The organism is Sphingomonas lycopersici, from assembly GCF_026130605.1.
Classification (GTDB): Bacteria; Pseudomonadota; Alphaproteobacteria; order Sphingomonadales; family Sphingomonadaceae; genus Sphingomonas; species Sphingomonas lycopersici.
Window position 1 is genome coordinate 56946 of sequence record NZ_JANFAU010000011.1, and the last position, 57344, is coordinate 114289.

Sequence of the window (57344 nt, forward strand, 5' to 3'; positions counted from 1 at the left end):
CGCCAATCTCGCCACGCTCGATCATTATCGCGAGATCGCGCGCAAGCTCGCCAAGGCCGAGGGGGTGAGCGAGGCGCAGGCCAAGGCGCTCGCCGCCGAGGGCCGCGCGGTGGTGTGGATCGACGCCGGGCTCCACGCCACCGAGACGGTGACGACGCAGAGCCAGATCCACGTCCTCTATCGCCTGCTCACCGCCGAGGACGCGGAGACCAAGCGGCTGCTCGACGATACGATCGTGCTGTTCGGCCACGACAATCCCGACGGGCTCCAGCTCGTCGCCGATTGGTACATGCGCAACGCCGACCCCAAGAAGCGCGAGTTCAGGAGCATTCCGCGGCTGTACCAGAAGTACGTCGGCCACGATAACAACCGCGACAGCTTCATGGCGCAGATGCCCGAGACGGTGAACGTCAACCGCATGCTGTTCCGCGAATGGTTTCCGCAGATCATCTTCAACCAGCATCAGACCGGGCCGGCGGGGATGGTGGTGTTCGTCCCCCCGTTCCGCGATCCGTTCAACTATAATTATTCGCCGATCGTGATGACCGAGCTGCAGGAGCTGGGCGCGGCGATGCACAGCCGGCTGGTGTCGGAGGAAAAACCGGGATCGGGGATGCGCAGCGCGGCGCCTTATTCCACCTGGCATAACGGGATGGAGCGCTCGGTCGCCTATTTCCACAATTCGATCGGCTTGCTGACCGAGATCATCGGCGGCCCGACGCCCGAGAAGATCCCGCTCGTTCCCGATACCCAGCTCGCGCGCAACGACGAGCCGCTGCCGATCGGCCCGCGCGAATGGCATTTGAAAGACAGCCTCGAATATCAATATTCGCTCGATCGCGCGGTGCTCGATTACGCCTCGCGCAACCGCGAGCGGCTGCTGATGAACATCTGGCGGATGGGCGCGTCGGCGATCGCGCGCGGCAATCGCGACAGCTGGACGATCACCCCCAAGGATGTCGACGCGGTCAAGGCCGCCGCCGCAGGCAAGACGCAGGAAGTTGAGGAATATTTCCGCGGTCCCCCGGCGGTCGATGCCGGGCTGTACAAGACGGTGCTCAACGATCCGGCGAAGCGCGATCCGCGCGGCTATATCCTCACCCCCGATCAGCGCGACGTGCCGACGACGATCGCGTTCCTCAATGCGCTGCTCAAGAACGGCGTCGATATCGAGCGTGCCACCAAGGCCTTCACCGCCGGGGGCAAGAGCTATCCGGCGGGCTCCTATGTCGTGAAGACCGCGCAGGCCTATCGCCCGCACGTCCTCGACATGTTCGAGCCGCAGGATCACCCGCACGACGCCGAATATCCCGGCGGGCCGCCCAAGGCGCCCTATGACATCACCGGCTATACGCTGGCGTGGCAGATGGGGGTGCAGTTCGATCGCATACTCGACGGCTTCGACGGCCCGTTCGAGCGCGTCACCGCCGATCTGCTCAAGGCGCCGGCGGGCAAGCAGATCGGCACCGGCGGCGCGGGCTGGATCGTCGGGCATGAGACCAACAACAGCTTCATCCTCACCAACCGGTTGCTCAAGGCCGGGGTGAAGGTGACGTGGCTGGCGGATGCGACCCGGGTCGGCGCCAGGGATTTCGCCCCCGGCGCGATCTGGATCCCGGCCTCGTCCGAAGCGGCTAAGATCATCGCCGAAACCGCGCCGCTCGGCATCGACGCCTATCGCATGGCCAAGGCGCCCGCGGGCAAGACGATCGCGTTGAAACCGGTGCGCCTCGGGCTGGTCGACAATTATGGCGGGGTGATCCCGGCCGGGTGGACCCGCTGGCTGCTCGAACAATATGAGTTCCCGTTCAGCGTCGTCTATCCCAAGGAGCTCGACGCGGGCGACCTCAACGCGAAGTTCGACGTGCTGGTGTTCGCCGACGGCACCGTCACCGGCCCGCGCGGCGGCGCGTTCAAGACGGGATATGCCAGCAAGCAGCCCAGCCCGGAGGATATCCCCGCCGATTATCGCGGCTGGCTGGGCAAGGTGAGCGCGAATGCCACCGCGCCGCTGCTCACCGCCTTCGTCCAGGCGGGCGGGACGGTGATCACGGTGGGCGGGGCCAATTATCTCGCCTCGCTGCTCTCGCCCGCGATCCGGCCGGCGCTGGTCAACCGCAAGCCCGACGGATCGCTCGCGGCGCTCGACCATCGCGATTTCTACATTCCCGGCTCGCTGGTCGCGGCGAAGGTCGATCCCACCAAGCCGCTCGCCTTCGGCATGACCCCGACGGTCGACATGTTCTTCGACCAGAACCAGCCCTTCACGCTCGGCGACGGCGCGACATCGGTGGCGTGGTTCGATTCGGCGACGCCGCTCAGGAGCGGCTGGGCGGTCGGGCAGGACAAGCTCAAGGGCACGGTGGCGATCGCCGACGCCGATCTCGGCCGCGGCAAATTGTTCGCGCTCGGCACCGAGGTGACGCAGCGCGCGCAACCCTATGCGACGTTCAAACTGCTGTTCAACGGCATCCTCTACGGCCCGGCGGCCGCGGCGGCGCGGTAAGTCTCTCCTTCCCCCTTCTTCTCCCCTCCCTGGTGAAGGGAGGGCCTGGGGGCGGGTGGGTATGAGGCGGGTGCTCCGGTATCCCCTCGGGCCAACCCGCCCCCGCGCCCTCCCTTGTTCAAGGGAGGGGAGAAGAAGGGGAGCTAAGCCGGGGAGATTGACGGCAGCTTTGCAGAAGCTACGGCACCTCCATGCATTTCTTCTCGGATAATGTCGCGCCGGTGCATCCGGCGGTGTTCGCCGCGATGCAGGCCGCCGATGCGGTCGACGTCGGCTATGACGGCGATCGACTGAGCCGCGCGCTCGACGCGCGTTTCTCCGCCCTGTTCGGGCGCGAGGCGGCGGTGCTGTGGATGCCGACCGGCACCGCGGCCAATGCGATCGCGCTCGCCGCGCTCTGCCCGCCCTATGGCGGGGTGATCTGCCACAGCGAGGCGCATATCCAGAACGACGAATGCGGCGCGCCCGAATTCTACACCCACGGCGCCAAGCTGCTGATCGCCGGCGGCGAGGACGCGCGGATGACCCCGGAGACGGTGCGCGCGCTGGCCGATGCGATCGTCGACGACGTCCACCGCGTCCAGCCGCGCGCCCTATCGCTGACCAATGCGACCGAGCTCGGCACGGTCTATTCGCCCGACGATGTGGCGGCGCTCGCCTCGCTCGCGCGGCAACGCGGCTGGCGGGTGCATATGGACGGCGCGCGCGTCGCCAATGCGATCGTCCATCTCGGCTGCACCCCGGCGGAGCTGACCGAAGGGGTCGACGTATTGAGCTTCGGCTTCGTCAAGAACGGCGGGCTTTCGACCGAGGCGCTGGTGTTCTTCGATCCGAAGCTCGCCGATGATGCACGGCGCCGCCGCAAGCGCGGCGGGCATCTGCTGTCCAAAGGCCGCTATGCCGCGGCGCAGATCCACGCGATGCTCGACGACGATCTGTGGCTCGCCAATGCACGCGCGGCGAATGGCGCGGCGGCGCGGCTCGCGGCGGCGGCGCGCGCGCGGCTGATCCACCCGGTCGAGGCCAATGAATTGTTCCTGCGCATGACCCCGGCCGAGGCGGCGTCGCTGCGCGCGCTTGGCTTCGGCTTCTACGACTGGAGCGACGGGGTGATCCGGCTCGTCACGCATTGGGCCAGCCCGGCGGCGGAGGTCGACGCGCTGGCACAGGCGATCGCGGCGTTGCCCTGATCGGATTTGCCGCTTAGGGCACGCGCATGACGACGAACTCCATCGGCGCGGAGCGCCTCCAGCGCCGTATGGCGCGCGGCGCCGCCTTTCTCGGCTCCGAGGTCGCGATCCTTGGCGGCGCGATGTCCTGGGTGTCCGAACGCCATCTGGTCGCGGCGATTTCCAATGCCGGCGGCTTCGGGGTGATCGCGTGCGGCGCGATGACCCCCGAATTGCTCGACGCGGAGATTGCGGGAACCAAGGCGCTGACCGACCGCCCGTTCGGGGTCAATCTCATCACGATGCACCCCGATCTCACCGCGCTGATCGAGGTCTGCGCGCGGCATCAGGTCGGGCATGTCGTGCTCGCCGGCGGGTTGCCGCCCAAGGGCAGCCTCGAGGCGATCAAGGCATCGGGCGCCAAATGCATCTGCTTCGCGCCGACGCTCGCGCTGGCGAAGAAACTGATCCGCTCGGGGGTCGATGCGCTGGTGATCGAGGGGATGGAGGCGGGCGGCCACATCGGCCCGGTCTCGACCAGCGTGCTCGCGCAGGAAATCCTGCCCGAGATCGCGCATGACGTGCCGGTGTTCATCGCCGGCGGGATCGGGCGCGGGCAGGCGATCGCGGGCTATCTCGATATGGGTGCCGCCGGGGTCCAGCTCGGCACGCGTTTCGTCTGCGCGACCGAGAGCATCGCCCACCCCAGGTTCAAACAGGCGTTCATCCGCGCCTCGGCGCGCGACGCGATCGCCTCGGTGCAGATCGACCCGCGGCTGCCGGTGATCCCGGTGCGCGCGCTCAAGAATGCCGGCGGCGAGCTGTTCACCCAGAAGCAGCGCGAAGTGGCGCAGGCGCTCGACGAGGGGCGCGTCGCGATGGCCGAGGCGCAGCTCCAGATCGAACATTATTGGGCGGGCGCGCTGCGCCGCGCGGTGATCGACGGCGATGTCGAACATGGCAGCGTGATGGCCGGCCAGTCGGTCGGGATGGTGAGCAAGGAAGAACCGGTCACCGACATCATCGCCACTTTGATGGCCGAAGCGGCGCAGGCGCTGGAGAAGCGCGCGGCGTAAACGCCCCACACGCGTCATGCCGGGCTCGACCCCGGCATGACGACAAAGGGCGGCGAGCCGGCGCCACTCGCTTCATCGTATCGATAACTTTTTGTTAACCAATTTGCGGCGGAATCCCCTTCACGAAAAAGGGGAGAAAGCGCCATGAAACGGGCCGCCATATCCATCACGACCGCCGCTTTGGCGGTGACGCTCGCCGGCTGTGCCGGGAAATCGAAGCATGTCGCGACGACCCAGCCGGTGCCGCCTGTCGCCACCGCATCGGCCGCGCCGATGCCGGCCGGCGCACGGCCGGGGATGAAGATCCCGACCCGGCTGTCGGACGGCAGCTACCTCACCCCCAACCGTAATCTCAGCGCCGCCGCCTCGGTATGGCATCTCCGCGCCGCGCTCAATGTCGCGGCGCTCGCCTGCCGCGGCCCGGCGCAGGCGGGGATCGTCTCGCGTTACAATAACCTGCTGACCCAGCAGAAATCGTCGTTCGCCGGGGCGCAGACCGCGCTCGCCGCCGAATATCGTGCCGCGGGCGGGAATTGGGAAACGCGCGAGGACGATGCGATGACCCGGCTCTACAATTATTTCTCGCAGGATTTCGCGCGCGAGGCGTTCTGCGCGCGCGCGGCGCAGGTCCTCGAACATAACGAGGGCATGGCCCCCGCTGCCTTCACCGCGGGCGCGGGCGAGCAGCTTGCGGCACTCGACCGCCCGTTCGTCGAATTCTTCCGCGCCTATGACGCGTGGCGTAGCGGCGAAGCGGCCCGCCCGGTGATCGCGGTCGCCAGCCGGACGGCGACGATCGCCCCCGTCCCGGTGCCGGTCGCCCCGCGCCGCGCCGAACCGCCGCACCTCAAGGTCAATATGCTCGCGCTGCAGGACCGGATCGTCACCGGGGGCTGATCGAAGGGTCGAACGCAAAATCGAAGCGCAAGCAGGGGTTACGAAAGCCGCTAGGTTCGGTTAACGGTCACCGGCATGACGACCGGCAGGATCGATCAGCCCGTCGAAGGGCGTTTCGACGGGAAGACGCACCGCTTCCCGCTCCGTATCTATTTCGAGGACACCGATCTTTCCGGTGTGGTCTATCACGCCAATTATCTGCGCTTCATGGAGCGCGCGCGATCGGACATGCTGCGGCTCGCCGGGGTCGACCAGCGCGCCGCGCATGAGGCGGGCGAAGGCGCCTATGCCGTCGCCAGCCTCGCGATCCGCTATGCTGCCCCCGCGCGGCTCGACGACGCGCTCGTCGTCGAAACAAAAGTGACCGAGGTGCGCGCCGCATCGGTATCCATTCATCAGAGAGTCATGCGCGGGGCTATTTTGCTCGCCGAGGCCGATGTCGTCGCCGCGCTCGTCGCGCCGTCGGGGCGGCCGCGGCGGCAGCCCCGTGCGTGGATCGAACGTTTCAACTCTCTCCTGGCCAGGAAGGACCAGACGCCTTGAACCTGTTCTTCAATTCCGACGCCGCCACGCTCTCCCCGGTCGCGCTGTTCATCCAGGCGGACCCGGTGGTGAAGGCGGTGATGCTCGGGCTGCTCCTGGCGAGCATCTGGACCTGGGCGATCATCTTCATGTTCTGGCGGCGAATCGGCCGCACGCGGCGCGAGAGCGAGGCGTTCGAGCGCGATTTCTGGAAGGCGGACGATATCGACGCTTTCTACAAGGCGCGTGCCGATCAGGATATGCCCGCCGCGCGCGTGTTCGCCGCCGGTGTCGCCGAATGGCGTCGTTCGACGCAGGGCGCCGCGATCGACCGCGCGGGGACGCGCGAGCGGCTCGCGACCAGCATGGGCGCCGCGGTCGCCAATGAGATCGACAATCTCTCCGACCGGCTCAACGTGCTCGCCACGGTCGGCTCGGTCGCGCCGTTCGTCGGGCTGTTCGGCACCGTCTGGGGGATCATGCGCAGCTTCACCTCGATCGCCAGCCAGCAGAACACCAGCCTCGCGGTGGTCGCGCCGGGGATCGCCGAGGCGCTGTTCGCCACCGCGATCGGGCTGTTCGCGGCGATCCCGGCGGTGATCGCCTACAATCGCTTCAGCCACGGCATCAACCGCATCGAGGCGCGGCTCAACCGTTTCGCCGACGGCTTCCACGCCACGCTGAGCCGCCAGCTCGATCGCGAGCGCTGAGGCGATGGCGGTCCATCTCCCCTCGCAGAAGAGCAGCAGCCGCCGCGCACCGATGGCGGACATCAACGTCACCCCGCTGGTCGACGTGATGCTGGTGCTCTTGATCATCTTCATGGTCACCGCGCCGCTGCTCACCGCGGGCGTGCCGGTCAACCTGCCCGACAGCCGCGCGCGGCCGCTCGATCAGGACAAGCAGCCGACCGAAATCTCGCTCGACGCGATGGGGCGCATCTTCATCGCCAAGGAGGAAGTGCCCGAGCAGCAGCTGCCGCAGCGGCTTGAGGCGATCGCCGCGCGCGCCGCGTCCGGCGAGCAGCCGCCGCAGGTCTATCTGCGCGCCGACAAGGCGCTCGATTACGGCCGGGTGATGCGGGTGATGGGCGAGCTGAACCGCGCGGGGCTGAACCGCGTCGCTTTGGTGACGGTCGGCGAGGATTGAGCGAGGTGGAACGGTCGGAGAAGATCGGCTTAGGGCTGGCGATCGCCGGGCATGTCGTGCTGTTCGGCCTGCTCTCGGTCGGCTTTCTCGCGACGCCCAACCCGATCAAGCTCCAGCAGCAGCCGGTCGAGGTAAGTCTGGTCAAGGATGTCGGGCTCGAGGCGACCGCGCCGCAGGCCCAGACTCCGCCGGCGCAATCGGTCGCGCCTGAGCAGGGCGAGCCGGAGGACGCCGCGCCGCCCGCGCCGAGCGTTGCGGCACCCGCCCCCAAGCCCGAACCGATTCCGCAGCCGGCGCCCAAGCCCGAGCCGAAACCCAAGCCGGCCAAGCCCGCGCCCAAGCCTGCACCAGCGCCCAAGCCTGAACCAAAGCCCGAGCCCAAGCCCCGGAAGAAGGAGCCGCCGGCGGAGGAGCGCAAGGCGGAGAAGCCCGCGCCGGCCAAGCATCGCGTCGCCGACAGCAAAGCGGAAAAGACCCCGCCGGCCAGGGCGCAGGGCACCGGCAAGTCGGCCGAGTCCAAGGCTTCGCGCCCGCGCGGCAGCCGGCTCGGGCCCGATTTCCTCAAGGGGCTGACCAGCGACGAGAGCAAATCGACCAGCCAGGTGCCCCGCGCCGCCAAGATCGACGCGGCCGCGCTCGCCTCGATCGTCCAGGCGATCGCGCGGCAGATCCAGCCGTGCGCCGATCGCCAGGTCGATCCCGGTCCGGGCGCGAATGAGATCGTCACCACGCTCAACCTGCGTCTCAACGAGGACGGCACGCTCGCCGCGACCCCGACGGTGGTGCGCCAGACCGGGGTCAACGACGACAACCGCCGTTATGCGCGCCGCGTGATCGATCTCGGCATCGCCGCGTTCAAGGGCTGCGCCCCGCTCAAGCTGCCGCCGCAATTCTATTCGACCCCCAATGGCGGGTGGAACAATATCAACTACCAGTGGAAGCTCAGGTGACACGCACCGTGCTCCGCGATCGAGCCGCGCCGGGAGAAGCGGGGCAAGAGATTGAAAGGAAAGGCCCTGTACATGCGTAGCATCCTCCTTCTTTCCGCCGTGCTGCTCGCGGCCCCCGGCGCCGCGCAGGATATGCCGGCGACCCCGCTGAAGGTGCCGCCGCCCCCCGCGCAGGCGCAGGCCCCGGGCGGTGCCCCTCCGCCGCTGGAGGTATCGGTGACCGGCGGCATTTCCGCGCCGATGCCGATCGCGATCCCGACGATGCCGACCGACCGGGTGACCGATACCCAGGCAGGATCGACCGACGCGCTCGGCAAGCAGCTCGCCGATATCGTCACCAGCGATCTCAAAAGCTCGGGGCTGTTCAATCCGTTGCCCCCGGCACAGCTGCGCACGGTAATGTTCCCCGAGGTGACCCAGCCGGCCTTCTCTTATTGGGGCGGATCGGGCGCGCAGGCGCTGGTGCAGGGCTTCGTCCGCGCCAATGGCGACGGGACGCTGACCGTCGGCTGCTATCTCTACGACGTTTCGGCACAGACCGAGCTGATGCGGCAGGGCTTCGTCGTTCCGCCGGCCGACTGGCGCCGCGCCGGGCACAAATGCGCCGATATGGTCTACACCCGGCTGACCGGCGAAGGGCCGTATTTCGACAGCCGCGTCGTCTATGTCTCCGAAACCGGGCCCAAGGCACGCCGCATCAAACGGCTGGCGATCATGGATCAGGACGGCGCCAACCACCGCTTCCTCACCAACGGCCAGTCGATCGTGCTGACTCCGCGCTTCGCGCCCAACCAGCAGTCGATCGTCTATATGAGCTTCGTCAACGACAAGCCGGCGATCTACGTCTACGATCTCGGCTCGGGGCGGCAGCGGCTCGTGACGACCACCGAGCGGCAGACCTTCGCCCCGCGTTTCTCGCCCGACGGGCGCTGGATCGTCTATTCGATGTCGATCAACGGCAACACCAACATCTATCGCGTCCCTGCGGCGGGCGGCACCCCGCAGCGGCTGACCAACACGCCGGGGATCAACACCGGCGGCAGCTATTCGCCCGACGGATCGCGCATCGTGTTCGAAAGCGATCGTTCGGGCAGCCAGCAGCTTTATGTGATGAACGCCGACGGATCGAACCAGCAGCGCATCAGCTTCGGCGGCGGGCGCTATGCTACCCCGGTGTGGAGCCCGCGCGGCGACCTCATCGCCTTCACCAAGATCGCCGGCGCATTCCGTATCGGCATCATGAGCCCGAGCGGGTCGGGCGAGAAACTGCTGACCAATTCGTGGCAGGACGAGGGGCCGAGCTGGTCCCCCAACGGCCGCGTGCTGATGTTCTTCCGCCAGGGCCGCGGCAATGCCGGCAAGGCGGATCTGTGGTCGGTCGATCTGACGGGCGTCAACGAGCGGCGCATTCCGACGCCGCTCGATGGATCCGATCCGGGCTGGGGACCGCTTAGGCCTTGAATTTTCTACCCGGGGGCGGGAACAAGGGGGCTTGAGGGAGACGTAGAATGCCAAGATTGACGACCAGCCTGTTGCTCGCCGGTGCCCTGGTGGCGACCGCCGCCTGCTCCAAGAAGCACCCCGAGCAGCTGCCGCCGGCGCCCGGCCCGGCGCCGGAGCAGACCCAGCCGACCGGCCCGAGCGGCCCGGTGGGCGATGCGGTGGTCCCCGGCTCGTCGGCGGATTTCAAGCGCTCGGTGACCAGCGACACGGTGCATTTCGGTCTCGATCAGTACGATATCGACGACACCGCGCGCGCGATCCTCGATACGCAGGTCGCGTGGCTCAATCGCTATCCCAACGTGCGCGTCACGATCGAAGGGCATTGCGACGAGCGCGGCACCCGCGAATATAACCTCGCGCTCGGCGATCGCCGCGCCAATGCGGCGAAGAATTACCTCGCCGGCCGCGGCGTCGATGCCTCGCGCATCAACACGATCAGCTACGGCAAGGAACGCCCGATCGCGCTCGGCTCCGACGAGGAGAGCTGGGCCGCCAACCGTCGCGCGGTGACGGTGGTGCTGAGCCAGTAACAACCTCGGCGGGGCGCATCTCCGCCGACCCGATTACCGTCATGCCGGGCTCGACCCGGCATGACGATACCGAATTATGCGGAGCGAACCCGTTCGGGCTGAGCTTGTCGAAGCCCTGTACTTTTCTTGCCTCGAAGAAAGGCAGCCCTTCGACAAGCTCAGGGCGAACGGCGGTTTGGTCATTCTGATTTAACACCGAAGTCTCGGCGACCGGCGTCGCTCAAGGAAGCGGGATCACCCGCAATAACAACAGGGGGGCAATGATGCAGGCGATCTTCATCACCGGTGGCGCATCGGGCATCGGCCGGGCGGTGGCGGGCTATTTCGCCGCGCGCGGCTGGCGCGTCGGGCTCGCAGACGTCGACGCGACCGGGCTCAAGGCGACCGCCGCGACCCTGCCCGCCGATCGCACCGCCACCTATCTGCTCGACGTGCGCGATCAGGACGCTTGGGAAAGCGCGCTCGCCGCCTTCGCCGCGCTGAGCGGCGGGCGGCTCGACGTGATGTTCAACAATGCCGGCATCGGCCAGGGCGGCGCGTTCGGCGAACTCGACCGCGCCGCGATCGACCGCGTGATCGACATCAACTTCCGCGGCGTCGCTTACGGCGCGCGCGCCGCCTATCCCTATCTCAAGGCGACCCCGGGATCCTGCCTGCTCAACACCGCCTCGGCCTCGGCGATCTACGGCTCGGCGGGGCTGGCGCTTTATTCGGCGACCAAATTCGCGGTGCGCGGGCTGACCGAGGCGCTCGACGGCGAATGGGCGGCGGACGGGATCAAGGTACGCGATCTGATGCCCGGCTTCGTCGACACCGCGATCCTCGATACCGGCATCTCCGGCACCAACCGCACCGCGCGCGACGCGGTGGTCGATGCCGGGCTCGAATTCACCCCGGTCGAAACGGTCGCGCAGGCCGCGTGGGATGCGGTGCACGGCGACGGCCTCCACGCGGTGATCGGCAAGACCGCACGCCGCCTCAGCTTCGCCGCGCGCTGGATGCCGGGACGGTTGCGCAAGATGATGCGGCGGGGGATGATTTAGCCTGCTGCTTCGCCCCGTCATTCCCGCGCAGGCGGGAATCCATTCACGCAGGTCGTGGAAAGAGCCGCTCGGCCAGCCAGAATGGATTCCCGCCTTCGCGGGAATGACGAGGGTTGTTACCCGTCCAGAATCGAATCGATCGCCTCAGCCAGCTCAATATCGCGCGCCGAAAGCCCGCCCGCGTCATGCGTGGTGAGCAGGATTTCCACCCGGTTCCACACATTGGTCCATTCGGGGTGGTGATCCATTTTCTCGGCGATCAGCGCGATCTGCGTCATGAAGCCGAACGCCTCGGCGAAATCGGTGAAGGCGATCGAGCGGGTGATCGCGTCGCGCGATTCGTCATAATCCCAATCCGACAGGCCATCGAGCGCATCCGCCCGTTCCGCCTCGCTCAATGCCTCGACCATCATGCCCTCCTTGCCCCCGATGGGACCGCACGGGTATGGCGAAAAGCGATGGACGGGCAAGGGGTAATGGGAGCCGCTCCTTCGAGCGAGGCGATCGAGGCGCAGGCGCGGCGCGTGATCGCGCGGTTGCCCGCCGAATTTCGCGCGCATCTCGGCGATATCGTGCTGACCGTCGAGGAATATGCCGATGACGAAACGCTCGCCGCTTTGGGCATCGAACATCCGCTCGATCTCACCGGCCTGTATCACGGGCGCCCGATCGGCGAGAAATCGGTGTTCGATTCAGGCACCTTGCCGGATCGCATCCACCTTTATCGCCAGGCGATCCTCGCCGAATGGTGCGAGACGGGGGTGCGGCTCGACGATCTCGTCGCGCATGTCACGATCCACGAGATCGGTCACCATTTCGGGCTGAGCGACGACGATATGCACGCGCTGGAAGACGCGGTGACCGATTGAGCGCGCGGCTCGCGTTCGACGCGGTCGCCTGCGCCCGACGCGGACGGATGCTGTTCGAACAGCGCTCGTTCGCGCTCGCCGCGGGCGATGCGCTGCTCGTCACCGGTGCCAATGGCACGGGCAAATCGAGCCTGATCCGCGTCGCCGCCGGGCTGCTCGCGCCGGTCGCGGGGCATGTCACGGTCGAGGGGCAGCGCGCCCTGCTCGCCGAAGCCGCAGCGCTCGACGCCGAGCGCGCGGTGGCGGCGGCGCTCGGCTTCTGGGCGCGGCTCGATGCGCGGCCGGCGCCCGATGCACGCGTCGCCGCCGCGCTCGACGCGCTCGATCTCGCCGCGCTCGCCGATGTGCCGGTGCGGCTGCTGTCGACCGGGCAGCGCCGCCGCGTCGGGCTGGCGCGGGTGGTGGCGAGCGAGGCCGATATCTGGCTGCTCGACGAGCCCGCCAACGGCCTCGACACCGCGGCAGTGGCGCGGCTCGAGGCGCTGATCGCGGTGCAGCGCGCGCGGGGCGGGGTCGTGCTGGTCGCGACCCACCAGCCACTCGCGCTCGCCGGCGCGCAGGAGATCCGGCTGTGATCGCGCTGATCCTGCGCGATATGCGGCGCGCTTATGCCTCGGGCGGGGCGACGCTGATCGTCGCCTTCTTCCTGCTCGTCGCGATCCTGTTTCCGTTCGCGATCGGCCCCGATCAGAAGCTGCTGATGCGGATCGGCGGCGGGGTGATCTGGGCGGCGGCGCTGCTCGCCGCCTTGCTCCCGGTCGAGCGGCTCGTCGCCCCAGACCTCGATTCGGGGACGCTCGACCAGTTCGCGGCGCGCGGGATGTCGATGGCCGCGGTCGCCGCGGCGAAGATCGTCGCGCATTGGCTCGCCTTCGCCCCGCCGCTGATGGCGGCAACGATCGCCGCCGCCGGTTTGCTCGACCTTTCCGGGGAGACACTGCTGACGGTCGAGATCGGGCTCGTGCTCGGCACCCCTGCCCTCGCCGCCTTGGCGGTGGCGACCGGGGCTTTGGTCGCGGGGCTGCGCGGCGCCGGGGCGATCGCCGGGCTGGTGATGCTGCCGCTCGCGATCCCGCTGCTGATCTTCGGCGCGGGCGCGATCGAGGGCGGCGGAGTTGGCGGGCTCAAACTGCTCGCGGCGACCAGCCTGCTGATCGTCGCCGGCGCGCCGTTCGTGGCGGCCGCGGCGATCCGCGCGGGGATGGAATGACCGAAGTGATCGCCGATATCGCGCTCGCCGCCGGCGCGGGCGTGCTCGGCGGGGCGATGAACGCGCTCGCCGGCGGGGGCACCTTCGCCACCCTCCCCGCCTTGCTCGGGATCGGGTTGCCGGCGAATATCGCCAACGCCACCTCCAATTTCTCGCTGATGCCCGGCGCCGCGGCGAGCACCTGGGCGCTGCGCGACGAGCTCGTCCCGCTCGGCGACGTCAGCGTCCGCGCACTCGCCGCGATCACCTTCGTCGGCGGCTTGATCGGCAGCGCGTTGCTGGTGCTGACCCCGAGCCACGCCTTCGACCTGATCATCCCCTGGCTGGTGCTTTACGCCTTCGTGCTGCTCGCCTTCGGCGCGCGCGCCGCGGCGTGGCTGCGCCGACGGGTATCGATCGGCCCGCGCACCCTGATGGCGGCGCAGGCGCTGCTCGGGCTCTACGGCGGCTATTTCGGCGGTGGGGTCGGGCTGATGACCACCGCCACTTACGGCCTGCTCGCCGGACACAGCCCGCGGGAGATGTTCGCCCCGCGCTCGCTGATGCTCGCCGTCTCCAATGCGGCGGCGGCTTTGGTGTTCGTGGTGACCGGGATGATCGCGTGGCGCGCGTGCCTGCCGATGCTGATCGGCTCGATCGTCGGCGGCTGGCTCGGCGCCGATTACGGCAAGCGGCTGCCCCCGGTGGTGATCCATATCTTCACCCTGCTGGTGACGGGGGCGACCGCGGCGGTGTTCTTCTGGCGCGCCTATCATTGAGTGCGTGGCGTAAATCGCTGTAACCGGCTTTCCCAAACCGCCCCGGACGGCCTATCCTGACCGGCAATGGCCGATCCTCCCCCACCCGGCACGCGCCTCTATCGCCACCGCTGGCCGACGCGGCTGTGGCATTGGCTCAATGCGATCGCGATCTTCATCCTGATCGGCAGCGGGCTGGGAATCTCGAACGCGCATCCGCGGCTCTATTGGGGGCAATATGGCGCCAATTTCGATCATGCCTGGGCGCATTTGCCGCGCTTCCCCGCCTGGCTGACGATCCCGGCCAATTACAATCTCGCACTGTCGCGCCGCTGGCATCTGTTCTTCGCGCTGGTGCTGGTCTTCGGGCTGCTCGCCTTCATGCTCGCCAGCCTGATCAACCGCCATTTCCAGCGCGACCTCCGCCCGCGTGCCGCCGAACTCAGGCCGCGCCATCTAGGGGCCGACATTGCCGCGCACCTTGCCTTCCGGTTCCACGATCCGGCGCGGCCGGCGGCGTATAACATCCTGCAAAAGCTGACCTATGTCGCGGTGATCGGGATATTGCTGCCGCTGGTCATCCTCACAGGGCTGACGCTGTCGCCCGGCATGAACGCGGCATGGCCGTGGCTGGTCGACCTGTTTGGCGGGCGGCAATCGGCGCGATCGCTGCATTTCATCGCGATGGCCGCGATTTCGGCGTTCATCGTGATCCATCTGACGCTGGTGATCCTGTCCGGCGCGTGGAACGGGATAAGATCGATGCTGACCGGCTGGTGGCGGGTGCCGCAATGAGCCTGCTCATCTCCCGCCGCAGCCTGATCGTCGGCGCGACGGCTTTGCTCGCCGGCTGCGATCAGGTGGCGCGCAACTCCACCGCCCGCGCGATCCTGTTCAAGGGCGAGGATATGCACCGCGGCATCCAGCGCGCCTTGATGGACCGCGATGCGCTCGCCCGCGAGTTCCGCCCCGACCAGCGCTCGCCGATCTTCCGTTCGAACGGCACGCGCGATCCGGGAACCCCCGAATATGAAACGCTCGCGGCGGGGAAGTTCGCCGACTGGCGGCTCAACGTCGGCGGGCTCGTCGCGCGGCCGCTGGCGCTGGCGCTGACCGATCTCGCGCACCTCCCCAATCGCGCGCAGATCACCCGCCACGATTGCGTCGAGGGGTGGAGCGCGATCGCCAAATGGCAGGGGCCGACGCTCGGCTCGGTGCTCAAGGCGGCGGGGCTGCGCGACGCGGCGCGCTATATCGTCTTCACCTGCGCCGATCTCTACGGCGGCAGGCCTTATTACGAATCGATCGACCTGATCGACGCCTTCCACCCGCAGACGATCCTCGCCTGGGCATTGAACGACCGGATGCTGCCGATCGCCAACGGCGCGCCGTGTCGGCTGAGGGTCGAGCGCCAACTCGGCTACAAGCACGCCAAATATCTGATGCGCGTCGATGCGGTCGCCAGCCTCGCCGGCATCGGCAAGGGACGCGGCGGCTATTGGGAAGATAATGTGGATTACGACTGGTATGCGGGAATCTGAGCCGCAGGATACAAAGTCCCAGCCCGGCGTTGCCCGAAGCGAATTTGGCTCTTAGGCTCGCCCCCTATGTCTCTTATCGACCTGTTTCTTTCGCGCGCGGTAAAGCGCGGCCGCCTCACACTCCTCCGCCCCGATGCCAAGCCGGCGAGCTTCGGCACCCCCGAACCGGGCTTTCCCGAGGTGACGATCCGCTTTGCCGACAAGCGCGTCGCGCTGGCGATCGCGCGCAATCCGGCGCTGGGCGCGGGCGAATGCTTCATGAACGGGCGGCTGATCGTCGAGCAGGGCGATGTGCGCGACCTGGTCAACCTGCTGACGATGAACGACAAATGGGAAACGGGGCAAAATAACCTCGATCCCACCCTGATCAGCCGCGTCGCCGGCGCGGTGAAGCATCGCGTCGATCGCATCAACATGGAGCGCCGCTCCAAGAAGAACGTCGCGCATCATTACGACCTGTCGGGCCGGCTCTACGATCTGTTCCTCGATCGCGACAAACAATATAGCTGCGCTTACTTCACCGATCCCGCCAATTCGCTCGAACAGGCGCAGCTCGACAAGCTCGCGCATATCGCCGCCAAGCTCGCGCTCGGGCCGGGGATGAAAGTGCTCGATATCGGCTGCGGCTGGGGCGGGATGGCGCTGTATCTCAACCGCCATTTCGGGGTCGAGGTGCTCGGCGTCACTTTGTCCGAAGAGCAGCTCAAGGTCGCCCGCGCGCGCGCCGAGGCGGCCGGGGTGGCGGAAAAGGTGAAGTTCGAACTGATCGACTATCGCCGCGTCACCGGCCAGTTCGATCGCATCGTCTCGGTCGGCATGTTCGAGCATGTCGGACCGCCGCAATATCGCACCTTCTTCAAGAAATGCCGCGACCTGCTCGCCGACGACGGGGTGATGCTGCTCCACACGATCGGGCGAATGGGCGCGCCGGGGGTCACCGACGACTGGACGGTGAAGTATATTTTCCCCGGCGGGTATAATCCCGCGCTATCGGAAATCGTCCGCGCTTATGAGGGGCTGCGGCTGTTCCCGACCGATATCGAGGTGCTGCGGGTCCATTATTCGTGGACGCTCGATCATTGGTACGACCGCACCGTCGCGGCGAAGGACGAGGTCGTCGCGCTGTACGACGAGGCCTTTTACCGCATGTGGACCTTCTATCTCGCCGGCGCGTCGGCGGCGTTCCGCCACGGCGGGCTGTGCAACTATCAGGTGCAGCTCACCAAGGGCCGTTTCGCGGTGCCGGTAACCCGCGATTATATGTTCGAAGGCGAACGGGCCTTGCGCGAATCCGCTACGTCTGCATAGGGCGCGCCCTATGAGCGAGAAGATCAACCGCCCGGTCGGCGAAGCCGGAATCAACCGTGTCGTCCTGGCCTATTCGGGCGGGCTCGACACCAGCGTCATCCTGAAGTGGCTTCAGCAGACCTATGGCTGCGAGGTCGTCACCTTCACCGCCGATCTCGGCCAGGGCGAGGAGCTGGAGCCGGCGCGCCAGAAGGCCGAGCGCGCCGGGGTGAAGCCCGAGCATATCTTTATCGACGACCTCCGCGAGGAATTCGTCAAGGATTACGTCTTCCCGATGATGCGCGGCAACGCGCTCTACGAGGGGCTGTACCTGCTCGGCACCTCGATCGCGCGGCCGCTGATCGCCAAGCGCCAGATCGAAATCGCGCGGATGGTCGGCGCCGATGCGGTGAGCCACGGCGCGACCGGCAAGGGCAACGATCAGGTCCGCTTCGAGCTCGGCTATTATGCGCTCGCGCCCGATATCAAGGTGATCGCGCCGTGGCGCGAATGGGATCTCACCAGCCGCACCCGGCTGATCGAATTCGCTGAGGCGCATCAGATCGCGGTCGCCAAGGACAAGCGCGGCGAAGCGCCCTTCTCGACCGACGCCAACCTTCTCCACACCTCGTCCGAGGGCAAGGTGCTCGAGGATCCGTGGCAGGAAGTGCCCGATTACGTCTATTCGCGCACCGTCAATCCCGAGGATGCGCCCGACCAGCCGGAATATATCACGATCGATTTCGAGCGTGGCGACGGCGTGGCACTGAACGGCGAGGCATGCTCGCCCGCGACCTTGCTGACCAAGCTCAACGAGCTCGGCCGCAAGCACGGCATCGGCCGGCTCGATCTCGTCGAGAATCGCTTCGTCGGCATGAAGTCCCGCGGGATGTACGAGACGCCGGGCGGGACGATCTATCACCTCGCGCATCGCGGGATCGAGCAGCTGACGCTCGACCGCGGCGCGGCGCACCTCAAGGACGAGCTCGCCCCGCGTTACGCCGAGCTGATCTACAATGGCTTCTGGTTCTCGCCCGAGCGCGAGATGCTGCAGGCGGCGATCGACCATAGCCAGGAAAAGGTCGCCGGCACGGTGCGGCTCAAGCTCTACAAGGGCAATGTCATCGTCGTCGGCCGTAAATCGCCCAACTCGCTGTACAGCGAGAAGGTCGTGACCTTCGAGGACGATCAGGGCGCCTATGATCAGCGCGACGCGGCGGGCTTCATCAAGCTCAACGCGCTGCGGCTGCGGCTGCTCGGGCGGCGCGACCAATAAGCGATTTAGCCGGGCGTTAACCACGCCCGGCTAGATGCGCTGCATGACCCCCGGCAGCGATCGGCGAATTTTCTATGGCGATATGCTGGCGGCGCTCGCGCTCGCCACGCTGCTGGCGCTGGTCTGGTCGGTCCGCGACTGGCACCAGCTCGCCGCGCTCCGCCTGACCGATACCGACGATGCGATGCGGCTCCAGCAAATTCGCGACTGGCTGGCCGGGCAATCTTTCTTCGATCTTTCGCAACACCGGCTGGCCGGCGGTATGCCGATGCACTGGTCACGCTTGCCCGATCTCGTGCCCGCGGGGCTGATTCTCGCGCTGACGCCGATGCTTGGCCGTCACGGTGCCGAGCTCGCCGCGGTCATCACCTGGCCGACGATGCTGTTCGCAACCGCGCTGTTGCTCGCCGCGCGCGTCACGCGGCAACTGGCGCCGGACATGGGAAGCGTCGCGGTGATCGTCATGGCGCTGGCCTATCCGGCGACTACGGTCTTCCTGCCGGGAAGGATCGATCATCACAACTTCCAGATCGTGCTTCTCCTCGCCACCGCGCTGGCGCTGGTCCGCCCCGCGACGTGGCGCAGCGGATCGATCACTGGCATCGCCGCGGTGGCCAGCGTCGCGATCGGGCTGGAGATGCTGCCGCTGCTCGTCGCGGCGGGCGTGTGGCTGGCGATCGCATGGATTCGCGCGCAGCCGGGCGCCGATCGGCGGATCCGAGGCTATGCCGTCTCACTCGCCGCCGGGCTGCTCGTGGCGGGCCTCGGGCTGCGATCGGACCAATGGGGCTATCCTGCCTGCGACGCCTTCACCGTCACTTTCTTCCGCGCCGCGATCGCCGCTGCGGGCGGCGCCGCGGGAATCGCCTTATGCGCCCGCCTCACGCCGTCGCCATTGCCCCGCGCGCTGATCGCGATCGGGTGCGGCGGCGTGGCGACTGCATGCGCGGTCGCTGCCGCTCCGCAATGCCTCTCACCCTATGGCGAGATCGATCCGGTGCTCGCGCATCTCTGGCTCACCCGCGTCGGAGAGGCGCAACCGCTCGCTGCCGCCCCGCTCGCGACGATCATCGGTCAAGCCGGCTTGATGCTGGCCGGGATCGGCGCGGCGGCGTGGCAATGGCGCCGAACCCGCGACGACAGATGGTCGGCGCTGCTGCTGCTGCAAATCATCGCGCTCGGGGTGACATTATTGCAAATGCGCGGCGCGCATCTCGGGGCGCCGCTCGCGGTGCCGGCGCTCGCCGCGACGATCGGCGCCGCACGCCGCCGCAACGCGCATTGGGCGCTGGCGATCTGGCCCGCGGCCGCCGGCATCGTCTATCCGCTCGCTGCGCAGGCACTGCCCGATCCCACGCAGGCGCGGGCCGGCTCCGCCCCGCCGGTCGCTTCCTGCACCACCCCCGAAGCGCTTGCGGCGATCGCCGCGCTGCCGCCAGGGACGATCATGGCCCCGCTCGATCCCGGCCCCTATATCCTCGCCGCCAGCGCGCACCGCGTCATCGCCGCGCCCTATCACCGCAACAATGCCGGCAATCGCGCAAGCTATGATTTCTTCCTCGGATCGCCGCCGGCCGCGCAGGCCGTCGCCCGCCGGTGGCACGCGGATTATGTGCTATTGTGCGACGACAGCTTGGCCGAACTGGCCCCCGTCGAACAACCCAAGGATGCAATGCTCACCCGCCTGCGCGACCGCCGACCCCCGGCCTGGCTCGTCCCGATCGAGATGCGATCGGCGGGCGTGCATATCTGGCGCGTCCGTTGATGCCGCCAGCCAGCGCCGCGCCGCGGCGGACCTGGTGGATCGGCCCGGGGTTCGTCTGGGTCTGCATCCTGCTGTCGACCGTCCCGCTGCTCTGGCCGGCGATTCCGCCGCTGGTCGACGTGCCGGGGCACATCGGGCGCTATCACGTTGCGATCGACCTTTGGCGGTCGGCCGATCTGCAGCGCCATTGGGATTATCATTGGGCGCCGATCGGCAATCTCGGGGTGGATCTGCTGGTCATCCCGCTCGCCAAATGGGTCGGGGTCGAGCTGGCGACCAAGCTGATCACGGTGGCGATCCCGCCGCTGTTCGTCGCCGGGCTGATCCGCCTGTCGCATGCGGCGACGGGGACGCTGTCGCCCTCGGCGGCGCTCGCCTTTCCGCTGGCCTATGGATATCCGTTCCAGTTCGGCTTCGTCAATTTCATGCTCGCGGCCGCGCTCGCGCTTCACGCGCTGGCGAGCTGGATCCGGCTCGCCGATCGGCCGGCGCTGCGCGCGATGATCTTCATCCCCGTCTCGTGCCTGTTGTGGGTGGCGCACAGCTTCGGCTGGGGGCTGTTCGGGCTCCTCGCCTTCACCGCCGAGGTGATGCGGTTGCGGTCGCACGGCTGGCTGCGGGCCGCCGCGCGCGCCGCGCTGATGTGCGCCCCGCTGGCGCTCCCGCTCTTTCCGATGCTGACCGGTGCGGCCGGCCCTGATCACGGCGTTTCCTATAACTGGCTGATGAAGATCGGCTGGCTCGCCTCGCTGCTCCGCGAGCGCTGGCAGGCCTATGACGCGGGCTGCGTCACGGCGATCGTGTTCTTTTTTTGGGTGGCGGTGCGCAATCGGGCGAGCTTCCGCTTCGACCCATTGCTCGGCGCGCTCGCGCTGGTCGGGTTCGCGGCCTATCTCGCCCTGCCGCGGCTGCTGCTCGGCGGCGCTTATGTCGATATGCGAATGCTGGGGATTGCGATGGCGATCGCGATCCTCGCGGTGCACCCGCGCCCCGGCGCGTCGGACAAGCTCGCGCCGCGCCTCGCGCTGGTCGCGACGGGCTTCTTCCTGCTGCGCACCGCGACCAGCACCGCGGCGATGTTGCTATACGCCTCCACCCAGCAGAGCGCGCTCGCCGCGGTGGCGCATATCCCGCGCGGCGCGGGCGTCCTGGTGCTGGTGAACGAGCCGTGCGACAAATGGCATTCCGATCGGCTGGAGCATCTCGACGGGATTGCGATCGCCCGGCGCGACGCATTCGTGAACGGCCAATGGGCATTGCCGGGGCAGCAATTGCTGCGCACCCGTCATCCCGAGGCGGCGCCCTATCTCGCCGATCCGTCGCAACTGGTCTATCCGCGACCGTGCGAAGCCCGCACCACCGATTTCGCCGCCGCGATCCGCGATTTCGATCGCACAACCTTCCGCTATGTCTGGACGATGGATTTCGCCGCCCGGCCGCGACTGGCGCGCGACGTGCGGCTGATCTGGTGGAACGATCGCTCCGCGCTCTATCGCGTCGAACCGTAACGGCGCCGATTTTCGCGTCGGAACGAGGGGATGACCGCCCCGCGCCATTGTCCCCACCGGTTTTGCATCCTAGAAACGCCCGCGAGATGATGGGGGATATACCTGACGACCCGCCGCGCTGGTGGCAAACCCGCTGGTTCGTGGCGGCCGCAGCACTGATTGCGATCGTGCCGCTGATCTGGCCTGAGATTCCGCCGCTGGTCGATCTGCCCGGGCATATGGGGCGCTATCGCGTCCAGCTGTCGCTCGACGCCGCGCCGTGGCTCAGCCAATGGTATAATTTCCGCTGGTCGCTGATCGGCAATCTCGGCATCGATCTGCTCATCATCCCCTTCGCCAAGCTGTTCGGGCTCGAACTGGGGGTGAAGCTGATCATCATGGCGATCCCCGCGCTCACCGTCGCGGGGCTGTTGTGGATCGCGCGCGAGGTGCATGGCCGCATCCCGCCGACCGCGCTGTTCGCGCTGCCGCTCGCTTATTGCTATCCGTTCCAGTTCGGCTTCGCCAATTTCGCGCTGTCGATGGCGCTCGCCTTGTGCCTGTTCGCCTTGTGGCTGAGGCTCGGGCGGCTGCGGCGTTTCCGGCTGCGCGCGGCGATCTTCATCCCCGCATCGTGCCTGCTGTGGCTATGCCATACCTTCGGCTGGGGCGTGCTCGGGGTGCTCGCCTTCTCGGCCGAGATGATCCGCGAGCATGATCGGCGTAAGGATGCAGGATCGGGGCATTGGTTCGCCAGCTGGTTCCGCGCCGGGCTGCATTGCATCCCGCTGTCGCTGCCGATCCTGATGATGATCCTGTGGCGCTCGGGCGATCATGTCACCGGGCAGACCACCGACTGGTTCGACTGGCACGCCAAGACGCAATGGCTGCTGATGGTGCTGCGCGACCGCTGGCTGGCGTGGGACGTCGCCGGTGCCGCCCTGCTCTATCTGCTGTTGCTCAAGGGGATCCGTGACCCGGCGATCGAATATTCGCGCAACCTCGCGTTATCGGCGCTGTTCCTCACCGCGGTCTTCCTGCTGTTGCCGCGGATCGTGTTCGGCTCGGCCTATGCCGATATGCGGCTCGCGCCCTATGTCATCGCGATCGCGGTGATCGCGATCCGCCCGCGTCGCACCATGTCGCTGCGCCACGCCGGGGTGCTCGCGATGCTCGGGCTGGCCTTCTTCCTCGCGCGGATGGGCGGGACGACGATCAGCTATTGGATGTTCGCGCACGATTATCGCACCGAGCTCGCCGCGCTCGAAAAGCTGCCCGTGGGCGCGCGGGTGGTGAGCTTTGTCGGCTACAGCTGCCGTAACGAATGGCGCATGTCCCGGCTCGAGCATCTTCCCGCACTCGCGCTGGAACGGAAGCTCGCCTATACCAACGATCAATGGTCGATGGCCGGCGCGCAACTGCTCACCGCGCGTTACACGATCGCCGGCGGGTTCGCGCACGATCCATCGCAAATCACCACGACGCGCTGGTGCCTGCGCGAATGGTGGCGGCCGATCGGCTATTCGATGGCGCGCTTCCCGCGAGAGGCCTTTGATTACGTCTGGCTGATCCGCACCGCCCCGTTCGATCCGAGCTACGCCAGCGACCTCGTGCCGATCTGGCGCTCCGCGGACGGGACGAGCGCGCTGCTCAAGGTCGATCACACCAAGCCCGCGCCCGATATCGCTGACAGCGAACTGATCCCCAAACGATTGCTCGAACTGCGCGACCTGATCCGTCGCAAGCGCGCGGCGGAGGCGGCCGCGGCGGAGAAGGCGAAAGCGGCGGCTAACCCCTCCTGAACGGCGTCATCTGGTTGAGGAAGGCGCGATCCTGCTCGATCGCGTCGCGCTCACGCTCGAGGAAATCGGCCACCGCGCGGCGGAAGCCGGGATCGGGCAAATAATGCGCGGAAAAGGTCGCCGCCGGGGCATAGCCGCGCGCCAGCTTATGCTCGCCCTGCGCCCCGGCCTCGACCGTCGCCAGCCCGCGCGCGATCGCGGCATCGATCGCCTGATAATAACATAATTCGAAATGGAGGAAGGGCACCTCCTCGACGCAGCCCCAATAGCGGCCGTAGATCGCTTCATCGCCGATCAGGTTGAGCGCGCCGGCGATCGGTCGCCCGTCGCGCTCGGCGAGGATCAGCAGCACACGATCGCCCATCTTCTCCCCGAGCAGCGGGAAGAAGCCGCGCGTCAGATAGGGCCGGCCCCATTTGCGGCTGCCCGTATCCTGGTAGAAGCCCCAAAAGGCATCCCATTCGCGCTCGCCGATCTCGGCGCCGGTGAGGTGGCGGATCGTGAGCCCCGCCACCGCCGCCGCGCGCTCCTTGCGGATCGCCTTGCGCTTGCGGCTGGAAAGCTCGGCGAGGAAATCGTCGAACCCGGCATAACCCTGGTTGCGCCAGTGATATTGCGTCCCCTGCCGGACCAGCCACCCCGCCGCTTCGAACAGCGGCACCTGATCGGGGGCGACGAAGGTGGCGTGGGCGGAGGAAAGCTGGTGCCGGTCAGTCACCGCCTCCAGCGCGGCGATCAGCGCGGGCGCGACCGCCGCGTCGCGCAGCAGCAGTCGCGGCCCCGGCACCGGGGTAAAGGGCGCGGCGATCTGCAACTTGGGATAATAACGCCCGCCCGCGCGCTCCCACGCATCGGCCCAGGCGTGGTCGAAGACATATTCGCCCTGGCTGTGGCTCTTGGCATAGCTCGGCGCGATCCCTGCCGGGCGCCCGTCCGCGCCATCGACCACCACCGGCAGCGGCTGCCACCCGCTGCGCGCGTCGACGCTGCCCGATTCCTCGAGCGCGGAAAGGAAGGCGTGGCCGACGAACGGATTGCCCGTCCCGGCGCACGCATCCCAATCCGCCGCCGGGATCGCGGAGACGCCCTCCACCATACGCGCGGTGATGGAGCTCATTGCGGAAACGCTGGGGGGAACGTCATCCCGCCCAATTTAGGAAAAACCAGCCCGCGCTCAAGACGCGAGCGGCGACTCCCCGACTTCGACGATCGCGTCGACCTCGACCGCCGCGCCGAGCGGCAGCACGGGCACGCCCACCGCCGACCGCGCATGCTTGCCGGCATCGCCGAACAGCGCGACCATCAACTCGCTCGCGCCATTGGCGACCTTGGGCTGATCGGTGAAATCACCGTGCGAATTGATGAACACGCCGAGCTTGACGATGCGCTTGACCCGCCCGAGATCGCCGATCGCGGCCTTTACCTGCGCGACGAGCATCAGCGCGCAACGCTGCGCGGCATCCTGGCCTTCCTCGACGCTGAGCCCCTCGCCGAGCCGGCCGGTGACGACCTTACCGTCCTTGAACGGTAATTGCCCGGAGATATGCAGCAGATTGCCCGACAGCACCGTCGGGACATAGGCCGCGACCGGCGCCGCGGCTTCGGGAAGGGAGAGGCCGAGTTCGGCCAGCTTGCGATCGATACGTTCGGTCATGCCGGAAGCTTCACCACGCGGGCGTTGAGTCGGTCAATCCCCGCAGCCACACGCGCGCGCCCAACCGTCATGCCGGGCTCGACCCGGCATCCAAAGTCGCACGGGCCGTCGCTCGTTGCGCTGGATGCCGGATCAAATCCGGCATGACGAAAAAAGCTAGCTTCAACGGGCACCAACACCCGCGGCGAAGCGCGCGGCGATCCACACCTCGGCCTCGCGCCAGTCGTCGATCCGCGCATGCGCCTCGGGCGCGGGCGGCACGCCGGGGGCCAGCGTCGGTTCCGACACCATATGCAGCCGGTGGACCTGCGGCGCATATTCGGCGACCGAGGCGTGGTGATGCGGCAGATCGTCGACGAACACCGTCACCGGATCGCCATGTTCCGCCACCAGCCGTGCGACCGGGCCGCCTTTCCCGCCCTGGTTGCATTCGACGCGATGCGCGATCCCGAAGGCGGCGAGCTGCGCGATGCGTGGTGCGCGGCACTCGTCGGCAAGATTGGTGAGGATTACGATATCGGCCTGCTCGGCGAGCGTCGCCAGCGCCTCGCGTGCATGCGGCACGAGCGTCTGGCGGTGCATCTCCGCGGGGAAGAAGCCGGTGATGAAGCCGAGCATTTCCTCGCGCGTCACCGGCGTGTCCGACGAGCGCCGCCGCATGTTGCGCGTCAACTCCCACGAACGCGGCTCGAATTCGATATCGTGCGCCTCGCCCAGCCACACCCCGAAATGCCGCACCATATGCAGCAGCACCTCGTCGCAATCGCAGATCAGCAGCGGCCGCGCGGTCATGCCGCCTCCAGCCCGCGTCGCGCCGCGACGAGCCGCTCGGGCGCGACCCCCAGCGCCGCGGCGCAGGCGATCAGATCGGGCTCATGCCCCTCGAGAAACCCGAGGCACGCCGCCAGCACCGTCGCATCGCCGACGCGCGCGCGCAGGTTGTCGGGCGCGAGCCCGGTCAGCGCGATCAGCCGCTCGGCACGCCTCGGCTCGCCCAGCGTCCATGCCAGCGCACCCAGCGCCAGCGTATGCATGTCTTCATTTGTATCGGCTTCGCGCATTGCCTATTTAGCCAATCAGCCTGGGGGACGATTTCGCGTGGCAAAAAGGGTGCTCGTTGTCGAGGACAACGAACTCAATCTGAAACTGTTCTGCGATCTGCTGCGCGCGCACGAATATGCCGCGGAGCCGGTGCGCGACGGGCGCGAGGCGCTCGATCGCGCACGCGCCTTCGCCCCTGATCTGATCGTGATGGATATCCAGATGCCCTATGTCACCGGGCACGAGTTGATCGTCGCGCTCAAGGCCGACGAGGGGCTGCGCGATATCCCGGTGATGGCGGTGACCGCCTATGCCGGGCGCGACGACGAGGAACGCATCCGCGCGGCGGGCGCTGCGGCCTATGTGTCGAAGCCGATCAGCCTCGCGCGATTCATGGATGCGGTGGGCGCGCTGGTTTAGCGCGCGCGACTCTATCGGGATCACCTATTTCCCGTTCGGGCGAACGGGCCGATGCCACGCACGAGAAAAGAGCCGCTGGCCCAAGCCCGCGGCTCCTTCATGTCGGCGCAACATCCGTATCGCCGGCGGCGCGAAACCCGCGCCGCGCGCGTTACTTGATCTTGGCTTCCTTGAACTCGACGTGCTTGCGCACGACCGGGTCGTACTTGTTGAACGACAGCTTCTCGGTCTTGGTGCGCGGATTCTTCTTGGTGACATAGAAGAAGCCGGTGTCGGCCGAGCTGACGAGCTTGATCTTGACGGTGGTCGGCTTGGCCATCACCAATTCCTGTGCTTGCGAAACGAAAAAGAGCGACGAGCAAGCGCGCGCCGCTGACAGACCCGGGCGCATGGCGGACGCATCGCCCGATGTCAAGCATCGACGCGGTTAACCGAGCCTTTACCCTGTCGGCGCATCCTTCTCCCCACGGGGGAGGACAAGGTCATGCCCAACGACGATGTAGCTGAAATCCGGGGAGAATTGGCCCGCCGGATCGCCGCGATCGCGCCTCGCCGCGGGGCCGCCGCGCTGGCACGGGAGATCGATGCGATTCGTCGCATCGCGCATCATAACAACATGTTGCCGGCGGTGACGGTGGCGCATCTCCTCGAATCGGCGCTGGCGCGCGGCGAACAGGGTGCCTTGGTGCACGATTGGCTCGCGATGCTCGACGAGGCAGTGCATAGCGATTGCCAAGATGCCGCTACGTCAGACGCTTTCGCCGCCGCCTGCCAGGTCCGTTTCGCCTAACCCGACGGGGGCGCGCCGATGGACGCGCTGATGGCCGGGCTGGTGCTCGGCGCCTTGTGCGTCGCGGGGGACCGCACGCCGTGGCTCGCAGCGATTCTGGCCGACCGCTATCGCGCCGCGCGCGGGCTGGTCATCGCCGCCGCCGCGCTGGCGTTTCTCGGCAATTACATGTTGGGCGCGCTCGGCGGTATCCTCGTCGCCCCGCTGCTCTCGCCCGAAGCGCGCGGGCTGCTGCTCGCCTTGTCGCTGATTCTCGCCGGGCTCGGCGTCTCGTGGCGCCAGAAAGCGCCCGACCGGCTGACGGGCTGGCGGCTCGGCCCGTTCGGTACGAGCGCGCTCGGGCTGGCGATCATGATTTTCGGCGATCGGATGCAGTTCGTCGCCGCCGCGCTCGCCGCGCGCTCCCCTTTGCCGTGGCTGGCGGCGGCGGGGGCGACGCTGGGGGCGTTGGCGGTGGTCGTGCCGGCGATCGTGATCGGCGAGGCGCGCTGGATGGCGCTGCCGCGGCGGCTGATCTGCATCGCCAGCGCCGCGATCCTGACATTGAGCGGGGTGATCATCGGGCTGCGCTCGATTGCTCTGATCTGATTTTTCGCTGGAGCGAAACCCTTGTCGAACCGTTTTCGCAACGAACCGACAATGGAGAATCCCGTGGCCAGCACCAATCCCAAGCTCAGCACCCCCAGCGACCTGCAGCGCAACGAGACGCGCTCGGTCGCCGATGCGCTCAACGTGGCGCTGGCGGATTGCTTTGCGCTGTATCTGAAGACCAAGAATTTCCACTGGCACGTCTCCGGCCCGCATTTCCACGATTACCACCTGCTGATGGATGCGCAGGCGACACAGATCCTGGGCGTGACCGATGCGATCGCGGAGCGCGTGCGCAAGACCGGCAACGTCACCTTGCGCTCGATCGGCGACGTCGCGCGGCATCAGACGATCAAGGACAATGACGCGCCGTTCGTCGGCCCGGAGGATATGCTCGCCGAGCTGCGCGACGACAATCTCAAGCTGGTCGAGGTGTTCCGCACGGTGAAGGACGCCGCCGAGGAAGCCCGCGACAATGCCACCAGCGGGATCGTCGACGAATGGACCGATCAGGCCGAGGAGCGCGCCTGGTTCCTGTTCGAGGCGACGCGCAAGGGATGAACCTCAACGTCATCACCCCGGCTCAAGGCCGGGGTGACGTTAGGTTATTTTACCCACCGTTCGGACGTTACCGCCCGAGCAGCACCCGCGCCTGCCCCGCGATCTGCGCGAGCATCGCCGCATTGGGCGCCGGCGATTGCCGCGCGCGATCGACCAGCGCCTTGAACTGCGCGACCCGCGGCGCATGTTCCGCCAGCCATTGCTCGACCAATTTGCCCGGATCGCCCTTTTCGCTGCGTCCGAGGAATTCGAGCCGCAACTGCTGGAAGTCGCGCGCCAGCCCGGCGATCAGCAGCCGTTCCCACGGATCGCTCGAGGTGATCCGCGCGGCATTGGTCTGCGCCCAATCGAGCCCCAGCGCCTGACCCAGCCGGGTGAAGGCGCGCGTCACCTTCACCTCGTCGAGCCGCTGGCGTTCGGAGAGATCGGCGAGGCCGATCACGCCGTCCATCTCGAACAGCCGCACCACCTTCGCCACCAGCGGCACCGGCGCCCCGGCGGCCTCCAGCGAGGCGGTGATCCGCCCGCTTTGCGCGCGCGCCTCTTCGAGCAGCAGGTCGCTGGTCTGCGCATCGAGATGCGCGACGCCCTTGCCGATCCGCTTCAACACCGCCTCGGGCGCGGTGCCCGGCGGCGAGACGCGCAAGAGGTCGGCGATTTGCGAGCGGGTCGCCGCCGCCACTTCGTCGAACAACGCGAGGCGGCCGGATTCGGGCATCGCAGTGGTTTCGATCTCGCGCCACAGCGCGGGCAGGTCGAATAGCCGCTCGACCACGACGAACATCGCCGCGATATCGGCCAGCGCCGCGCCTTCCTCCTCGGCCAATTCGAACGGGTGGAGCACGCCGATGCGATTGACGATGCGGTTGGCGAGCTTGGTCGCGACGATTTCGCCGCGCAGCCGGTGCTCGTCGATCGCCTTGGCGAACTTCTCCTGCATCGCCCTGGGGAAAGCGGCGTGGAGATCGGGCTTCAGCGCATCGTCGACCGCCAGCGGGGTGCGCTCGACCGAATCCTGCAGCGCGAGCTTGGCGGTCGCCAGCAGCACCGCGAGTTCGGGCCGGGTCAGCCCGCGGCCCTCGACCGCGCGGCGCAGCAGCTCGTCATTGGCGGCAAGCCCCTCGACCTTGCGGTCGAGCCGGCCGGCGTCCTCGAACATCTCGATCACGCGAACATAGCTCGGCAAGGCACGCGCGCCGTCGCCCTCGGCGATCGACAGCGCGAGCGTCTGGAGGCGGTTATCCTCCAGCACGAGATGCGCGACATCGTCGGTCATCGCGCCGAGCAATGCGTTGCGATCGTCGAACGCGAGCCGCTTTTCCATCATCTCGCGGTTGAGCGCGATCTTGATGTTGACCTCGTTGTCCGAGCAATCGACCCCGGCCGAATTGTCGATGAAGTCGGTGTTGATCCGCCCGCCGCGCGCCGAGAAAGCGATGCGGGCGGCCTGCGTCACGCCGAGATTGGCGCCCTCCCCGATCGCCACCGCGCGGATATCCTCCGCATCGACGCGCAGCCGGTCGTTGGCGGGGTCGCCGACGGTGGCGTTATTCTCCGCCGCGGCCTTCACATAGGTGCCGATGCCGCCGAACCAGATCAGGTCGACCGGGCTCTTGAGGATCGCCGAGATCAGCGCGGTCGGCTCGATCTCGTCGGCCGCGATGTCGAGCGCGGCCTTCACCTCGGGGGTCAGTTTGATCGACTTGGCGCTGCGCGGGAAAACCCCGCCGCCCTTGGAGATCAGCGACTTGTCATAATCGTCCCAGCTCGACCGCGGCAGCGCGAACAACCGCGCGCGCTCGTCCCAGCTCTTCGCCGCATCGGGATCGGGATCGAGGAAGATGTGGCGGTGATCGAAGGCCGCGACGATCTTGAGCGTCTTGCTCAACAGCATGCCGTTGCCGAACACGTCGCCCGACATGTCGCCGCAGCCGACGACGCGGATCGGTTCGCGCTGCACGTCCACCCCGCGCTCGGCGAAATGGCGCTGCACCGAAACCCACGCGCCCTTGGCGGTGATGCCCATCGCCTTATGGTCATAGCCATGGCTGCCGCCCGAGGCGAAGGCGTCGCCGAGCCAGAAGCCGCGATCGAGCGCGATCGCATTGGCGACGTCGCTGAAGGTCGCGGTGCCCTTGTCGGCGGCGACGACGAAATAGGGATCGTCGCCGTCGAGCACCGCCACGCCCTTGGGATGCACCACCTTGCCGCCGACGATATTGTCGGTGATCGACAGCAAAGTGCGGATGAACACACGATAGCTCTCGGTCCCCTCTGCGAGCCACGCGTCGCGATCGACCGCCGGATTGGGCAATTGCTTGGGGTAGAAGCCGCCCTTCGCGCCGGTCGGCACGATCACGGCGTTCTTGACGCGCTGCGCCTTCATCAGCCCGAGGATCTCGGTGCGGAAATCGTCACGCCGGTCGGACCAGCGCAGGCCGCCGCGCGCGACCGGGCCGGCGCGCAGATGGATGCCCTCGACGCGCGGCGAATAGACCCACACTTCGCGCCACGGCAGCGGCGCCGGCAGGCCCGGGATGCGGGCGCTGTCGAGCTTGAACGCCAGCGCTTCGGGCTCCGCGGTGAAGGCATTGGTGCGCAACGTTGCGTCGATCACCGAGCGATAGGCGCGCAGGATGCGATCGTCGTCGATCGCCACCACCGCTTCGAGCCCGGTGGCGATATCCGCCTCGACCGCCGCGACATCGCCCTTTGCCCCCGGCTGATGCCGCAAGGTGAACAGGTCGATCAGCGCCCGCGTCACGCGCGGCGCGCGCGCCAGCGCGTCGACCACCGTGGCGAGGCCATAGCTGATCCCCGCCTGGCGCAGATAGCGGAACCACGCGCGCAGCAGCACGACCGACCCCGGTGACAGCCCGACATCGAGCATCAGCCGGTTGAAGCCGTCATTCTCCGCTTCGCCCTTGAGCACCGCGGCGATCGCGCCCTCCAGCACCTCCTTGGCAATCGCGTCGGTCGCCGCGGTCGTATCCAGCGCGAAATCGTGGATATGGCCGTCGCTTTCCTCGCGCATCCGCGTCGGCAATTCGCCGATCACACGGAAGCCGAAATTCTCCAGCACCGGCACCGCATCGGACAAGGCGAGCGGGCCACCCGCCTTGTAGATCTTGAGCCGCCGCTCGGCGCCCGCGCCGGCGGGATAGAGCAGCACCTGGCGATCGGCCGGGCCGTCGAGCTCGGCCAGCCGCAGCACGTCGTCGGCGGCTTCCTCCGGGGTGCTGCCGGTGCGGTAATTGGGCGGGAACGCCGCCGCCCAGCGCAGTGCGAGCCGCGCGGCGCGCGCCACCGGCACCCGCTCGACCAGCGCCGCCTCGACATCGCGCACCCAGCCGCGCACCATTTTCTCGAGCTGCGCATCGAGCGGCTCGGCATCGGGCATCTTGCCCGAGGCGCGCAGATCGACGGTGTAGCGGATCAGCGCGGTATTGCCGTCCTCCATCGCCACCGTCCAGTTGAGGATCGAGCCCCCCGCGGCCTCGGCGATCATGTCGCCGATCGCGACGCGGCGCGCGGTGGTCAGCTCGTCGCGCGGCAGCCAGACGAAGCCGACCAATTGCCGGCCAAGCGGCGAGCGCACCAGCACCAGCTTGGGACGCGGGCGATCGGCGATGCTCATCGCGGTGAGCGCGAGCCGCTCGAGCGATTCCGGATCGAACGCGATCACCAGATCGTGCGGCAGCGTGCCCATCGCATGCGCCAGCGCCTTGCCGGTATGCCCGGCGGGATCGAAGCCGCATTTCGCCTCCAGATCGGCGAGCCGCTGGCGCAGCACCGGCACCGCGCGCGGCGGCGCGGTGAGCGCGGCGCTGGTCCACAGCCCGGCGTGGAGCGACAGCCCGACGCGCTTGCCGCCCTCGACGATCGGCACGATGATGAGGTCGATCGGCACACGGCGATGGACGGGCGAGAGCAGGCTCGATTTGAGCATCAGCGGCGCCTCGCCGCCCTTGGCGAACCATTCGAGCGCCAGCTCGCGCGAGCGATCGGCGAGCAGCGGCACCTTATGCCGGTTGCGCGCGATGCCCAGCGCCGCGCCCGCCGCGCGGCCGTCGGCATACCAGCGTTCGTGCCCCAGCAGGGTGAAATGCCGGTCGAGGAACCAGCGCATCAGCGCCGCGCCCTCGCTCGACCCGCCGGTATCCTCGACCGCGCCGGCATCGGCCGCCAGCGTCGCCTGCATCTGGCGCCAATCGCCGACAGCGGCGCGCACATCGGCCAGCGCTTCCTCGATATCGGCAACGAGATCGCGACGCTCGCGCGCGTCGGCGCGCTGCATCTCGATATAGATCATCGATTCGCGCGCGCCCTCGCCGTCGGACACGCCCTTGATCAGCCCGTCGGTACCGCGGGTCACCGCGATCACCGGGTGGATGATGCGATCGATCGCGATATCGTGCGCGACGATCGCCGCCGCGATCGAATCGACCAGGAACGGCATGTCGTCGTTGACGATCGCCAGCCGCTGACGCCGCGCGCCGGCGTCGCCAGGCAATTGCTCGATCGCGATCGCTACTGTCGCGGGGGGCCGCCGCTCGGCGGTCGCGGCAAGGAAGGCGGCCGCCTCCGCTTGTTCGTCCGGACCGAAGCCCTGAAGCTCACCCGGCAATGCGCGGTTGGTGAGACGGGCGGCGAGCGCTTCTGACAGCGCCTTGAGCGATGCTTTCGACATGGCGGGAAGCTATGCGCCCACCGGCGGCGCGGCTCAAGACTTGTGACTTTTGCAACAATTTGCGATGCTGGGGGGCAGGCTTCCGCCGCCCTCCCAAAAACAGCCGGTTACCCCAGCGCGGCGAGCGCGCGGGTGGCAAGCCGTGCGTCATTCGCCACCGCGCCGAGCACATCGACGCCGCCGTCGTCGGTCGCGCGGGCGACCAGCACCACGATTTCCCCCGCCGAAACCCCGGTATCGATCGCGACATGCGCGATCGGCGCGCGGTCGATCGCCGGCAGCGCGCGCGCCGGCTTTACCGGGCGGCGCGCATCTCGTTCCGCCGCGACGATGCCCTTGATCCCCGCCGGATAGCTTTCGATGAAGGTCACCAGCCCGCCCACCGGCACGTGCTGGCGCAGCGCCAGCGCGAGCACCGCGGCGAATTCGGTGATCCGTGTCTTGTCGTAATCCGCGCCGAAGACGAGCTTGACCAGCGGGGTCATCGGCGCGCGGGCCTGCCGCGTCAGCCCGGCATCGTCGAGCAGCTTCGCCAGCCCGTCGGCATCCTCCTCGGCGGCGAGCGCGAAATCATAAGCGCGGCCGAGCGCGCGATAGAGGGCGGCACGGCTGCGCACGTCCGAGGCGCGCGCGGCAGCGGCGCTTTCGCGCGCCAGCGCCAGCCGGTCGCCGAGCAGTTGCGGCAGCGCGGCCTCGATCGCCTCGGCCGCCCCGGCGAGATGGGTCGGGCCATCGGCCCAGACGGCAGGGGCGTCGTGCGGCACGACCCGCGCCGGCGCAGCGCGCACCGCGGCGACCAGCTCGGCATCGAGCCGCGCCTGCTCGTCGGCCGCCAGCATCTCCTTCCAGTTGATCACGCCATAGATGAAATCGATGCGATCGCCGGTCGAGGAAAAGGGCATCAGGATGCCGCGATAGAGCGTCTGGTGCCCGCGGGTGCTGACGAACTCGGCCTCGAAGCCGATCGGCGCGCGATTGGCGATGATCTGCAGATAGTGATCGGTCAGGCGCGACAGCAACGAACGCGCCGGCACCTCCGCGACGCGGGTGATCGCATGATCGAGCCCGCATTCCTCGCGCAGCGCGCGGCCGAGGAACTGGATTTCGGGATCCTCGATGCTGCGGGTGAAATCGAGCAGCACGCTATGCGCGCCGAAATCGGCGATGCCGGCGGGATCGAGATCGTCGATCGAGGGATAGGCGCGACCGTCGAGCAGCGATACCCAGTGATTATAGGCGCGCACATGCATCCGCCGCTCGTCGGTGCCGATCGCCTGCGTCGCCTCGCCGACCCCACCCTCGGCCGGATCGCTGTCATACGGCCGGCTTCCGTCAAAGCCGCGAGCGGTGTCCATAATAATCCCTTCGACACATAAAGCGTATCGGCAGCGATAGTGACCCCACATGGTAAAAGACGCGTAAAGATCACACCCGCTTGCCAGCGCCCCCCGGTCCTGCTAACCGCCGCGCCTCGATACGCCTCCGGGCGTGCTTCGGGCCGCTTTAGCTCAGCTGGTAGAGCATCGCATTCGTAATGCGGGGGTCACAGGTTCGAGTCCTGTAAGCGGCACCAGAACATCCAGAGAACAAGTCTAGAAAACCGCGGATTTCTGCGGTATACAGGGCCTATTCGGGTCCCAGATTTTCCCATTATGTTCCACCGTGGTCCACTAAAAAGGGACCACAAAACGCGGGACCACGAGCAACTCGAAAGGGCGTGGTCCCATGCTCACGGTCACACAGATTCGCGCGCTCAAACCGCGGGCCGCGCCGTACAAGGTCCCGGACGTCGACGGATTGTTCCTGCTGGTCCAGCCCTCCGGGGGCCTATTCTGGCGCTTCCGATTCCGCGCGCATGGTATCGAGAAGAAACTTTCCTTAGGAAGCTTTCCAAAGGTTTCGCTGCAGGATGCACGCAGGCTGCGCGACGAAGCGCGCGCGAAGCTGATCGATGGCATCGATCCGGTCCAGGAGAAGAAGGAGCGCAAGCTGGCGGCCGAGATCGCCGCGCGCACCACCTTCCGGCTGGTCGCCGAGGAATATATCCAGAAGATAGAGAACGAAGGGAAATCGCCCGCGACGATCAAGAAGGCGCGATGGTTTCTCGATCTGCTCGATCGCGACATCGGCAAGCGGCCGATCTCGGAGGTGACACCGCACGAACTGCTCGCGGCACTGAAACGCGTGGAAAAGCGCGGGCACCATGAAACCGCGCAGCGCCTCCGCGCATTCGCGGGGCGCGTTTTTCGATACGCCTTCTCCACGCTGCGGACGGACAGAAACCCGGCCGACATTCTTCGGGGCGCTCTGATCGTCCCGCGGGTCAAACATCACGCAGCCGTCCTGGAGCCCAAGCGCGTCGGCGAACTGCTGCGCGCAATCGACGGCTACGACGGCCGGCCGGAAAACCGTTTCGCGCTCCAGCTGGCATCACATGTTTTTCTGCGCCCGGGAGAGCTACGGAAGGCGACGTGGAGCGAAATCGATTTTGCGGAGAAGGTGTGGCGCATCCCCGCTGAGCGCATGAAGATGAAGAAGGTCCACACCGTCCCCCTCTCCCGCCAGTCGCTGTATCTGCTCGAAACGCTCCGCTCGCTGCGAAACCCGAGCGAGTTCCTGTTTCCCGCCCTTCACACCTCCCGTCGCCCGATATGCGAAAACACGCTCAACACCGCGCTTCGGCGCCTGGGTTACGGGAACGACGAAATGACCAGCCACGGGTTTAGGGCGATCGCGAGCACCCTGCTGAACGAATCCGGCTTGTGGCACCCGGATGCAATCGAGCGCGCTCTGGCTCATGGCGACCGGGACCGTGTCCGCGCGGCCTACCATCGCGGCGCTCATTGGGCCGAGCGAGTCAAAATGGCGCAATGGTGGTCGGATTACCTCGATCAGCTGAGGGTTGGCGGGAAGGTTATAAAGCTTCGGCCTCGAAAGCGCGCGTAATGGTGCTGGTTCTCGTCGGCTCTTCTATGTCCGCCATTCGTTGCATGGCTGTCAGGCAATTTAGCCAACAGCTGCCAAACCGCTTCTGGGCCGTCAGGAGACAGGCGGGTTCCAGTCGACCGATCCCTGATAGCCGCCATCTCCGATAGCGATGGGGCGTGACGGCTCCCGACCCAATTTACGCCGTTCCGGTTCTCCTATGGGAACGTCGGCTCATGCCGAAACCGGTCATCGTCTGCAGCCGCAAAGTGGTGACAAAACACGCTCGCATCGATCTGGGACGCCGGGTCGCGGGATGCGCGTTCCACTCCGCGGTGGCCTTCGTGGAAAACTCAGCTCCGGGCGTGAATCCCTATGTCGCCAGGCAGCATGCGGAAGAAGCTTACCGCGTGGAAGGCCGCCTGCGATCTCCTGACCCGCAATATGACTAGGCAATCCGTCGCGCCGGTCTGGATCTTGACGATCTTTGCGATATCGCGAGCATGCTCGTGCCAAAGTGCCTCATCGAAATAGGGATTGCGTTCTAGGGTGAGTGCGACCGCGAAGATGCGGTCGCCAATTTCAACGAAGGCGAACATCGGGTCTTGGATCGCGCGGCCCATACCACCGTTCCAGCGTCTTGCCCGCTCCTCCATACCTTTCAGCGTTCCGGGGTGCTGGTTGAAGATCACCTCAACCATGTCAAACTTATGGCGGGTGTCGCTCGCGTAGAGTTCCGCCGCCAGCCGGCGCCAATACGGCGGCAGGTGCAGACCGGGCGTTTCGAATGTTCGGCGGTCTGACCTTGCCTGCTTGGTCCCACGCACCGGCGCATCGGCCCTGTGAAAGAAGACCCGCATGTCTTTAAGCTTGTCGCTGGCGATCAGGAAGCCGTTAGTGATATAAAGTGACAACAGATCCTGCTCGTCACCCATGAACACGAACTGGCGCTCGATCGTCGCGCGCCGCGTTAGATAGTGGAAGAACGCGACTTCGCTATCGAGATAGGTCGTGAGCATCCTCAGCTCGCCGATCGAGAAGATCGGCGACCAGGGATCGGCCGGCGCGATCAGCCCGATCTCCTCAAAATTGCGCCGTGTGCTGGTGATGGCCGCGAAATGCTCAATACAGACCCCGAAGCTGCTGATGATCGCCGGTTTAGAAAGGTCGATCGGGATCAGATTGCCGGCCGCGTCGTGCAGCAGCGCCTCCGCGCTCTTTCCGCGCCGGAGCAGCGTCTCGAGCCTTGCGGCCTGCTGGCCGGGCTCGACGTAGAGGCGTTTGAAGTTCTTGCGGAGTGAGCTTTCGCCACCGCGCCGCGCCGCGGAATTGACCTTCCCGGACTTGGCCTCGAACAGAAAGATGTGGTTGCCGAGCTTGGCGACGAGATCATTCTCGTACCCTTTGCCGGTATCGGGGTCGGTCCAGTGGACCGACCGGTGCAAGGTCGCGGACGGCAGCGCTTTCGCGACTAGCGCCGCGGTCGCGTCTTCTAGATAGCGCGTGCGCGCCGCCGAATATGCTTCACTTAGCTCTGTGTCGCCCTCGAACAGTCCTTCGATAATCGCGAACGGGAAGCTCACCAGCATAGCCGGAAATGGAAGAAACAGCGTGTCCTCCGACAGCCGGATGAACGGCCGCCGGCGGATGGGACTGTCAAGATAGATGCTGCCGGTCTCGAGACTCGCCAACTCACCGAAGCCGATCGACGCCCGGAACAGCGCGCCGGTCACGCCGCCGCCAAACAGGGTCTCGAGTTCGGCGCGCGAGAAGGTGAAGGCCGGCGCCCACGCGAGTTCACTTAGCTGGAAGGCGGCCCATGCCCGGTATTGCGGGTCCGTCCGGCTGTGATCTGCAAAGCGCCAGGCCCGGCGGCACAACGTCGAGGTGCCAACAAGGCGTTCGAGTGCCGTTACGTCGACCTGGCCTGTATGGAAACCAGCCGGCACGCTCCGGAAGCTGTTGAGCTTGTCCGGGACCAGTTGCAGAAACAGGAAGAGCGCCCGCGCGACATCCGACAGGCGGTATCCAAGCCGGCTAAGCGATGCCTGATCCATATAGGCCAGCAGCGCTGGCACAATTTCCTGCGCGTCGTCGCTATTGAAGATGTTGCGGTAGAACAGCGTTTGGATACGCGCCTGTCGGCTGACCCGCTCGGAAGCACTAAGGTCTGATCTCGACGGGAATGCCGATCCGATATAGGCATGGATGTTGCGCTCGGCGAGCTCCCAGGCGCGCACCATGTTGCGGGGAGATGTCGGCACGTCGGGACCGCGCGGAAGCATAAGCGCAATCGTCTGCAGGAGTTCAGCGCCCGGTTGCTGCAATCCCTCGACACTGTCGCTGGTCGGATCCTTTGCCAACTGAAGGAAGAGGTGGAGTCCCGTCCGTGCCAGGAACGCCACCGGATCACGGCCCGACAACAGGGTGCGGAGTTCCGCACCCGTCTCGGTGAAGGTGCGCGCGGGATCGGGGTCTCTCGGCTCTGTTGCTACCTGCTCGCCAGGTCCGGAAAAGCCGAATCCAGGAATGGCATTCTCGATGGCGTCCAGAGTCCGCTTCTTCCTGTTCAACGGAGGTTCTTTCGTGGTTCGCCCATTTTTGATTCTAGCTGATCAGGACGTCCACGGCGCGGTTTTAATGTAGGAGACCGCACTAGGAGGGCGCAGGTCCTCATTGGTGGGCGCATGAAGCACAGATTCCGACCATGACACTATGACAACCCATCGTCCGCAAATACCATGGTAAGTTTACATCTCGTAATATCAGCTCAAGCCTCCATAGGCTCCGCTGTCTGCAACCCATCAAATAGGATATCAATGAGTCCTAGGTGACGAATGATCTTTTGAACCGCTTCGAATTCAGCCTTTGGATCAATGCCAATCGTAATTTTTCCGGCAGCACTGCTGTGTGCAGTCTCTCCGCGCTGATGCCCAAAGTTATCGATTTCGGCGACCGCAAGCGGATCAATGTCAGATGGAGCTATTCCAAGTGGAATCAACATTGCCATCAACTGACGCTCGCGAATCCCATGATTGTCCATCCGTACGTATTTGACATAAGTGTCGATTGCGTTTTTTAGGCGATTTTCTATCTGAATTTTATCTGGCCAAGATTTTTCTTGATTTTGTCCCGGCGCCATCAGGGTGTCCGGCGGAGTGGACAGATGGTGGCCACAAAATCCCAGCAAGCTGAGGGTTGTTAGGGAGACCCGCCGCTGCGTCCGCCAAGCAACAGCGGCAGCGTTTGCGATCTCTAATGACCGCTCCTCTAAATAAGCTTCAACTTCGGCATGTGCCATCACGCGAAATGATAAGGCTCGAACCGTCGTGCGAGCCACATCGTGGTATACGCCCAATTCAGAAAACCGTGAGGGCAGCAGGCAACGTCGAAGCTCCTTCACTCGCGCCTGGAGAGATTCGTATCGGCTGGACGCCATGCGACTATCAGAAGCCGTCGAAGGTGATTTGGCGCTCTCCAGTGGCCGGATCATCCAACAGCGCGGGAATAGTAAAATTTAATCCGATCGCTGCCCGAAGTGAGTTCCCCCAGATTGCAAGGCGGTCGTGCGTGTGCGGGACACCCGCTGTATCGCTTTCTACTGCTTCACCGAACACGTCATCCTGCATCACTAAACCATAAGCATCTCGAACTGCCTGCGGCTGCTGCGACATCTCGGTGCGAATAGCAGGATTGCTGGCGTAAAATATCAGCGCGTCAAAAATTGCTCGATTAAACGACCTTGAACCGGTTTTCCGCGCGAGACCATCGGATCCGAAGATGTCAATTAAAGTAGCGACGCCGTTCTCAAACTCATTAACCTGCGCCAACACGGATTGCTGCCGTTGAATCCAGTCATTATTAAATCTCTCACAAGAATTATCAAGAAAGCGTTTCATTCTTCCCTGATAAGTCGAGAGATAGTTCTGGAAACTGAGGAACCGAACTAGAAGCTCTACATCGCGCATTCGAGGATCAGGGGAGTTTCGAGACAAGATGGTTCGCAACGCCTGGGAAGCCGATGCGGCTGTGTCGACATAATCGGAGAATGGCCCCGGGATAGCTGCCTGCCGCAGTTCTTGCGGCGAGAGCTTTAGGCTGCCGGTGTTTAACCTAAGGAATACGATGTGGAGAAAGTCCAGGTCTGGCCAGTTACGAATAACAACCGTACGAATTGTATGGTTAGAAAATGCGTTTAATTCATCACGAAGCGTCAAATCTGATTCGAAGTTTGAGTATCGCTTGCCGGATAAGTCCGTACGAATTTCTAACCCAGCAAGGCGAAACGCGTTCCCATGTCCGTTGAATTTCCCTGTGAACTGCATTAGTGAAAGCAAGCGTTGCTTACCGTCGAGAACGATGTATCTCCCGCGTTCACCTTGCCTTTCCGCAAGCACGATCTGCGGGATCGGAAGGCCTAGGATGACCGATTCAACGAACTTGCCCTTCGCTCGACCACTCCAAGCGTCGCGTCGTTGAAATGCTGGGTTCATCTCGATGTTATGGCGTTCAAGCTGATTAACTATCGTCTCCACGGTCCAGTCGGAGGCGAACAATACCGCTTGAGAGAATCGATCCATCTCCGCAGCAGTCGGCGGCGCGTCGATCTCGTCAGTGAAATCTGGGCCTTCGGGCTCTTCCGACATATAGCATTCCTAAGGTTGGGTCGTCGGTTTGCCTCGTTCAGTCCGATGTGTCCACCCACGAGGGTTGATGCCGCGTGCATAGAGGGAACTAGGATAGTCATCGTGCTTTTTTCAACGAATCCGAGCGCTTGTGCTCTGCACTCAATCGCAGGCTGAACGACTACTTTCGAAAGCTTGCCTCCAGAAACAGATTTGCCCGCTCGCGGCCGGGCTTTCGCATCTTGGGCGTTGCGACCGACTAAAGCTAAACGTCCGCTCCTCGCAAGAGCTGTCGTTCACCGCGATCACAGCAAACGGCGGGAAAGTCCCAGACCCGGCCTTTCGGCCCTACCGACGAGACCCCTTCGGCGAACGGCAGGTTCCGGGATCCGAAATCCGCACATTGAACGGCGGGGATTGGGGCGCGAACCTGCCCGGCTGGGGTCGCCTCAATTGTCGCAATCGTGCCCCAGATTCGACGTTAGGCTTCCTTCAGCTTCATTGTCTGTGCTCCTATTCCGAAATGTTCGATTGGCCAGCACGAGCTTTGAGGACGGTGTCGTTGCGTTGCGCGGTTCGCCAGCGCGCAAGCGCGTCGAGGATCGGGCGCAGGCCATAGGCAGGTTCCGCCAACGCGTAGACCTGGCTGGCACAACGCGGCAGACGGCGCCGTTCGACGAGGCCGGTATTTTCCAGCGCACGGAGCCGGTCGGTCAGTACGTTCGCGCTCACCCGCGGAATAGCCGTGCGCAGATCGGAGAAGCGGCGCTCATGCTCGTTGAGGCAAAGCAGTATATCCAATACCCAGCGGCCTTCGATCCAGTCGAGCGGATCGCCATCGGGCGGCGGATGAGCACGCGCTGCCGCAGGGCGGGAGGAGGCTGGGAAGGCCGTCAACTCTCGGTCTCCCGCCACCGTGCGTCAGCGGCTGCACACGAATACCAAAGCGCCATCATGCCGCCGGCGTCGCCACAGCGGGCTCGCCCTGCACCCCGGGCTTGATCCGATACCAGAGCGAATAGAGCGCGGGCAGGAAGACAAGGGTCAGGATCGTTCCGACCAGCGTGCCGCCGATCAGCGTGAACGCCATTGCGCCCCAGAACACCGAATGAGTGAGCGGGACGAAGGCGAGGACGGCAGCCAACGCCGTCAGGATCACGGGTCGGAATCGCTGCACTGTCGCCTCGACGACCGCGTCGAACGGCGTCCGGCCATGCTCCTCATTCTCATGGATCTGGCCGATCAGGATCAGCGTGTTTCGCATAAGGATGCCGGCCAGCGAGATCAGCCCCAAGATGGCGTTGAACCCGAAGGGCTGGCCGGTCAGCAGCAGCGTCGGCACCACGCCGATCAACCCCAGCGGTGCGGTCAGCAGCACGATCGTCATCGCCGAGAAGCTGCGAACCTGAAGGATGATGACGATCATCATCAGCAGGATCATGATCGGGAAGATCGGGGCCAGCGCGGCATTGGCCTTCCCCGCCTCCTCGATCGAGCCGCCCATGTCGATATGGTAGCCGGAGGGGAGCGTATCGATCACCGGCTGGAGCTTCTTGAGCATGGCGATCGAGACGTCGGGCGGTTGCAGGCCGTTGGCGATGTCGCCGCGCACGGTGATCGTCGGTACCCGGTCCCGGCGGAGCAGGATCGGATCTTCCATGCGCAGTTCGAGCTTGCCGATCTGGCTGATCGGCACGCGCTGGCCGTTCGTCGCGGTCAACGTGAAGTCGCTGACACGCGCCGGATCCAACCGCGTCTCCCCGGCGGAGCGCGCAACCACCTCGACCGTGCGGATATCCTCGCGAGCCTGCGAGACGGTCACGCCCGATAGCAGGAACTGCAACTGCTCGCCGACATCGCCCGAGGTGAGGCCCATGGCGCGCAGCCGATCCTGATCGAGCACGAAGTGCAGCGTCGGCACGCGCTCGCCCCAGTCGGTGTTGACGGTGCGCATCATGGGGTCGTTGGTCATGATCGTGCGGATCTGCTCGGCGATGGCGCGCAGCTTAGCGACATCGGGGCCGCTGACGCGAAACGCCACCGGGAAGGGCGAAGGGGGCCCGAAGACGAGCTGAGTCACGCGCACCCGCGCCGCAGGGGCGAGGCCGTCGGCGACCGCATGCCGCAAGCGCTCCTTCAACGCCTCGCGCGCCTCCTCGTCCGGTGTGCGCACAATGATCTTGGCGAAGGAGGGATCGGGCAACTCGGGCGAGAGCGACATGAAGAAACGCGGCGCGCCCTGGCCGACATAGGCGGTGATGATCTTGGCCTCGGGCTGCTTGCGCAGCCACGCCTCGACCGCCTCGCTCGCGGCGCTGGTCTGCTCGATCGAGGTGCCCTTGGGCATCTGGATTTCGACCAGCACCTCGGGCCGGTCGGAGGTGGGGAAGAACTGCTTCTTCACCAACACCATCCCCGCACCGGCGATGAGGAACGCCGCCAGCGTTGCGATCGTCACCACTCGGTTGCGCTTCACCGCCCAGCGGATCAACTGGCGCACCTTCTGATAGCGCGGCGTTTCGTAGATGGCGTCATGGCCGCCTTCGACCGGCTTGATCGCCGGCAGCAGCTTGACGCCCATATATGGCGTGAACGCCACCGCGACGACCCAGGAGGCGAGCAGGGCGAAGCCGACGACCCAGAAGATGTTGCCGGCATATTCTCCCGCCGTGGACTTTGCGAAGCCCACGGGCATGAGGCCGATCACCGTCACCAGCGTGCCGGCAAGCATTGGCGCGGCGGTATGGCTCCAGGCATAGGCTGATGCCTTGATGCGGTCGAACCCCTCTTCCATCTTCACGACCATCATCTCGATCGCGATGATCGCGTCGTCGACCAGCAGCCCGAGCGCAAGAACCAGCGAGCCGAGCGTGATGCGGTCCAGCACCCTGCCGGTCGCCCACATGATGATCAGCACGATCGCGAGCGTCAGCGGCACCGCCCCCGCGACGACGATGCCGACCCGCCAGCCGAGCGCGACGAGGCTGACGATCATCACGATCGCCAGCGCCTCGAGGAAGGTGCGCATGAACTGATCGACCGCCGCCGAGATGTTCTCCGACTGGTCGGTCACGGAAGCGAGGACCATTCCGAGCGGCAGCTCCGACGAGATGGCCTGGATTTCGGCCTTCAACGATTTGCCGAGCTCAAGCCCGTTCCAGCCTTCGCGCATGACGACGCCGAGCAGCAGCGTCGGTTCCCCCTGGTTGCGGATCAGGAAGGTCGCCGGGTCCTCATAGCCGCGCCGGACCTCGGCGATGTCCGCCAGGCGCAGGGTCCTGCCATTGGCGACGATCGGCAGATCGCGGATCTTTTCGAGATCGTCGAACGCGCCGTCGAGCCGGACCTGCACCTGCGGCCCGTTCGCCTCGATCGCCCCCGCCGGGGTGACCAGGTTCTGTTGGGCCAGTGCCGAGAAGATCGCGCGCGGCGCGATCCCCAGCGTCGTCAGCCGATCCTGCGCGAACTCGACATAGATGCGTTCCGGCCGCTCGCCGACGATGTTGATCTTCTTGACGCCCGGCACATGCAGCAGCCGCTGGCGCAGCGTCTCCGCCTGCCGGGCAAGGTCACGCTGCGGCTCGCCCTTCGCCTTCAAGGCATAGAGCGCGAACGTCACGTCGCCATATTCGTCGTTGACGAACGGACCGGCGACCCCTTGGGGCAGGCTGGACGCCTGGTCCTGCAACTTCTTGCGCGCCTGGTAGAATTGCTCCTGGACCTCAGACGGCGGCGTCTGGTCGCGCAGGACCAGCGTGGTGAAGGCAAGGCCGGGGCGCGTGAACGTCTCCGCGCGGTCGTACCAGCGCAGTTCCTGCAGCCGTTTCTCGAGCGGTTCGGCAACCTGGTCCTGCATTTCTTGCGCGGTGGCACCGGGCCATGCTGTGACCACGGTCATTTGCTTGATGGTGAAGCTCGGATCCTCGGCGCGGCCGAGGCTCAGGAAAGCCACGATGCCGGCAGCGGAGATGGCGATGATGAAGAACAATGTGACTGCCCGTTCGCGCACCGCGAGGGCGGACAGGTTGAACCTGCCCTTGGGTTCGGACGCCTCGCTCAACGGACCGTTCCTGACGCGATGCGGACCGTCTGGCCCTGGTGGAGCATGTGTGCGCCCAGTGCGACCAGACGCTCGCCGGGACGCAGACCCGCCGATACCGTCGCATTCTCCTCGCCGACCGCGGCGAGTCGTACCGGGCGCCAGCTGACTTTGGGACTATTGCCGCCGGTCACAACCCAGACTCCCGGTCCCTGCCCGCGATCGTAGATCGCGGCGAGCGGAACCGTGGTCGCCGCCCTTTGGCCGGGAGAGGCGAGTTGGACGGTTATCGTCGATCCCAGCGGCGCGGCGGCAGGAGCACCAGCAAGAACGAACCGCGCTTCGAAGGTCCGCGTCGCCAGATCGGCGGCGTCGCTCAGTTGCCGCAATCGCGCTTGCCCATTGAGCCCGCTGTAAGTCCGTGCCTCCGCTTCCGTGCCCAGTGCAGGGCGAAGCGTCTCGGGCAGTGCAACGATGGCTTCGCGCGGACCGGAGCGCGCGAGGCGGACGACGGTCTGGCCGGCCGCGACCACTTGCCCCGGCTCGGCCAGCGTCTCGGCGACCACGCCGTCGGCGTCGGCAACCAGCAACGTATAGCCGGTATCGTTGCGGCTGACCCGTGCCTGGGCCTCGGCGGCGGAGAGCTGCGCGCGCGCCGAGAGCGCTGCGGCCTTGGCCTGGTCGTAGGCGGAGGCGGAGACCGCACCCGCAGACACCAGATCGCGGTAGCGCTGTTCATCGGCGCCGGCCTGAACCGCGCGGGCGCGCGCGGCCGCGACCGTGCCGGCCGCCGCCTGCGCCGCAAGCGCATAGTCGGCCGCATCGATGCGCATCAGCGGCTGGCCGCGGCGGACGGTCTGACCGGCCTCGACCAGCCGCGCCACCACCTTGCCGCCGACACGGAAGCCGAGATCGCTCTGCACGCGGGCGCCGACGATGCCGGTGAATTCGCGGGCGCCTCCTTCAGCGGCACCGGCAGAGGCGATTCGCACCAGCGGCGGCGCGGTGCGCGGGTCGGCGTCCGTTTGCCCACATCCGGCCAGCGCGCCGGCTGTCAGCCCAAGAATCCCGATCATTCGGGCGCAAGACGATGTCGACACGCAGGTTCCTCCTGTTCAGTCGGAACCAGATGTCATCGAGTGACTAATATGTCAACTAGTCACTCGCAAGCATTCGACTTCAAGGCGCGAGGCTACGCAGCACCAGACCGGTCACCTCGGTCTGGGCATCGGGCAGGAGGTCGAGGCTGCGCTCGAGGAAAACGGGGTCGATGAAGGGCTTGAGAGCATAGAAGATCGACCGGCGAGTTTCGTCGAGCGGGGTCTTGCGCTCGAACTCGCCATTCTCGCGGCCTTCCTTGAGAATCTCTTCGAGCAGGTCCTGCAGGCGCTCGGTATAGGCCTGCACGGCCTCCCAGTTCTCGGACGACGCATGGACAGCGATCTCGTAGAGCTTGCGATCGGTGAAGAGCAGCTCCACGGTTGCGCTAGTCACGGTTCTCGCGAATCTGCGCAACTTGTCGGTCGCGTCCTGGCCCTCGTCCACTGCCTCCCGGGTCTGGTCGAATAGCCCGCCTACACACTCGGCGCAGATCGCTTCACCAATCGCCTGCTTCGATTCGAAAAAGCGATAGATATAGGCCTTGGAGAAACCGATCTCGCGCGCGAGGTCCGACACCGTCGTCTTGTCATAGCCGTAATGCGCGAAGCATTCGCGGGCAGCGTTGACGATCTGGTCCCGTACCGAATGCTCCGCCGGTCCGCGCGTCGCAGCCTTGCTTGTGCCCTGATTTTTCATGGCCGCACCCATAGCGTCAAAAGCCCGGATTGACAAATTGTGACCAAATACGTTATTAGTCACAGTCCATGAGACGGTTCATGGAATTGCTGGCGAACGGACGCATGCGCATCTCATCTTCGATCCTGACGGTGGCCGGGACGGCTGCACTAGTCGGTGGCTGTGCCGTCGGTCCGGCCTATGTCGCACCTCAGACGGCGGCCCCGCCTGCCTTCATGGGCGGTCCCGCCGTCGAGGCCGCCACGGGCCAGGCAGCGAAGGTCGATCTGGTGAACTGGTGGCGATCGTTCGACGATCCGCTGCTGACGAGCCTGGTCGAACGCGCGCTGGCGCAGAATCTCGACCTGCAGCAGGCGAGCGCCCGCGTCGTGCAGGCGCGTGCTGCATTGCGCCACGCCAGCGCCGATCTCCTTCCTTCCGGACAGATCACTGGCCAGGCGAGCGAGAATTATCAGTCGCTCGAGACGCCGCAGGGCCGGATCGCCAGCGCATTGCCCGGCTTCAACCGCGAGGCGCAAAGCTATGACCTGAATCTCGGCGTGAGCTGGGAGCTCGATCTCTTCGGCGGCAAGGATGCAGCCCGCAACGCCGCACGCGCCGATTGGCAGGCATCGACGGCGGCGGCGATTGCCGCGCGGCTCACCGTCGCCGCGCAGACCGCCGACACCTATATCGCGATCCGCAGCCTGCAGGCGCGGCTCCACGTCGCCCGCAACCAGCTACAGGTTCAGCAGCAGCTGGTCGACCTGGTCACACTTCAATATCGCAAGGGCGTGGCGGCCGAATTGCAGCTGCGCCAGGCCGAGGGAGCTTTGGCGCAAGTCAAAGCGGGCGTTCCGGAGCTGGAGCAGAACCTCGATACCGCGATGAACGCGCTGGACGTCCTGCTCGGCCTTCAGCCCGGCTCGACCCGGCCCGAACTCGCGGCGGTCGCGCCGATCCCCAACCTGCCTGCTGTCTCGGACGCTGGCGGCCCGCCCGCCTTGCTGCGTCGGCGCCCGGACATCGTCGCAGCCGAGCGCACACTCGCCGCGTCGAATGCGCGGATCGGCGTGGCGATCTCCGAATATTATCCGAAATTCTCGCTAAGCGGCCTGCTCGGCACGGCGACGATGGGCGTCGGCGGATTGTTCAGCGGCAATGCCACCCAGGCGAGTGGCATTTTCGGACTACGCTGGCGCCTGTTCGACTTCGGCCGCATCGACGCCGAGATCGCCGCTGCCCGAGGTCGCAACGCCGAGGCGCTGGCAGCCTATCGCCTGACGGTCCTCAGAGCCTCGGAGGATGTGGAGAACACCTTTTCGGCGCTCGTCAAGCAGCAGGCCCGCGCGCAGATCCTCGACCAAGGCGTCTCCTCTCTAACCCGGGCGCGCGCATCCTCCTTTGCTGCCTATAAGAGCGGTGTCTCCAGCCTGCTCGATGTGCTCGACGCCGACCAGCGCCTTCTGGCCAGCCGCGATGCCGAAATACAGTCGAAAGCGGCAGCCGCCCGCGCCGCCATCGCTTCCTTCCGGGCGCTCGGCGGTGGGTGGGATGCCTCGATTGCGCCCGGCTGAGCCGACAAGGCGGGTGCGGCTTTCGGGTTCGCGCCGCATGGACGACATCCTCGCCGCAGCCTCCTTGCCGCCCGTCTCTAGCCTCTATCGCCGGACGATATTGCCCACCAGTCCCGACCCAATCTCTGCCATTTACAACACGGAGCCCATCACCATGGATGACGTCATCATCATCGGCGGCAGCTTTGCCGGCCTCGCCGCCGCGCTGCAGCTCGGCCGTGCCCGCCGGAAGGTCACGGTCCTCGATACCGGCCTGCCGCGCAACCGCTTCGCCGGCCGTTCGCATGGCATGCTCGGCCACGATCACAAGCCACCGCTGGACATCCTCGCCGAGGCGCGGCTGCAGCTGGCGCGTTATCCCGCGATCAGGCTGGTCAATGCCCGGGCCGACAGCGTCTCCGGCGCCATCGACGATTTCTCCGTCCTCACTGGCGATGGCGAAAGCCTTAAGGCGCGCCGCCTGATCCTGAGCTATGGCATCGTCGATCAGATGCCCGATGTTCCGGGCTTTGCCGAAGGCTGGGGTACCTCGATCATTCCTTGCCCCTATTGCGATGGCTTTGAAGTTGCCGACCAGCATTGGGGCCTTATCTGGTCGGGTCCGCAGTCAATGAATCAGGTCAGGCTGTTCCACGACTGGACGGACAGCTTGACGGTCTTCACCGATGGTCACGACATTCCGCCCGATATCCGGGCCGATCTGGAGCGTCGCAACACACCTGTCGTCGATGGCCGGATCACTGAAATCGCCCGCCATGGGGACCATAACGCCACCCTCAAACTCGATTCCGGCCCCGATGTCGCGGTCGACATCCTGTTCGCGCATCCGCGCAACAAGCCGTCCGCAAGCCTCCATGAAATACTTGGTCTCGCCACCGTCGCGACGCCGCTAGGCATCGTTCTCAAGGTCGACGAGCGCCGCGAAACCAGCCTGCCCGGCATATACGCCGCGGGAGACCTTACCAACCCCACTCTGCCGTCGGTCACCACGGCATCATGGCAAGGCGCGATGGCGGGCATCTTCGCCCAGCAGTCGATGCTGGTTTGAGGAAGAGAATGATGTCGAAAGAATCAATGAACAGCTTCGCTGGGAAATGGGCCTTGATCACCGGGGCATCAAGTGGCCTCGGCCTTGAATTTGCAGATCTGCTGGCTGCGCAGAACGTCAATCTCGTATTGGCGGCCCGGCGGCAGGAGCCGATGAAAAAACTGGCCGCCGATCTCCGCCGCAAATACGGCGTGGATGTGCTGGTCGAGGCGATCGATCTTGCGTCGCCGGGCGCGGCGGGCCGCTTGAAATCCGGTCTCGATGCGAAATCGGTGATCGTCGACATCTTGCTGAACAATGCCGGATACGGCTTGCACGGCGACTTGCTGGAAACGCCGATCGAGCGCACCGCGAACATGATCCAGCTCAACATCACGACGCTCACGGAACTGACCTATCTCTTCGGTCGCGATATGGCCGAGCGCCGATCCGGACATATCCTCCTCGTCGCCAGCCTGATGGCCTTCCAGGCCGTTCCCACCTACGCGGCTTATGCGGCGACCAAGGCATATGTCCTCACCCTTGGTGAGGCCCTGCACGACGAGCTCCGCCCGCATGGCGTGGTCGCTACTACCCTCTGCCCGGGCCACACCGAGACAGGCTTCGATGAGGCCGCCGGCGCGACCGCATCGGCCTTGTTGCGCCTCCTCACCATGAAGCCTCGTCCGGTCGCCACGAGCGGTATCAGGGCGTTGCTGCGAGGAAGGGCCATGGAGATCGCGGGCCTCTCGAACAAGATGGTAGCCTTCTCAAATCGTCTGACGCCGCGGTCAATGCAAAGGGCCACGATGAAAAGAGTAGTGGACGCTTAACGCCTTGAGCGCTGGCGTGCGGACTCATCTGGCAAACGAAGGCTCTGACTGCGGCCGCTGACCAGACCCGTGTTTCGACCTAGCGCCCAGCGTCGTTCGCGGCTGCCATCGACGCGCTCAGGACCTGGCGCGCTTCCAGCAACGAATCAGAACAAGGATATGACATGGCAGAGCAAAATGACGATCAGGTCACCGATTGGAATGACCAAAGCGGGGAGCGCTGGGTCGTCCACCAGGCCCGGCTCGACGCCATGTTGGCGGTATTCGGCCAGGTCGCGATCGAAGCCGCCGCGCCCGCGAAGGGCGAGCGCGTGCTGGACGTCGGCTGCGGCGCAGGCGCGTCGAGTCTCGCCCTGGCTGCCCGCGTCGGCTCGGCGGGTCAAGTGCTGGGCGTGGACATATCCGAACCGCTGATCGGCCGGGCGCGCGCGCTTGCGCCAAAGGATTCGCCGGCTCTGTTCCGAGTAGCCGACGCCAGCAGCGCCGAGCTGCCCGATGGTCGGTTCGACATTTTGTTCTCACGATTCGGAGTAATGTTCTTCGACGATCCGACAGGGGCGTTCGCCCATATGCGGCGCGCTCTCCAGCCGGGCGGGCGGGTCGCTTTCGTTTGCTGGCGCGGCGCGACCGAGAACGATTGGATGCGCCTGCCGATGAGCGCGATCAAGGGTATCGTCCCGCCGACCGCGCCGGCCGATCCCGAAGCGCCCGGCCCGTTCTCGTTCGGCGACTGGGGGCGGGTGGCGCGCATCCTGACGGGCGCCGGCTTCACCGATATCGCAATCGCACCCTTCGATGCTGCGGTCCCGTTCGGCGAGGGCGGAACGCGGGACGCGGCGATCGACGACGCGGTGCATATGGCGCTTGAGGCCGGCCCGCTGTCGCGCGTGCTCGCTGATCAGCCCGACGACATCCGCACCCGCATCTCGGCCGCGGTTCGGGCCGCCTTCGCGGCCCTCCCCGGCGAGCGGTCGGTAATGATCAGCGGCGCGGCGTGGATCGTCACAGCGCACAATCCGGGAAGCTGACAGGGATTGCGGGGAGAGAATGCAACAATGAACAGGGGCGGCTTTGGGGTTGCTAGGTTATCAACCCAATGGCGGAATTTAGGCGCAAAGACGCCACCCGCCCATTGAGAAGATCCGCTGCACGGACCGGCACCGTTTCCCAACGAACTATTTTTCGAGTTCACTCTTTCAGGCGATCGGCGAGGCGTCGAACATAATCAACGAGCGTGATCGTTCCGCGCAGCGGATCCGTGATGTTGTCGAACCCGCGATCCAAAGCGGCACCAGTCATGCGTGCGTAAGCATCGGCGGCAGGCTCCGAGAAACCGAGAGCCCGGTAGGCCGTGCGCCACTGTTCACGCGGAGTGACCTCGACCTCTACGGGCCGCTCCAGAACCTCGGCGAAGGCCGCCGCCACGTCAGTCGGCGTGTAACGCGATGGTCCCTCGATGTAGCGGATACCGACATCATCGAGCCCGGACATCAGCCGGTCCGCTGCGATACGGCCCAGATCGTCAGGAGCGGCCATGGGCAGCTTCAGGTTGGCAGGGAGCATCGTGGCGAGCTTGCCGGAGCCGCGCACATCTTCCAGCTGCTCGTCCCAGTTGCTCATGTAGAATGGTGCCCGGTTGATCGCTGCCGGGATGGAACGCCGGCGCAGCCCTTCCTCCAGTTCCCACAACACCGAGGCATCCCCAACGCGCTCGCCCGGCTGCGCGCCCGCAGTCGATTCCGCCACGACCTTCTCCAGGCCCGACCCATCGAGCGCCGCCAGGATGCCCGCGACGCCGGCTCGTTCGACGGCGTCGGTATCCGTCTTCACGTCTGCAGGAGGGTTCAGCAGGAAGGCGCGGCGGCCGCGTGCGAAGGCGCGCCGCAATGACTCAGGGTCGCTCACATCGGCGACGGCGACCTCAGCCCCCCTTTCGCGCCAGCGATCGCCGCGGGTTTCATCATGCGTGACGATTATCACTTTCTGATCGCGACCCAGCAGCGTTCTCGCGACGGCGGAACCGACATGGCCATTGGCTCCCATAACCACGAACATTAGCATCTCCTCCGGAGGGCGACGCCTAGCACGCCGCTCTGACAGTTCTTGTCAGGAACGCCACAGCTGCAGGCCAGGATCCAGCTTGCGATATTCACCCAGGAGAAGGCGTGTCGCACTTACGCGATCGCGTTTGCAGCTGATTGCGGTTTGACCGATCCCAAACCGCAAGATCGGTCGAGCAGACTACGGCTATGAGCGACTAGCTGGTGCTGCCACGGAGGCAGGAACGATGAAGACGGCGCTTCAAAACTATCACGCCCGCATGCAGCGGGCGCTGGATTATATAGACCAGCATCTGGACAATGATCTGGATCTGGAAACGGTGAGCCGCATCGCGGCTTTCTCGAAATTCCATTTCCACCGGCAGTTTTCGGCGACCTTCGGTTTGCCCCTGTATCGCTATGTCCAGCTTGCTCGGATGAAGCGCGCTTCGCACCGACTGGTCTCGAAAGACGCTCAGAGCGTCACGGAGATCGCAATGGATGCCGGTTACGACGCACCGGATGCATTCGCCCGCGCCTTCCGGCGAAGGGTGGGACAATCGCCTTCGTCGTTTCGGGACTCTCCCGACTGGGAGCCGTGGCTTGTGGCCTTCGGGCCTCTCGAGAATGTGAGGAACAAGCTCATGCAGATTATCTTCGAACAAGATGACGTGACGATCCGCGACGTGCCGCCGACACCGGTGGCAATCCTGGAGCATCGGGGCGACCGGGCGAGACTCGGCGATACCATCCAGCGCTTCAGGGACTGGCGCAACGCTGCCAACTTGTCGCCCGAGACGAGCCCGACCTTCATGGTCTTTCGCTCGGAAAGGTGTCCCGCAAACCCGGCCGACTACAGCATGGACCTTTGTGCCGGAATCGACGGACTAATCGAGCCGAACGACAAGCAGGTAAAAGCTGGCGTGATCCCTGGCGGACGCTGCGCGGTGCTGCGCTATCCCGGCAATACCAACAATCTCGAGCCTGCCGCGCTCTATCTCTATCGCGATTGGCTTCCGACCAGCGGCGAGGAGGTACGCGATTTCCCAATCTACTGCCAGCGCCGGCTCTCTTTTATCCCGGAGACACCGGCGCACGAGGTCGTCGTGGAGCTTTTCCTGCCGCTGAAATAGCGCCCCCAGACGGCGGCTTTTCGCCTTCCGATTGCAGGAAGCGGACAAGCCGCCGTTTCCAGCGACTGGCTGAGCAGCAACCTCGTCGCAGAATATTTTTTGGATGCGCGATCCGTTCCGATCCGGTTCGCCGTCTAGCCTATCGGAACACCGATCTTCCGGTGTTCGAGGGAGTTCGAGATGGACAACATCACTTTCCGGCAAGACGCCACCGTCCTGGTGAACGTACTGACGTGCGAGCCGGCCGATCAGAACGGATTGCTGGCGCTGCTGCGCGAGAATACCGATCAGGTGGTCGCCGGCCTGGGCGGCTGGATCTCGACCAGCCTTCTCGCGGCCGCCGACGGCTCGCGGGTCGTCATTGTCTCGCAGTGGCGGGATACAGAGGCGGTCAAAGGCATGCAGGCGGACGCGTGTATGCAGGCCTATTTCCCGAGGATCGCCGCACTTGCCCGCTTCGACTCGATCGTCGGCACCGTTGCGCATGCGCGTGCGGCTTGAGTCCCGGAGAACGATAATGACCGGATTGGAAAACAAGCGGGCAATCGTCACAGGCGGGAGTGCCGGAATCGGGCTGGAGATCGTCCGCTCACTGCGCGCCCAAGGGGCAGAGGTGACCGCAATCGCGCGGAACGATGCGAAGCTCGACGCGGCGCGGGATGCCGGTGCTCGGGCGATTGTGGGCGACGCTACCGACGCAGGCTTAATCGGAAGCGCGATCGACACCGTTGACCCCGACATCCTGATCCTCAACGCAGGCGCGCGCCTCGCTGCGAAGACCCTGGACCGCCAGAACTGGGACGATTTCTCGGCAATCTGGAACACCGACGTCAGGGCGACCTTCGTCGGCATCCAGGCGGCGCTCCATCGACCCTTGCGGCCAGGATCGCGCGTGCTGGTAATGTCGAGCGGCGCGGCCATGGTTATGAGCCTGCCGGCGATAAAGCCCGAGGATTTGCGGATGTCCGGCGGCTATATCGGCGCCAAGCGCATGGTGTGGTTCATGGCGCACCAAGCCAATGCTGTCTCGCGTGAGCGCGGTCTCAACGTCCTCTTTCAGGTCCTCGTACCGGCCCAGTTGATGGCCGGAACCGAGCTTGGCCGCGTAGTCGCGACCGCATATGCGGACGCCGAGGGGATTACGGTCGAGGAGCATATCCTCGGACGCTACGGTTCGCATCTCGAGCCAGCGCAGGTCGGACGGCAGGTCGCAGAGCTGCTTGACGACCCTGCCTACCGCACCGGCGTGGCCTATGGCATTCGCGCCGGCGTGCAGCCCTTCCCGCTCGATTGAGAAAGCCTGATGACGGGCCACCAGCATGAATTCGAAAAGCTGATTGCGGCGATGCGGCCCAGGCTGCACCGCTACTGCGCCCGGATGGTGGGTTCGACCATCGATGCCGAAGACATCGTGCAGGATGCCTGTCTCAAGGCAGCCGCCGCGTGGCACGGCGAAAAGCTGTCAAACCCGGACGGCTGGCTGTTCCGCATCGCACACAACACGGCGCTCGACTTGTTGCGTCGGCGGCGTCGCGCGCCAGTGATCGAAAATCTGGAGAATATCGAAATGGTCGCGACGTCTCCGGCACCGGATCCCCAGACCGCGACAGCCTCGATCCGCACATTCCTGCGTCTTCCGCCGCTTCAGCGCAGCGCGGTCGTGATGAAGGATGTGCTCGGCCATTCGCTGGAGGAGATTGCCGAGGTCAACCGTGTAAGCCTCCCGGCGGCCAAATCAGCGCTCCAGCGCGGACGTACCGCGCTTCGCGCGTTCATTGACGAACCGGAGGAAATCGAACTGCCGATCCTGTCCGACGAGATGAGGACGCGTCTCGCCGCCTATGTCGATGGCTTCAGGCACGGAGATTTCGACGCGGTACGCGCGCTGCTCGCCGAGGATGTACGTCTCGACCTGGTGTCGAAGCTGACCCGGGAAGGAAAATCCGAGGTCGGCGAATATTACGGTCGCTATGCGGCATGCAACCAATGGGCATTCGAAGCCGGTTTCGTCGAGGGGCGCCCAGCCATGCTCGTCTATGACCGCGAAGTGTCGCTCGATCAGCCGGCATATTTCGTCGTCCTGTCGTTCAGCGATGGACAGGTCACGACGATCCACGACTTCCTATTCGCGCGTTACGCGGTCGAAGGCGTTCGGATGCAGCGATTGGAAGAGCGGTGACAGGTCAGCTCTGAGAGTGGCCTGTTCGACGGCGATGCCGCGGGGACTGCTCGCGATGAAAGCAAGGAGACAACCAATGAGCTTCGACGTGAAAGTCCGGGAGCGGATCCTCAAACCCGTCGGCGAGGTTTTCGACGCCGTCGTGGATCCGCTCAAAATGGCAAATTATTTCATCAGCAGCGCAAGCAGCCCGATTGAGCAGGGCGCAAATGTAGTCTGGGAATTTGCGGATGTCGGCGCAAAAGTGGCCATCGACGTTCTGAAGGTGCGAAAGGACAGCGAGATCGTTTATGAATCGTCAGCGCTCGGCCAATTGCTGCGCACGACGATCACGTTCGAAGCGGACGGGTCCGATGCGACGGTCATCACCATCGTCGATTCAAGTTTTGAGCTGAACGAGGAAGGCGTCAAACGCGCGCTTGGGCAGAACGCGGGATGGACCTACACGCTGTGTGGTCTGAAGGCCTATCTGCAATTCGGGATCAATCTTCGCACCGGTCTGAATAAGCGCCTGACGGATGTCTAAAATGAGGACTGCTTATCCCGTTCGGCGAGGTTCGCCCGGGATTCCTCGGCGCAAACACATATTCTGGGCTTACATCTCCCCTTGGTTGCAGCCGCCGCCAGATGGCTGACGATCTTCACGCAACCTAAGCCCGGAGATGCCCTGCACGCCACAAAGACACGAGGCGAAGTCGACTGTCCTCCACTGGAGTTCCTATATGGCATTCTGTCGGCGCCGGGGCCAGATGAACGAACGGCAGGTTCCCGACAAAGTGCAACCGGCTGCGAACGACTGAAACTGGGCGCAAAGCTGGCGGCTTTCGCCGGTTCGCTTACTGCCGTTAAGCGACCAATTTGCCACAGACTGGGCTGGATGCTTCAGCCCAAAAGAGGTTGGCCGCAGCCCAAGCACCTCGCTCAGGATTCTACGGCTCCTTCGCTCTGGCCCGCAGTCACGCTAAGCACGCATCAGGCCAACCGCCTTATCGACCCAATTAGTATTGGTTCGGCGGAGCGCCGGGGCAATACGTCCCAGGCTGCGGCCGTGGGCTTCAAACCCGATCACAGCCCGCTCCGCTTCGGACAGCTCAGCATAGACCTCGTCAAGCAGTGAAAGCGGGATATTCTCCTGCTGACGGAGATAAGGAGCGCAATAATAAGAGAATACTGCCGGTCGTGGCGTATCTGTCTGATTGGCGCCCGCCCCGTGCCAGATACGCCCGTCGAACACCAAGGCCGAACCCGCCGGCGCTTCGGCAATCACTGGTTTCACCTCGGGCTGAACGAGGCGCTGCCCGCCCGCCTCATCGACCTCGACGCGGATCGCAGGCGGTTCCCATAAATGAGAGCCGGGAACCAGCCGCGTGGCGCCATTTTCGCGCGTGAAGTCGACGAGCATCCAGACGATGTTGCACACCACGGCGCTCGGCGTCGCGAATGGCACGTATTGCTGATCGGAATGCAGCACCTGCGCCACCCCGCCCTTGCTCATGATCATCGCGCTGAGGCTGGAGAGTAGATGCTGCGGCCCCAGAATCTGCGCCGCCATGTCCCGCGCGAGCGGATGCATGAGCAGCTGGCGAAATATGGCGCCTTTATTGAGAAGATTGCTCAGCCGCTGGTTCGGTGCCACTGCCGCCCCTCCTTTTACCGACGGCATTCCCGACCGATCGTCGCCGAAATGGAACGAGACGCCTTTGGCGCGCTCTCCAGCGGCTTGCTCCAGAACGCGCGTCCTGATTTGCTCGAGCAGCGTCGGCGGCAATGCATCGAGCAAGACGCCATATCCGCATTCACGCACGTCGAGTTTCAATTGCTCGATATCCCGCGTCGGCGCGGGCGTCCGGCTGATCTTGCCCATAAGTTGCATCTCTTTTGGTTCCTTGAATTCAGTTCGCTCAGCGAATTGCCGCGGCACCGCGCGCTTGCGCCAGCGCGACGCCGATACGGGCCGCCTCGGCCCGGGTGATCGGATAGCGGACGAACACTAATGCAGCGAGGATTTGCATCGGCGCCGCGCCATAGATTCCCATCACGCGGAGCGCGAACAGGCCGTCGGGATTGACGGGCGCCCCCGCCTTGATCGCGGCCGGATCGAACCCGGCCCAGGCGAGAAGCGGAAAGA

At 65.7% G+C, this 57344-nt stretch carries 54 protein-coding genes and 1 tRNA gene (2 of these 55 cut by a window edge); 37 read left to right on the forward strand and 18 right to left on the reverse strand.

What is annotated here, in order from left to right; genetic code table 11:
• The 11 genes from NED98_RS18135 to NED98_RS18185 all read left to right on the forward strand — a co-directional run.
• A protein-coding gene (locus NED98_RS18135; RefSeq protein WP_265313948.1) for a M14 family metallopeptidase crosses the window boundary here: on the forward strand, positions 1-2506 show its 3' portion. It extends 266 nt beyond the left edge of the window; 2506 of the gene's 2772 nt are visible here — the last part of the coding sequence; its start codon lies off the left edge, out of view; its stop codon occupies positions 2504-2506.
• Positions 2507-2697: 191 nt separating this feature from the next.
• Positions 2698-3696 (forward strand): threonine aldolase family protein, encoded by a 999-nt coding sequence (locus NED98_RS18140; RefSeq protein WP_179512491.1) that lies wholly within the window; start codon positions 2698-2700, stop codon positions 3694-3696.
• Between the two features lie 26 nt (positions 3697-3722).
• A complete protein-coding gene (locus tag NED98_RS18145) occupies positions 3723-4751 on the forward strand; it encodes an NAD(P)H-dependent flavin oxidoreductase (protein ID WP_179512492.1) in 1029 nt (342 codons plus the stop codon).
• Positions 4752-4895: 144 nt separating this feature from the next.
• Entirely contained in the window at positions 4896-5648 is a 753-nt protein-coding gene (locus NED98_RS18150) for a hypothetical protein (RefSeq protein ID WP_265313949.1), read from the forward strand.
• Between the two features lie 75 nt (positions 5649-5723).
• Positions 5724-6191 carry a tol-pal system-associated acyl-CoA thioesterase gene (gene ybgC, locus NED98_RS18155; protein WP_265270975.1) on the forward strand — a complete coding sequence of 156 codons (468 nt, stop codon included), beginning with the start codon at positions 5724-5726 and terminating at the stop codon, positions 6189-6191.
• A complete protein-coding gene (gene tolQ, locus NED98_RS18160) occupies positions 6188-6880 on the forward strand; it encodes a protein TolQ (protein WP_179512495.1) in 693 nt (230 codons plus the stop codon). Before ybgC ends, tolQ begins: the two co-directional genes overlap by 4 nt.
• 4 nt (positions 6881-6884) lie before the next feature.
• Positions 6885-7319 carry a protein TolR gene (gene tolR / locus NED98_RS18165; protein ID WP_179512496.1) on the forward strand — a complete coding sequence of 145 codons (435 nt, stop codon included), beginning with the start codon at positions 6885-6887 and terminating at the stop codon, positions 7317-7319.
• 5 nt (positions 7320-7324) lie between these two features.
• Complete coding sequence (locus NED98_RS18170; protein ID WP_265313950.1) at positions 7325-8269, forward strand: cell envelope biogenesis protein TolA; 945 nt, start codon at positions 7325-7327, stop codon at positions 8267-8269.
• Positions 8270-8341: 72 nt separating this feature from the next.
• The gene (tolB, locus tag NED98_RS18175) at positions 8342-9730 is read left to right on the forward strand and encodes a Tol-Pal system beta propeller repeat protein TolB (RefSeq protein WP_265270974.1); all 1389 of its coding nucleotides are present in this window, start codon (positions 8342-8344) and stop codon (positions 9728-9730) included.
• A 47-nt stretch (positions 9731-9777) separates the two neighbouring features.
• Positions 9778-10302, forward strand: coding sequence for a peptidoglycan-associated lipoprotein Pal (pal, locus tag NED98_RS18180; RefSeq protein WP_179512498.1), 525 nt, complete (start codon positions 9778-9780; stop codon positions 10300-10302).
• A 260-nt stretch (positions 10303-10562) separates the two neighbouring features.
• Positions 10563-11345, forward strand: a complete 783-nt coding sequence (locus NED98_RS18185; protein ID WP_432423341.1) for an SDR family oxidoreductase — start codon at positions 10563-10565, stop codon at positions 11343-11345.
• 116 nt (positions 11346-11461) lie between these two features.
• Here the strand turns inward: NED98_RS18185 and NED98_RS18190 are convergent, their stop codons facing one another.
• Positions 11462-11758 (reverse strand): 4a-hydroxytetrahydrobiopterin dehydratase, encoded by a 297-nt coding sequence (locus NED98_RS18190; RefSeq protein ID WP_179512500.1) that lies wholly within the window; start codon positions 11756-11758, stop codon positions 11462-11464.
• Positions 11759-11821: 63 nt separating this feature from the next.
• Between NED98_RS18190 and NED98_RS18195 the strand changes: the two genes are divergently transcribed.
• From NED98_RS18195 to NED98_RS18245, 11 genes are all read left to right on the forward strand, one after another.
• Positions 11822-12214, forward strand: coding sequence for a metallopeptidase family protein (locus NED98_RS18195; protein ID WP_179512501.1), 393 nt, complete (start codon positions 11822-11824; stop codon positions 12212-12214).
• Positions 12211-12789, forward strand: coding sequence for a heme ABC exporter ATP-binding protein CcmA (ccmA, locus tag NED98_RS18200; protein WP_265313952.1), 579 nt, complete (start codon positions 12211-12213; stop codon positions 12787-12789). Before NED98_RS18195 ends, ccmA begins: the two co-directional genes overlap by 4 nt.
• On the forward strand, positions 12786-13424 hold the full coding sequence (locus NED98_RS18205; protein ID WP_265313953.1) for a heme exporter protein CcmB: 639 nt from the start codon (positions 12786-12788) through the stop codon (positions 13422-13424). Before ccmA ends, NED98_RS18205 begins: the two co-directional genes overlap by 4 nt.
• Positions 13421-14182, forward strand: coding sequence for a sulfite exporter TauE/SafE family protein (locus tag NED98_RS18210; protein ID WP_179512503.1), 762 nt, complete (start codon positions 13421-13423; stop codon positions 14180-14182). The genes NED98_RS18205 and NED98_RS18210 overlap by 4 nt, the downstream gene beginning before the upstream one ends.
• A gap of 66 nt (positions 14183-14248) precedes the next feature.
• Positions 14249-14956: a cytochrome b/b6 domain-containing protein gene (locus NED98_RS18215; protein WP_265313954.1), complete on the forward strand. Its 708-nt coding sequence runs from the start codon at positions 14249-14251 to the stop codon at positions 14954-14956.
• On the forward strand, positions 14953-15702 hold the full coding sequence (locus NED98_RS18220) for a molybdopterin-dependent oxidoreductase (protein ID WP_265313955.1): 750 nt from the start codon (positions 14953-14955) through the stop codon (positions 15700-15702). Before NED98_RS18215 ends, NED98_RS18220 begins: the two co-directional genes overlap by 4 nt.
• A 66-nt stretch (positions 15703-15768) precedes the next feature.
• Positions 15769-17010, forward strand: coding sequence for an SAM-dependent methyltransferase (locus NED98_RS18225; RefSeq protein WP_265313956.1), 1242 nt, complete (start codon positions 15769-15771; stop codon positions 17008-17010).
• Positions 17011-17020: 10 nt separating this feature from the next.
• Complete coding sequence (locus NED98_RS18230) at positions 17021-18265, forward strand: argininosuccinate synthase (RefSeq protein WP_179512507.1); 1245 nt, start codon at positions 17021-17023, stop codon at positions 18263-18265.
• 43 nt (positions 18266-18308) lie between these two features.
• The gene (locus NED98_RS18235; protein WP_265313957.1) at positions 18309-20030 is read left to right on the forward strand and encodes a hypothetical protein; all 1722 of its coding nucleotides are present in this window, start codon (positions 18309-18311) and stop codon (positions 20028-20030) included.
• Positions 20030-21538 (forward strand): hypothetical protein, encoded by a 1509-nt coding sequence (locus tag NED98_RS18240; protein WP_265313958.1) that lies wholly within the window; start codon positions 20030-20032, stop codon positions 21536-21538. Before NED98_RS18235 ends, NED98_RS18240 begins: the two co-directional genes overlap by 1 nt.
• An 86-nt stretch (positions 21539-21624) precedes the next feature.
• Positions 21625-23319 (forward strand): hypothetical protein, encoded by a 1695-nt coding sequence (locus NED98_RS18245; RefSeq protein WP_265313959.1) that lies wholly within the window; start codon positions 21625-21627, stop codon positions 23317-23319.
• On the opposite strand, the gene NED98_RS18250 is transcribed toward NED98_RS18245, so the two are convergent.
• The 4 genes from NED98_RS18250 to NED98_RS18265 all read right to left on the reverse strand — a co-directional run bounded on the left by NED98_RS18250 (position 23306) and on the right by NED98_RS18265 (position 26034).
• Entirely contained in the window at positions 23306-24436 is a 1131-nt protein-coding gene (locus tag NED98_RS18250; RefSeq protein ID WP_265313960.1) for a GNAT family N-acetyltransferase, read from the reverse strand. The two genes, NED98_RS18245 and NED98_RS18250, sit on opposite strands and share 14 nt — an antisense overlap.
• A gap of 57 nt (positions 24437-24493) precedes the next feature.
• Positions 24494-24973 (reverse strand): RidA family protein, encoded by a 480-nt coding sequence (locus NED98_RS18255; RefSeq protein ID WP_179512512.1) that lies wholly within the window; start codon positions 24971-24973, stop codon positions 24494-24496.
• A 162-nt stretch (positions 24974-25135) separates the two neighbouring features.
• Complete coding sequence (locus tag NED98_RS18260) at positions 25136-25765, reverse strand: HAD family hydrolase (RefSeq protein ID WP_179512513.1); 630 nt, start codon at positions 25763-25765, stop codon at positions 25136-25138.
• Positions 25762-26034 (reverse strand): DUF3572 domain-containing protein, encoded by a 273-nt coding sequence (locus NED98_RS18265; RefSeq protein WP_265313961.1) that lies wholly within the window; start codon positions 26032-26034, stop codon positions 25762-25764. The genes NED98_RS18260 and NED98_RS18265 overlap by 4 nt, the downstream gene beginning before the upstream one ends.
• 37 nt (positions 26035-26071) lie before the next feature.
• Between NED98_RS18265 and NED98_RS18270 the strand changes: the two genes are divergently transcribed.
• Positions 26072-26434 carry a response regulator gene (locus NED98_RS18270; RefSeq protein WP_179512515.1) on the forward strand — a complete coding sequence of 121 codons (363 nt, stop codon included), beginning with the start codon at positions 26072-26074 and terminating at the stop codon, positions 26432-26434.
• A 151-nt stretch (positions 26435-26585) separates the two neighbouring features.
• On the opposite strand, the gene rpmG is transcribed toward NED98_RS18270, so the two are convergent.
• Positions 26586-26753, reverse strand: a complete 168-nt coding sequence (rpmG, locus tag NED98_RS18275) for a 50S ribosomal protein L33 (protein WP_007407030.1) — start codon at positions 26751-26753, stop codon at positions 26586-26588.
• 165 nt (positions 26754-26918) lie between these two features.
• Here rpmG and NED98_RS18280 point away from each other — a divergent pair, with 165 nt between their 5' ends.
• From NED98_RS18280 to NED98_RS18290, 3 genes are read left to right on the forward strand one after another with little or no spacing between them, the layout of a single operon-like run.
• The gene (locus NED98_RS18280; protein WP_265313963.1) at positions 26919-27224 is read left to right on the forward strand and encodes a hypothetical protein; all 306 of its coding nucleotides are present in this window, start codon (positions 26919-26921) and stop codon (positions 27222-27224) included.
• 18 nt (positions 27225-27242) lie between these two features.
• Complete coding sequence (locus NED98_RS18285) at positions 27243-27812, forward strand: TMEM165/GDT1 family protein (RefSeq protein WP_265313964.1); 570 nt, start codon at positions 27243-27245, stop codon at positions 27810-27812.
• 51 nt (positions 27813-27863) lie between these two features.
• Complete coding sequence (locus NED98_RS18290) at positions 27864-28373, forward strand: Dps family protein (protein WP_179512518.1); 510 nt, start codon at positions 27864-27866, stop codon at positions 28371-28373.
• Between the two features lie 67 nt (positions 28374-28440).
• On the opposite strand, the gene NED98_RS18295 is transcribed toward NED98_RS18290, so the two are convergent.
• Both NED98_RS18295 and NED98_RS18300 read right to left on the reverse strand, forming a co-directional pair.
• Positions 28441-33063 carry an NAD-glutamate dehydrogenase gene (locus tag NED98_RS18295; protein ID WP_265313965.1) on the reverse strand — a complete coding sequence of 1541 codons (4623 nt, stop codon included), beginning with the start codon at positions 33061-33063 and terminating at the stop codon, positions 28441-28443.
• Positions 33064-33170: 107 nt separating this feature from the next.
• Positions 33171-34418 carry a PAS domain-containing protein gene (locus tag NED98_RS18300; RefSeq protein ID WP_179512520.1) on the reverse strand — a complete coding sequence of 416 codons (1248 nt, stop codon included), beginning with the start codon at positions 34416-34418 and terminating at the stop codon, positions 33171-33173.
• 142 nt (positions 34419-34560) lie between these two features.
• Between NED98_RS18300 and NED98_RS18305 the strand changes: the two genes are divergently transcribed.
• Positions 34561-34636, forward strand: a tRNA-Thr gene (locus NED98_RS18305).
• A 152-nt stretch (positions 34637-34788) separates the two neighbouring features.
• Positions 34789-36009 (forward strand): tyrosine-type recombinase/integrase, encoded by a 1221-nt coding sequence (locus tag NED98_RS18310; RefSeq protein WP_265313967.1) that lies wholly within the window; start codon positions 34789-34791, stop codon positions 36007-36009.
• Between the two features lie 332 nt (positions 36010-36341).
• Here NED98_RS18310 and NED98_RS18315 read toward each other — a convergent pair whose 3' ends face one another.
• The 7 genes from NED98_RS18315 to NED98_RS18345 all read right to left on the reverse strand — a co-directional run bounded on the left by NED98_RS18315 (position 36342) and on the right by NED98_RS18345 (position 46449).
• Complete coding sequence (locus NED98_RS18315; protein ID WP_265313968.1) at positions 36342-38561, reverse strand: hypothetical protein; 2220 nt, start codon at positions 38559-38561, stop codon at positions 36342-36344.
• A 197-nt stretch (positions 38562-38758) separates the two neighbouring features.
• Positions 38759-39328: a hypothetical protein gene (locus NED98_RS18320; RefSeq protein ID WP_265313969.1), complete on the reverse strand. Its 570-nt coding sequence runs from the start codon at positions 39326-39328 to the stop codon at positions 38759-38761.
• Positions 39329-39434: 106 nt separating this feature from the next.
• The gene (locus NED98_RS18325) at positions 39435-40634 is read right to left on the reverse strand and encodes a DUF262 domain-containing protein (protein ID WP_265313970.1); all 1200 of its coding nucleotides are present in this window, start codon (positions 40632-40634) and stop codon (positions 39435-39437) included.
• A gap of 492 nt (positions 40635-41126) precedes the next feature.
• Entirely contained in the window at positions 41127-41510 is a 384-nt protein-coding gene (locus NED98_RS18330) for a winged helix-turn-helix transcriptional regulator (protein WP_265313971.1), read from the reverse strand.
• A 55-nt stretch (positions 41511-41565) separates the two neighbouring features.
• A complete protein-coding gene (locus NED98_RS18335; RefSeq protein ID WP_265313972.1) occupies positions 41566-44673 on the reverse strand; it encodes an efflux RND transporter permease subunit in 3108 nt (1035 codons plus the stop codon).
• Positions 44670-45728, reverse strand: coding sequence for an efflux RND transporter periplasmic adaptor subunit (locus NED98_RS18340; RefSeq protein WP_265313973.1), 1059 nt, complete (start codon positions 45726-45728; stop codon positions 44670-44672). The genes NED98_RS18335 and NED98_RS18340 overlap by 4 nt, the downstream gene beginning before the upstream one ends.
• Before the next feature lie 103 nt (positions 45729-45831).
• Complete coding sequence (locus tag NED98_RS18345; protein WP_265313974.1) at positions 45832-46449, reverse strand: TetR/AcrR family transcriptional regulator; 618 nt, start codon at positions 46447-46449, stop codon at positions 45832-45834.
• 80 nt (positions 46450-46529) lie between these two features.
• Between NED98_RS18345 and NED98_RS18350 the strand changes: the two genes are divergently transcribed.
• The 4 genes from NED98_RS18350 (at position 46530) to NED98_RS18365 (ending at position 50893) form a co-directional block, all read left to right on the forward strand.
• Positions 46530-48005 (forward strand): efflux transporter outer membrane subunit, encoded by a 1476-nt coding sequence (locus NED98_RS18350; protein ID WP_265313975.1) that lies wholly within the window; start codon positions 46530-46532, stop codon positions 48003-48005.
• A gap of 37 nt (positions 48006-48042) precedes the next feature.
• Positions 48043-49053, forward strand: coding sequence for an NAD(P)/FAD-dependent oxidoreductase (locus NED98_RS18355; RefSeq protein WP_265313976.1), 1011 nt, complete (start codon positions 48043-48045; stop codon positions 49051-49053).
• Positions 49054-49064: 11 nt separating this feature from the next.
• Positions 49065-49865, forward strand: a complete 801-nt coding sequence (locus NED98_RS18360; RefSeq protein WP_265313977.1) for an SDR family NAD(P)-dependent oxidoreductase — start codon at positions 49065-49067, stop codon at positions 49863-49865.
• Between the two features lie 164 nt (positions 49866-50029).
• Positions 50030-50893 (forward strand): class I SAM-dependent methyltransferase, encoded by an 864-nt coding sequence (locus tag NED98_RS18365; protein WP_265313978.1) that lies wholly within the window; start codon positions 50030-50032, stop codon positions 50891-50893.
• A 160-nt stretch (positions 50894-51053) separates the two neighbouring features.
• On the opposite strand, the gene NED98_RS18370 is transcribed toward NED98_RS18365, so the two are convergent.
• A complete protein-coding gene (locus tag NED98_RS18370) occupies positions 51054-51920 on the reverse strand; it encodes an NmrA family NAD(P)-binding protein (RefSeq protein ID WP_265313979.1) in 867 nt (288 codons plus the stop codon).
• Between the two features lie 232 nt (positions 51921-52152).
• On the opposite strand from NED98_RS18370, the gene NED98_RS18375 reads away from it, so the two are divergent.
• The 5 genes from NED98_RS18375 to NED98_RS18395 all read left to right on the forward strand — a co-directional run bounded on the left by NED98_RS18375 (position 52153) and on the right by NED98_RS18395 (position 55742).
• Positions 52153-53037, forward strand: a complete 885-nt coding sequence (locus tag NED98_RS18375) for an AraC family transcriptional regulator (RefSeq protein ID WP_265313980.1) — start codon at positions 52153-52155, stop codon at positions 53035-53037.
• 180 nt (positions 53038-53217) lie between these two features.
• On the forward strand, positions 53218-53538 hold the full coding sequence (locus NED98_RS18380) for an antibiotic biosynthesis monooxygenase (protein ID WP_265313981.1): 321 nt from the start codon (positions 53218-53220) through the stop codon (positions 53536-53538).
• Between the two features lie 16 nt (positions 53539-53554).
• The gene (locus tag NED98_RS18385; protein ID WP_265313982.1) at positions 53555-54331 is read left to right on the forward strand and encodes an SDR family NAD(P)-dependent oxidoreductase; all 777 of its coding nucleotides are present in this window, start codon (positions 53555-53557) and stop codon (positions 54329-54331) included.
• A gap of 9 nt (positions 54332-54340) precedes the next feature.
• Positions 54341-55216, forward strand: coding sequence for a sigma-70 family RNA polymerase sigma factor (locus tag NED98_RS18390; protein ID WP_265313983.1), 876 nt, complete (start codon positions 54341-54343; stop codon positions 55214-55216).
• A gap of 76 nt (positions 55217-55292) precedes the next feature.
• A complete protein-coding gene (locus tag NED98_RS18395) occupies positions 55293-55742 on the forward strand; it encodes an SRPBCC domain-containing protein (protein WP_265313984.1) in 450 nt (149 codons plus the stop codon).
• A gap of 435 nt (positions 55743-56177) precedes the next feature.
• Here NED98_RS18395 and NED98_RS18400 read toward each other — a convergent pair whose 3' ends face one another.
• Entirely contained in the window at positions 56178-57080 is a 903-nt protein-coding gene (locus tag NED98_RS18400) for a phytanoyl-CoA dioxygenase family protein (protein ID WP_265313985.1), read from the reverse strand.
• Between the two features lie 37 nt (positions 57081-57117).
• Positions 57118-57344, reverse strand: partial view of an MFS transporter gene (locus NED98_RS18405; RefSeq protein WP_265313986.1) — the final stretch only. The gene runs 1177 nt beyond the window's last position; the window shows 227 of its 1404 coding nt (coding positions 1178-1404); its start codon lies off the right edge, out of view; it ends in the stop codon at positions 57118-57120.

Coding starts and splice junctions, on each gene's coding strand:
- NED98_RS18140 (WP_179512491.1), top strand. CDS start 2,698: ATGCATTTCTTCTCGGATAATGTCGCGCCGGTGCATCCGGCGGTGTTC.
- NED98_RS18145 (WP_179512492.1), top strand. CDS start 3,723: ATGACGACGAACTCCATCGGCGCGGAGCGCCTCCAGCGCCGTATGGCG.
- NED98_RS18150 (WP_265313949.1), top strand. CDS start 4,896: ATGAAACGGGCCGCCATATCCATCACGACCGCCGCTTTGGCGGTGACG.
- ybgC (WP_265270975.1), top strand. CDS start 5,724: ATGACGACCGGCAGGATCGATCAGCCCGTCGAAGGGCGTTTCGACGGG.
- tolR (WP_179512496.1), top strand. CDS start 6,885: ATGGCGGTCCATCTCCCCTCGCAGAAGAGCAGCAGCCGCCGCGCACCG.
- tolB (WP_265270974.1), top strand. CDS start 8,342: ATGCGTAGCATCCTCCTTCTTTCCGCCGTGCTGCTCGCGGCCCCCGGC.
- pal (WP_179512498.1), top strand. CDS start 9,778: ATGCCAAGATTGACGACCAGCCTGTTGCTCGCCGGTGCCCTGGTGGCG.
- NED98_RS18185 (WP_432423341.1), top strand. CDS start 10,563: ATGATGCAGGCGATCTTCATCACCGGTGGCGCATCGGGCATCGGCCGG.
- NED98_RS18190 (WP_179512500.1), bottom strand. CDS start 11,758: ATGATGGTCGAGGCATTGAGCGAGGCGGAACGGGCGGATGCGCTCGAT.
- NED98_RS18195 (WP_179512501.1), top strand. CDS start 11,822: ATGGGAGCCGCTCCTTCGAGCGAGGCGATCGAGGCGCAGGCGCGGCGC.
- NED98_RS18210 (WP_179512503.1), top strand. CDS start 13,421: ATGACCGAAGTGATCGCCGATATCGCGCTCGCCGCCGGCGCGGGCGTG.
- NED98_RS18215 (WP_265313954.1), top strand. CDS start 14,249: ATGGCCGATCCTCCCCCACCCGGCACGCGCCTCTATCGCCACCGCTGG.
- NED98_RS18220 (WP_265313955.1), top strand. CDS start 14,953: ATGAGCCTGCTCATCTCCCGCCGCAGCCTGATCGTCGGCGCGACGGCT.
- NED98_RS18225 (WP_265313956.1), top strand. CDS start 15,769: ATGTCTCTTATCGACCTGTTTCTTTCGCGCGCGGTAAAGCGCGGCCGC.
- NED98_RS18230 (WP_179512507.1), top strand. CDS start 17,021: ATGAGCGAGAAGATCAACCGCCCGGTCGGCGAAGCCGGAATCAACCGT.
- NED98_RS18235 (WP_265313957.1), top strand. CDS start 18,309: ATGACCCCCGGCAGCGATCGGCGAATTTTCTATGGCGATATGCTGGCG.
- NED98_RS18240 (WP_265313958.1), top strand. CDS start 20,030: ATGCCGCCAGCCAGCGCCGCGCCGCGGCGGACCTGGTGGATCGGCCCG.
- NED98_RS18245 (WP_265313959.1), top strand. CDS start 21,625: ATGATGGGGGATATACCTGACGACCCGCCGCGCTGGTGGCAAACCCGC.
- NED98_RS18250 (WP_265313960.1), bottom strand. CDS start 24,436: ATGAGCTCCATCACCGCGCGTATGGTGGAGGGCGTCTCCGCGATCCCG.
- NED98_RS18255 (WP_179512512.1), bottom strand. CDS start 24,973: ATGACCGAACGTATCGATCGCAAGCTGGCCGAACTCGGCCTCTCCCTT.
- NED98_RS18260 (WP_179512513.1), bottom strand. CDS start 25,765: ATGACCGCGCGGCCGCTGCTGATCTGCGATTGCGACGAGGTGCTGCTG.
- NED98_RS18265 (WP_265313961.1), bottom strand. CDS start 26,034: ATGCGCGAAGCCGATACAAATGAAGACATGCATACGCTGGCGCTGGGT.
- rpmG (WP_007407030.1), bottom strand. CDS start 26,753: ATGGCCAAGCCGACCACCGTCAAGATCAAGCTCGTCAGCTCGGCCGAC.
- NED98_RS18280 (WP_265313963.1), top strand. CDS start 26,919: ATGCCCAACGACGATGTAGCTGAAATCCGGGGAGAATTGGCCCGCCGG.
- NED98_RS18285 (WP_265313964.1), top strand. CDS start 27,243: ATGGACGCGCTGATGGCCGGGCTGGTGCTCGGCGCCTTGTGCGTCGCG.
- NED98_RS18290 (WP_179512518.1), top strand. CDS start 27,864: ATGGAGAATCCCGTGGCCAGCACCAATCCCAAGCTCAGCACCCCCAGC.
- NED98_RS18295 (WP_265313965.1), bottom strand. CDS start 33,063: ATGTCGAAAGCATCGCTCAAGGCGCTGTCAGAAGCGCTCGCCGCCCGT.
- NED98_RS18300 (WP_179512520.1), bottom strand. CDS start 34,418: ATGGACACCGCTCGCGGCTTTGACGGAAGCCGGCCGTATGACAGCGAT.
- NED98_RS18310 (WP_265313967.1), top strand. CDS start 34,789: ATGCTCACGGTCACACAGATTCGCGCGCTCAAACCGCGGGCCGCGCCG.
- NED98_RS18325 (WP_265313970.1), bottom strand. CDS start 40,634: ATGTCGGAAGAGCCCGAAGGCCCAGATTTCACTGACGAGATCGACGCG.
- NED98_RS18340 (WP_265313973.1), bottom strand. CDS start 45,728: ATGATCGGGATTCTTGGGCTGACAGCCGGCGCGCTGGCCGGATGTGGG.
- NED98_RS18345 (WP_265313974.1), bottom strand. CDS start 46,449: ATGAAAAATCAGGGCACAAGCAAGGCTGCGACGCGCGGACCGGCGGAG.
- NED98_RS18350 (WP_265313975.1), top strand. CDS start 46,530: ATGGAATTGCTGGCGAACGGACGCATGCGCATCTCATCTTCGATCCTG.
- NED98_RS18355 (WP_265313976.1), top strand. CDS start 48,043: ATGGACGACATCCTCGCCGCAGCCTCCTTGCCGCCCGTCTCTAGCCTC.
- NED98_RS18360 (WP_265313977.1), top strand. CDS start 49,065: ATGTCGAAAGAATCAATGAACAGCTTCGCTGGGAAATGGGCCTTGATC.
- NED98_RS18365 (WP_265313978.1), top strand. CDS start 50,030: ATGGCAGAGCAAAATGACGATCAGGTCACCGATTGGAATGACCAAAGC.
- NED98_RS18370 (WP_265313979.1), bottom strand. CDS start 51,920: ATGTTCGTGGTTATGGGAGCCAATGGCCATGTCGGTTCCGCCGTCGCG.
- NED98_RS18375 (WP_265313980.1), top strand. CDS start 52,153: ATGAAGACGGCGCTTCAAAACTATCACGCCCGCATGCAGCGGGCGCTG.
- NED98_RS18380 (WP_265313981.1), top strand. CDS start 53,218: ATGGACAACATCACTTTCCGGCAAGACGCCACCGTCCTGGTGAACGTA.
- NED98_RS18385 (WP_265313982.1), top strand. CDS start 53,555: ATGACCGGATTGGAAAACAAGCGGGCAATCGTCACAGGCGGGAGTGCC.
- NED98_RS18390 (WP_265313983.1), top strand. CDS start 54,341: ATGACGGGCCACCAGCATGAATTCGAAAAGCTGATTGCGGCGATGCGG.
- NED98_RS18395 (WP_265313984.1), top strand. CDS start 55,293: ATGAGCTTCGACGTGAAAGTCCGGGAGCGGATCCTCAAACCCGTCGGC.
- NED98_RS18400 (WP_265313985.1), bottom strand. CDS start 57,080: ATGGGCAAGATCAGCCGGACGCCCGCGCCGACGCGGGATATCGAGCAA.